Genomic DNA, 57,671 nt, shown 5'->3' on the forward strand with positions numbered 1-57,671 from the left:
AAGCGCCGATCGCCTCCGCTGCGGCAAGTACGTTGACGTAGTCGCGGAAGCGGGCGATCCGGCCGTCGCGCGCGGTGAGTACGACGAGGTTGGGCAGCGCGAACTCGCGGCCGGTGACCGTGTTGCGGCCGACGGCCTCCTGCTCGACCACGACGGTCCGCGGGTCGGTGGTGTCGTGCACGGCGACCGTGCGGTACTGCTCGTACCGGAGCGGGAGGGTGCGCCAGCCGGCGGCGATCCACTCGACGATGGTGTCCCGCCCGGTGAGCCGGGACGGCAGACCCGGGCGAGTGAACGGGAACTCGTGCACCGCGTCGTCCGCGTACAGGAGGCGCAGGTCGTCGGTGGAGCGGTGGATCGCGGCCCGGCGGAACCGGGCGAGTACCTCGTGCGGGCCGTCGGTCGTCGCCATGGGATCCCTTCGCCGTCGGTGCACCCACCCCACCACCGCGGCCGCGCGTACGTCCAAGGCCGGTCGGGTCGGGATCGATAACCTCGGGGCATGGACGGGAGCCTGGAGACCCGGGAACTCGCGCACTTCCTCGCGGTGGCCGAGGATCTGCACTTCAGCCGCGCCGCCGCCCGGCTCGGCATCGCGCAACCGGCGCTGTCCCGGACGGTCCGGCGGCTCGAACGCCGGCTCGGCGTCACGCTGTTCGTGCGCACCAGCCGCGCCGTCGCCCTCACCCCCGCCGGCCGGGTACTCGCCAGCGAGGCGCGCCGGGCGCTGGACGCGGTGGACGCCGCCGCCCGGCGTACCCGGCGGGCCGGTGCGGCGGAACCGCACCTGGTACTGGCGATGAAGGCGGGCGGGGACGCGGGCCTGCTCGCCGCCGTCCTCGCCACGTACGAGGGGGATCCGGACGCGTGCCCGGTGCGCGTGCTGTTCCGTACCGACCGGGTGGGTGCGTTGCGCGACGGGCACGCCGACGCCGCGCTGGTCTTCGACCGGCTCGACGACCTGCGCGGGCTCGACACCGAACCGCTGCTGACCGAGCCGCGCGCCGCCGTCCTGCCCGCGTCGCACCCGCTCGCGGCCCGGGATTCCTTGTGCCTGGCCGATCTGCGCGACGCACCGGTGCACCGGCCGGGCGACGGTACGGAGGCGGCCAGCCTCACCGAACTGCTGCAGCTCGTCGCCCTCGGCCGTACGGTCGCGGTGGTGCCGCGGTCGGTGGCCGCGGGGCTGCGGCACGACCTGGTCGGCGTGCCGCTGACCGACGCGCCGCCGGTGACCCTGCTGCTCGCGTGGCCCGCGCACAGCACGTCGCCGGCCGTCGCCGCCCTGGCCCGGGCCGTACGCGCGGCGTGCCCGGGCGGCGACCCGGTCGACGCGTGAACCGCCGGAACGGGCGGTGGAATCCACGCGAGCGCCAGCTGGGCGAACGCGTACCCGCACAGCCCGTTGTCACTGCGGCTCGCAGTCGGAGGCCGTGCGCCCTCAGCCGGCGTGCTGGCTGCTGACGGGAGGGCGTACGGAGAGGTCGGCGAGCGCGGCGTCGACCTCGCGCCGGAACTCGGTGCGCTTGTCTGGCCACCCACGCAGCGACACCTCCGCACGGGACGCGGCGCGCAGCTCGGTCCGCGCGGCGTCGACGTCGCCGATCCGGTGGAGCGCCTGGGCGTACCGGAGCCGGGCGTTCGGGAGGGCGACGCCCTCCCCCACCGTGACGAGCGCGTCCACCGACTCCCGGTACGCCTCGACCGCTTCCACCCACCGTCCGAGAGCACCGAGGCAGTTGCCCATCCGGCACAGGTCGTAGCCCAGGTACTCCAGCCCGGTACCGTCGGCGACCGCCTCGACGGAGGCGCGCGCGTACTCGACGGCCCGCGCGAACTGGGCGAGAGCGGCGGCGTGGTCGCCGAGCCCGGTCAGGGCGACGCCGTACATGGCGTGGAGGGTGCCGATCAGGCGCGTCGCGGTGCCGGACTCGGCGATGGGGATGGCGGCGACGCAGCGCTCGACGGCGCGGGCATGATCGCCGCGTTCCAGGTCGGCGCCGATCAGCCCCCACTGCGCGAAGGTCCGTTCGCGTGCGGCACCGGCCCGCTCCGCGTACGCGGCGGCCTCCTCGTGCAGCGCGTACGCCCGGTCGAAGTCGCCGTGCACCCGCCACGCCATCCAACCGACCTGGCTCAGCGTGTGCGAGATCCGGACCGGGTCGGCGGTGAGGCGCGCGGACGCGAGGCCGAGGTCGTACAGCTCCGACCACAGCGCCATGTCGATGGTGAGGTAGGTGGAGATGCCCCACAGCGCGATGACGACGTCGGCGACCAGCTCGTGCCGGCCGTCGGTGGCAGCCCGACGGACCGCGCCGAACCAGTTGTGGGACGCGGCGTCCAGCCAGTCCCGCGCGTCCCGGCGGGTCATGTCGGCGGCGCCGACCCGGTCCTCCGGCGTGTTGCCGAAGACCCGCCCCACCGCGATCGTCCGCCGCAGCAGGCGATCCACGATGCCGACGTCGAGCCGGCGTACCGTCTCGGGTGGCTCGTCGGCGTGGAGGCGCTCGGTGGCGAACACGCGCAGCAGGTCGTGGAACTCGTACTGGAAGGGCACGGGGCCGGGGCGTAGCAGGCTCTCGTCCATCAGCTCGTCGAGCGCGGCGTCGGTGGCGTCGCGGTCCGCGCCCAGCAGGTAGAGCGCCTCGTCGAACAGCGCCGAGCGACCGGGCATCAGGGCGAGTCGGCGGAACAGCGTGCGCGCGTCGTCGCCGAGCTGCTCGTACGACAGGTGGAAGGCGGGCCGCACCGCCACGTCGCCGGCGGTGAGCGTGGACAGCCGGCGGCGTTCGTCGCGCAGCCGGTCCGCCAGCGCCTCGATTGTCCACTGTGGACGGCTGGCGAGCCGGTTGCCCGCGATGCGCAGCGCTATCGGCAGGTTGCCGCACAGGGCCACGACGTCGGCGGCGGCGGCCGGCTCGGCGTCGACGCGTTCCGCACCGGCGATCGCGGCGAGCAGGTCGATCCCGTCGGCCTCGGCGAGCTCCCCGACCGCCACGCGGCGGGCGCCGGACAGCCCCGAGAGAGTACGGCGGCTGGTGACGACGACCAGGCAGCGGGGGCTGCCGACGAGCAGCGGACGTACCTGGGACTCGGTGCGGGCGTTGTCGAACACGAACAGCATCGCCCGCTGGCGGACCAGCCCCCGGAACGCCGCGGCCCGGTCGTCGAGACGCTGCGGCACCTGCTCCGCCGGTACGCCGAGGATCGACAGCAGCCGCGCCAGGGTCTCGGCCGGTTCGAGCGGCTGCGCGTCGAAGCCGTGCAGGTCGAGGAACACCTGCCCATCCGGGAACCGGTCGGCGAGGTCATGTGCGGCGCGCACGGCGAGGACGGTCTTGCCGACGCCGGGCGGGCCGGACAGCACCAGGGTCATCGCGGTACGGCCGGCGCCGGCGGCGACCTCGTCGGCCCAGGCGGCGAGGCGGGCCAGTTCGCTGTCCCGACCGGCCAGGTCGGCGAGGTCCGGCGGGACGTGCTGCGCGACGATGGCCGGCGACGAGGTGGGCTCGGCGACGTGGCGTTCGGCGAGCAGCACGGCACGTTCCGCGTCGGACACGGCGAGCGCGTCGGCCAGCGCGCGCGCCGTCCGCCGTTGCGGCGCAAGGATTCTGCCGCGCTCCAGGTCGGAGATCGTGCGTACGCTGACCCCGGACCGCTCGGCCAGCCCCTCCTGCGTCAACCCCGACCGGGTACGCGCGGCGAGCAGCAGCTCGCCGACCGCCGGGGTCCGTGCCGAGGTGTCCACGTGTGTCTCGGTCTCCCTCCGCGCAGTCCCCCGCCGCGACGGGGACACCCGAACAAGGTACTGGATCACCGGTGAAGGCAGGTGACACGCTCGGGGCCGGCAGCCGACGAGAGGCGGTACGTGTGTCGGGATATCAGGTCACGCCCGGGGCGCTGCACACGGCGTCGGTCAACTGCACGACGACGGCGGACGAGGTCTGGCAGCAGTTGGCCGCCCTGCGCACCTACGTCGTGGCGCTCGAGGGCCAGTGGAACGGCATGGCACAGGACACCTTCCAGGCGCTCATGACCGACTACGACGTGTACTCGCGCATGCTCAACGACGCGCTCCGGGACATTTCCCTTGGCCTGCAAGGAAACCAGGTCAACTATGTCGACACGGAGCAGCAGAACATCAACAACCTCAAGCCGATCGAGGGCGACCTGATGCCCGGCCAGGGCACCACGCTGCCGCCGTCGAGGTTCTAGGCCCGTCGCGAAACCCACGTGTCGGCCGCGTGTCGGCACGCCCACAGACGACAGCGGTACGCGAACGAACCTCCGCCCCACGAGCGAGCACCCGCTACTCGCCTCGCGCGGCCGAGGAGTTCGCACCAGACCCTAGGGACGCACGCCGATGAGCATCGAGGACCGCCAGATCACGGTACCGGTCGACCTGGAGCACGCCGGGCCGTACATCAACGGGATGGCCACGACCATCTCCGACGAGCTGCGGACGCTGCGCAACAACCTGGCGCCGGTACTCGACTCGCCCATGTGGGTGGGCGCCGCGCAGACCTACTACGGCGGGCTGCAGACCGAGTGGAACATCGCCGCCGAGGGATTGTTCGGCCCGGAAGGCGTGCTGGGGCGCATCGCGCACGCGATGAACCTGACGTGGGGCAACTACGTCGACTGCGAGTGGTCGAACCAGCAGACCTGGAAGCACTGACGGCATGTCCGACCAACGCTGTCTCCTGACCGTCGTCGGCGACCGCAACCAGGTCGACCTCGCCCTGCCGGCGCGGGCGCCGATCGCCGAGTACACCGAGCTGCTGGCCCGGCTGTGTGGACAGGCGAGCGACGACGCGCTGCCGCAGGCCTGGTCGCTGGCCCCGCTCGGCGCCGCCCCCCTCCCCCTCACCAGTACGCTCGCCGACGCCGGCATCGTCGACGGCCAGACCCTGTACCTTCGCGACACGCTCGCCGGCGAGGCCGACGAACCCGTCGTCCGCAGCGTGTGGGAGCTGGTCACCGGCGCCGAGGCCGGCGGGCAGCGGTGGACGACCCGCGCCCGCGGACGTACCGGAGTGCTGGTGGGGGCGGCGTGGCTGGTCGCCGCGCTGGCCGTACTCGGGCTCACCGGGCACGGCGGCCTCGGCCTCGGCCTGCTGTCCGCGGTCCTCGGCGGCACGCTGTCGGTGACCGCCCGCCTCCTCCGCCACCACAACCGCGTACTGGCCCGGCTGCCGCGGGTGCTGCTCGGTTGCGCCGCCGTACCGTGCCTGGCGCTGGCCGGCCTGCTGTCGCTGGGCACGCCCGCCGCCGACGCCACCCATGTCGGCTTCACGCTGGTCGGCGCGGTACTCGGGCTGGTCGTGGCGCTGGCCTGCGTACCGGATGTGGTGGTGGCCGCGATCGCGGTACTCGTCACGCTGGCCGGCGCCGTGTTCGTCGTCTGCACCCTCGTCGGTGCGACGGCGGCGGCGACCGCGGGGACCGTCGTGGTGGTCGGCACCCTGTTCCTCGCCGTCGCCCCGCGGACCGCGGCGGTGTTGACGGCAGCGTCGTGGCTGCGGCTGTCGTCGCCGACGGTGGAGCCGGCGGCCGACCCGGACACGCTCGCCGGCCGGGTCGTCCGCGCCCACCACGCGCTGGTGCTGCTCACCACGGCCAGCTCCGTCGCCGTGGCGGCCGGCCTGGTCGTACTGACCCGCACGGTCGCGCCGTTCCCGCTGCTGCTGGCCGGCGTCGCGGTCGTGGCGCTGCTGCTGCGCGCCGGCACGTACGAGTTCGCCGCCGAGGCCGTTCCGGTCGTCGTCGCCGCGTCGGTCGGTGGCTTCGCGCTGCTCACCGTGCTCGGCGCCCAGCCCGCCACCGCCCCGCTGCTGGCCCCCGCCATGCTGGTGGTCGGCGTCGCCGCCGTCGCGATCGGCCTGCCGGTCGTACTGTGGCGGTCCCGCCCCGACGCCGACCGTCCCCGCGCCCTCGGCGTACTCGGCACCGTCTGCCAGATCGCGCTCGTGGCGCTGCTGCTCGGCGTACACGGGGTGTTCGCGGCGCTCTGGCAGCTGGGCGCCACGATCTGACCCGACCCCCCTCGATGCGCCGGCACGACCGTGGTGTGCCGGCGCATCGGCGTGTGCCGGGCCGGTTCCCGCGCACCTGGTTCCCGCCGTAGGCGACCGCCCGGGGCCGGAGCCGTTCCGGCATCGCGCGGCACCGGCGAGAGCCGGCGTCCCCGTTCTCGGCCCGCGCTCGGGTCCGCCGCCACGGCTCGTACCGGCGGTTCAGTCCTCGTCGTCCGGGGCGCGCGCGGGGCTCGGGGGCGGCCCGGCGTCGAAGCCGCGGAAGCGTGGCAGGGGTTGGCGTTGCGGGTCGTCGTCGCTCGGCGGCATCGTCTGGATCACCGTGCGCCGTCCGTCGAACGGCCCAGCGGCCAGGTCGCCGGACCGCGCCGCCGTACCGGTGGACGACGCCCGGTCGGCCGGCGTGGAGTGCAGCGGTACCGCCGTCATGTCGAGGTCCACGAGCTGCGGCATCTCCGGGAACTCGGGAGTCGTCGGCGGGTCCGGGAACTGCGCCGTACTGGACTGGAAGAACTCGTCGATCCAGTCGTCTCCCCCGTCGTCCGCGGGCAGCTCGCCGAAAACCGCGCTGAGCCAGTCGCGGCGACCGTCCGGCAGTTCGTCGAGCCGGTCCGCGCCGAGTACGCCGAGGGGGACGCGCCGCGGCACGCCGCCGCCGCCGGGTCGGAACTCCAGCAGCCCGTCCTGCCACCGGTCGATGTCGGCGCGACCCGTCGGGCTGTGCGCGCCCGACGGGAACTCGCCGAGCAGTACCGCACCGGACTCGCGCGCGACGGAGACCTGGTGTTCGGTGGCCAGTACCGGCCGGTCGAGCAGGTCGGCGAGGCGTTGCGCGGGGGCGACCGACCCGCCCCGGCCGTACGAGGTAGCGAGCACGAGGACCCGGTGTGGCTTGGCCACGGCGGCGATGGTGACGGCGAGGCGTTCGTCGGTGAGCGCTTCGGCACCGTTGGTCAGCTCCAACCCCCAGCTGGTCCCGACCACGACGACGTCCCCGGGTGCGGACCACTCCGCGATCCGGTCCAGCAACCCCACGGGCAGCGGTTCGGAGTCCGGGTCGAGGTACGACAGGAACGTCGCCGATCCGATCGCGCCGGTGACGGACGGTTGGATGTCCGCCGGCGGGACGGTTTCGACCTGCGGCTCCCGCCACGTGGTCACGTGGAACAGAGCGGCGAGCTGGTGCCGGTCCTCGTCCCGGTGGAACACCGTGTCCAGCAGCCGCCGTACGCCGAGGGTGTGTTCCGGAGCCTCGGTCTGCCAGGCGGTCCACGCTGCGCCGTCGAGATCGGTGTTCTGCGCCGCCGGGTGGGTGAACGCGCCGCGCAGCTGGTGGTCGCCGATCCCCTGGTAGCTGGGCAGGTCCGGGCTCGGCGCGTGCGCGGCGTACTCGACGAGGGCGAGCAGCAGGTTGACGCGGGCCTGGATGACCGACGCGTCGAGGCTGCCGTCCGGGAACCGGAACTCGATGTGGCCCCGCAGGTCCGGCGAGACGCCGGACAGGTTGACCGCCGGGAACAGGCCCGCCTCGCGGCTCATCGACCAGACCAGCGCGTCCCGCGAGGCGTGGTCGACCACCGGCCCGGTCGGCGTCCGGAAGTACGCGTCACGGACCAGCCCGGACGCGTGCGGGTCGCTGGTGAGCCGCCACAACACGTCCTGGTACCCCTCGACGAGGCGTACCAGGGTGGTCAGCCGGGCGGCGTCGCGAGCGATGCCGCCGACCCCGACGTGGACGTGGCCGCCGCAACGGTGGTCGATGCGCGCCCCGTGCCGGGTCAGCACCGCCAGTACCGTGGCCAGGTCCAGCCAGGCGGACCGGCCCGGCGTCAGCAGCGGCGAGACGACCTCGCCGTGCACCGACCCGTCCTCGACCACCTGCCAACCGTCGCGCCGGTCGGTGTACTCGCCGGTGCCGTGCGGCGCGCTCAGGCCGAGCCGGGCCAGGTCGGCCGCGATGTCGTCGCGCCTCTGCCGGATTTCGTCCACGCCGAGGCCGGGCGCAAGCATGAACTCCAGTTCGAGACCGAACGGCAGCCCGCTGGCCAGGAAGTCCAGCAGCGGCACCGGACTGCGGCCCGCCGCGACCTGGCGCGCGGCCCGGTCCCCCAGCGCGGCGAACGCCGCCGGGTTCGCCACCAGCGACGTGCTCGCCGGCGTCGACGGGTGCGCCGCGCGGTGGCGCGCACCCGAGGTCAGCGCGCGGTGGGCGACCGCGCCGCCGGCCACCGTGCTCGCCACCGACCGCAGCCGCGTCCCGTCGATCCGGTACCGCTGCGCGGCGTGCGGGGCGATCGCGGTCCACCAGCTCGGATGTACCCGGGGCGCGCCGCCCAGGTGGCGCAGCGCGAAGCCGTCGTCGGTCGCGTCGATCGCCGTGCCCAGCGGCGGCACGTGCACGGCGGCGCCCAGGTACGCGGCGAGCCGCTCCGCCCAGCGCCGTACCCAGGGCTGCCAGCTGTTGGCGCTCCCCCGCGAGACGCCGCTGGTGCTCAGGGACAGCGCGACGTCCGTTCCGGGACGCCACCCGGCCCCGGTCAGCATCGCCGCCGCGTCCTCGACGCCCACCACGTACTCGGTGAGCTCCGCCGGGCCGGGCGTGCACGCAGGCCGGTCCTGCCGCCAGGTCAGCTCCAGCGTGTACAGGTCGGGGCGGCCGGCATCGACGGCGGCGCGCGCCATGGTGCGGTCGGTGTCGCGTGGTCGGTACGTGCCTGAGCGTCGGACCTCGCGTGGCAGCCAGTGCCGCCCATCCGGCACCGGCGGCAGGAGGCGGTGCTCACCGTCCGACTCGGCCACCATCGAGTACAGCGCGCCGGGCAGCACGATCCCGCCGGTACGGACGACCGCGGTGGGCACGCCCGTCGTCGCGTCCAGGTACAGCTCGCCGACCGGGACGATGACCTCGACGCCGAGCCGGCCGTTGAGCATGGTGGCGTAGTAGCGGCTGGCGGGCGCGGCGAGCAGCAGCGGCGGCCGTCCGGCCGGGAACTCCCGGTGGAGCAGGCCGGCCAGCTCGGTCGGCGGGATCTCGCGCGGTCCGAGCAGCGGCGTCCCGTCGTACCCGTACGCGAGGAACACGGCGAGTTCGTCCGGGAGTCCCGGCAGGTTCGCGCCCGCGAGCCGGCGGGACGTCGCCTCCTCCGCGGCGTCCACGGCCGCGTCACCGGTGGCCAGCCAGAGCACGGTACGCCCGCCGACGACGGTCCGGCGCACGGCGGCGCGCAACTCGTCGGGCGTGGCGTCCCGCCGTCGCCCGTCGACGTCGACCTCGGCCGGTTCGCCGAACGTCTCGGCCGGCGCCCGCAACACCACCGCATCGAGGCTGCGGGTGGCGTCGGCGATGATCGTGTACAGCAACGCGTCACCGAGCCGGTGGCGCAGGTCGGCGCCGCGTCCGTCGGCCAGGAGCGCGGCCCGGTCCGGGTGCGTGGCCACCCGCGCCGCGATCACCCGCACCGCCGCGGTACTCGCACCGAGCGCGTCGAGGCTGTCGAGCACCTGCCGGTACAGCCGGGCCGGCCCGGGCGGCTCGGTCGGCGAGGCCGGTCGGAGCTGCCGGGCGATGGAGGCGGGTTCGGTGCCGTACGGGCGGAAGGCGACGATTTCGCCGGCCCGCACGTCGATCCGGCTGCGCACGCCGCCGTACCCGCCGACGTAACGGGTGACGCCGGGACGTACCTGGTGGTGGTGGCCGCGCCGGTGGGCGTCCAGCAACGCCTGCTCCACGTGGTACCGGACCTCGTCGTCCGTCCACTGTGGAGGGTACGGAGTGGCCGCGTGGAGGCGGCCCTCGACGCGGTGCCCGTCGACGGTCGCGGACCACGGCCCACCGTGGTGGTCGGGCAGCGCGGCGAGCAGGGAGGCGCGTACCGCGTCGAGTGCGGCGCCGTCGTCGGCGTCCGGGCTGACGGTGGCGCTGGCGTACGCGGAGCCGAGAAGGTGGCCGTGCCAGGTGACCGTCGCCTCGCCGTCGTGGTGGGCGACGGTGGCCCGCCCGCCCCGCCGCGCCACGTCGAACGCGGCGAGCGCGGAGTACGCGTCGGCGCCGACCGCGTCGCCGGCCTCGCCGTCGTCGAGGCTCCGGTCCGCCGCGGGACCGGTGCCCGGGACGTGACCACGCAGGTCCCGGGCCAGAACGCCGTCGGCGAACACGATCCGGGCCCGGCCGCCCAGCACCTGGAAGAGCCGCCGCAGGTGCCGCGGCATCAGCCGCCACGGCCCGGACTCCCCGTCCTGCACCGCATCCGCGCCCATCACCGTCGCGTCCCGGTACACCGGGCGGTGGCCCGCCACCTGCGCGTCCCGGTACTCGTCGAGCAGGCCGATCATGTGGCCGAACTCGTGCGCGTACCCGCGGGGCGGGTGGCCGACCGGCCAGTTCACCATGTCCATCCGGGCGCCGCCGGCGTGCAGCGTGACGACGTGGTGGGCCAGCAGCACCTCCGCGACGAACCGCACCCGTACCGACAGCGGGGAGCCGTTGGGCAGGCGGTGCCCGTCGAACGTGCGGTGGATGGCGGCGGTGGCGGCAGCGGCGGTGGTCCGGCGGCGCGCCGCGACGACCCGCGCCACCTCGGCCGCCGGCGCGAGCGGGAACTCGTCCGCGACGGCCGCCGACAGTACCGTCGTGTCGAGGTGGATCGCCACGTCCAGCCGGATCGGGGACGGCGCCGGGCCGGCCAGCTCCTGCAGCGTGAACGCCGAGGTCGTCGCGTACGGCGTGCGCCCGTCCGCGCCCGGCTCGGACCAGTCGAAGCGCACCTCCCACGACCGCACCACGTCCTCGTCGTCGGGTACGAGCGTGTCGTCGAACCACGTGGCGGCCGCGTCGGCCGCGCTGCCGCCGAGGGAGGGAGGCGCCGGCGGTTGCGCGGGCTGCTCCGGTACGGCGTCCGGCGCGGCGGCCTCGTCGTCGGGCTCGGCGAGGAACACGGCGTCGTCGCGCGCCACCGGGTCGAGGAACGGCTCGGTCTCCCACTCGTGCGGGTCGGCCGGCAGCTCGGCGAGGCGACGGGCGCCGAGCGTACCGAGGGGCACGGGTGCGGCGTGGCCGACGCCGCGGGGCACGAACCGGAACATGCCGGCCTGCCAGGCGTCCGGGTTGTCGCGGGTGTCGGGCCAGTCGCGGTCGGGCGGGATCGGGCCGAGCAGCAGCGCGCCGGTGGACGCCAGCGCGACCGGGAACGGGGTGGCGACGACGGGCAGCCCGGTCAGGTCGGCGAGCTGCTGTGCCGGCGCGACCGCCCCGCCCTGTCCGAACCCGGACGCCAGGACGACGACGTGGTCGATCCCGCCCAGCTCGCCGGCGTCGTGTCGCGCGGTAACGACGCGTGCCAGGACCTCGGCGGTGAGGCCGCGGTCGCCGTACAGCAGGTTCGGGCCGGAGGTCTGCGCGCCGACCACCAGCGGCCGCAGCCCGAACGGCGTGCCCCGGAACCGTTGGCGCAGCGCGGGAAGCGCCCTGGGCAGCACGCCGAACCACCACTCGACGGCGAACTCGTCGTCGTACACGCGCCACGGGACGACGCCGTGCCACCGGTGCGGCGCGACGGTGTCGGCGGGCAGCGGGCCCGGCACGTACGTGGTGAGGTGGTAGAGCGCGGCGGCCTGCCGCAGGTCCTCCTCGCGGTGCAGGATCGTGTCGAGCAGCTGGCGTACGCCGGCGGTCTGCTCGGACGGCTCCGGCTCGTGGACCGTCCACATGCGACCCGCCGGGCCGGGGTGGATGCTGGCGGGGCGCTGGCCCAGCCCGCGCCGTACGTGGTCGCCGACGCCCTGGTGGGTCGGCATCGGCCCGTCGTTGCCGAGGGCGTACTCGACGGCGGCGGCGAGCAGGTTGACCCGCGCCTGGAGGACGTGCGCGTCGAGGCTGCCGTCCGGGAACCGCAGCTCCAGGTGACCGCGGACGTCGACGGTGACGCCGGACAGGTTGACCGACGGGTAGCGCCGCGTGGCCCGGCTCAGGTCGCGAACCAGCTGGTCGGCGTCGATCGGCGGGGGCACGGGCGGCAGCGGCGTGCGGAAGTGGGTGTCGCGGCGGGCGGCGGGCGGGGCGTGCGGGTCGGAGGTCATCCGCCACAGCACGTCCTGGTACGCGCCGAGCCAGCGCACGACCCGGGTCAGCCGGGCGCCGTCCGCGGCGAGCCCCGGTACGGCGACGTGGATGTGGCCGCCGGCGCGCGGGTCGATGTCGCCGCCGAACCGTCGGACGATCGCGAGGACGCGCGTCAGGTTCGCCCAGGCGACGGCGGATCCGGTCAGCAGCGGCGACACGATCTCGCCGTGCACCGACTGGTCGGGTACGAGCCGCCAGTGGTCCGGGTTCGCCGAGTACGGCGCGTCGTCCGGCGCCGGGTCCGGCCCGAGCAGCCCCTCCTCGCCCATGGCGGCGCGGATCCCGGCGAGCAGCCGCTCCCGCAGCTCGGCGAAGTCGTCGCCGTCGTACGCGGGGAAGACGAACTCGATCTCCAGCCCGATCGGCAGCGTGGTGGCGAGCGACGGGAGGAGCGGCACGGGGTGCCGACCCGCCAGCAGGGCGGTGCGCGCGTCGGCGCCGTGCGCGGCGAACAGCTCCGGTCGCGCGACGTAGGAGAACGGTCGGGCGGTGCGCGGCTGACGCTCCCGTACCGCCCGGGACAGCGCCGTGCCGGCGACCTGCGCCTCCTGCTGCACCGTCCGCCGGAGCCGCAGCCGCAGCCCGTCCGCGACGAAGCGCGGGTCGGCGCCGGGCGGGGCGACGGTCGTCCAGTACCGCGCGCCGTACTCGTCGCCGGCGAAGTACGAGCCGACCTCGTGCCCGGTGGGCGACACGTCGACCAGCGCGCCGGCCGGCGGTACGTGCACCACCGAGCCGGTCACCGTGGCCAGCCGCCGGGCGTACGCCTCGATGTCGGACCGGTCGACGGGGTCGTGGACGACGAGGACCAGCTCGACGCCGGGCGAGAACTCGGGCGCACCGCGCACGTCGACCGGATCCAGCTCGACGTCGACCGTCCCGTCGCCGACGTCCACCCCGTGGTACGGCCGGTCCAGCCGCCAGCGTGCCTCGACCGACGCGAGCGTCCCGTCGCCGAACAGGTCGGTCACCTCGGCCGGCGCTACGGTCGCCGACCCGGTCGGCGCGTGCCTGCCGACCCGCCGTACCTGCCGCGGGAACCACCGGCGGCCCCCGGGCGCGGGCGGCAGCAGGCGGTAGCCGTGGACGAGCCCGGTCCCCGCGTACCCGGCGACGAACTGGAGGCCGGGCAGCACCGCGGCCGGGCCGTCGTCGGTCGCCGGGACGACGCGGACCGCGGTGACCGCGCCGGGGTCGGGCGCGACGTACACGTCGTCGACGTAGGTCACGACCGTGCGGCGGGTCAGCTCGGCGAGGCGGCTGGCGAACATCCGGCTGGTACGGGCGAGCAGCCGGATCTCGCCGCGCGGGCCGGGCAGGTCGAGGTCGAGCACCGCGGCCAGCGCGTCGGGGGTCACCGTCCCGCCGTCCACCACCGGTACACCGTCCTCGGCCCGCAGCAGAACGATCGTGTCGCCGGCGCTGCGCCCGGCGTGGTTGGTCCGCAGCAGGCTCTCCACCAGCGCGAACTCGGCCGTCTCGGCGCCACGGTCCAGGAACGACACCGCCACCACCCCGGTGCCGCTGAACGTGTACCGGGTGCGGTCCCGCAGCCCGCCGCGCGTCCAGTACCGGGGGGCTTTGTCGGCGGGCAGGTCCGTCGGTGGGCCGAACGACGCGGCCGGTTCCGCCAGCGGCGGCGGGATGGTCACGTCTCCGTACCGGGTGCCGTCGGTGTCGAGATGGCGGGTGGCGTCGACGATCACGGCGTACAGCTCGTCGTCGCCGATGCGGCGGCGCAGCGCGACGTCGCGGCCCTGGGTGAGCAGCAGGTGCCGCGCCGGGTGCCGTTCGATCGTGGCCGCCACCATCCGGATCGTCCACGGCGCCACGCCGGCCTGGTCGAGGTGGGCGCGGATCCGGGCGTACAGGGCGGCGGCGGCCTGGGCGGCGGTCGGCAGCATCCGCGGCCGTCGCACCGCTGCCGGCTCGTCGGCGAACCGCACCCGCCGCGCGCGCCCCGTCCCGCTCGTGCCCGCATCGTTCGCGGTGACAGGTGCCCGCGGGACCGTCCGGCCGCTCGTGCCCGCACCGAGCGCCGTGCCCGTCGGCGCTGGCCGCTGCGGCGCGTCGGCGGGCAGGGGCCGCGCGCCGCCCTGGTCGCGGGACGGGGCGAAGGCGCGGATGCGGCCGTTCTCCGCGACGCCCTCGGTCCAGACGGCCCCGTACTCACCGCGCCACCGCACCGCGCCGGACGCCGCAGCGTCCACCGTGCCCCGGCGCACCGCGTCCAGGTACGCCTGCGTCACGTGGTAGCGCACCTCGTCGAGCGTCCACGAGTCCGGGTAGTACCGGGTGGCGCGGTCGACCCGCGCGGTGGCGTCGTCGCGGCTGCGGGTCGGGCGCTCGACGAGGGCGGTCACTCCGTTGGCGTACCGCAGGGTGCGGGGATGCGCGGGCCGACGGTGTCCGAGGGGAGCTGCCCGCAGCGCGTCGATCCCGGGCCGAACGGGCATCGGCAGCCGCCCCCGGTTGATCCGCCGGTACCACCGGTAGAGGTGCCGCGGGTGCAGCCGGCCCGCCGGATCGACGGCGTGGAACCCGCCGGCCGCGTCGTACGCGGGACTGCCGGTGGCGTCGAGGCCGCCGCCGGCCATCAGCGTCGAGTCACGGTAGGCCGGGCGGTTCCGGCCGGCACCGCGGTACTCGTCGTCCAGGCCGAGCAGGTGCCCGATCTCGTGAGCGATCTCGTTCGGTCCACTGTGGACGGACAGCTCCGTGGTCGTGGCGGGTCCGGACGGGCGCACGGTGAACGTGTGCAGGGCGTCGGCGGGGCCGGTGAACCGTACCGACACCGACAGCGGCGAGCCGTCCGGCAGCCGGTGCCCGGTGTTGAAGTACCGGTCGACCGCATCACGCACCCGCCGTACGAACCGATCGCGCTCGGCGGCCGGCACCGACGACAGGTCGAGGTGGACCCGGGTCTCCAGCGTGACGTGCGGCGGGCCACCGTACGGGTCCTCGGTCCACACCGCGTCGTACGCGACGGTCCACTCGCTCGCGCCGCCGTCCGCGTCCGGCCGGTGCACCGTGTCGCGGATGGTCTCGCGGCGCAGTTCCGGCGCGGGACGGCGACCCAGGTCGGCGCGTACCGCCTGCTCGAAGGTCAGGCCGCTGCGCCCGGCGGTCCGGTACAGCGCGGTCAGTTCTCCGCTGGTGACGCCGTGGGCGGTGATGCGGGCGCGCAGCGCGTCGTCCAGGCGGTCGACCTCGCGCCGGGCCGCGGCGGCGACCTCGGCCGGCGTCGCGTGGCGGGGATCGTGGTGGTACATCGAGCCCCGCGGCGAGATCCAGGTCAGTTCGGTGGTGTCGTCCGGCCCGACGCGGCGCAGCAGCACCGCCGCGCCCAGCTGGTACGCCACGTCGCGCGCGAGGTACGTCGGGTCGAGCGCGGTCAGCGACGCCTCGGGCGGCAGCGCGGCGGGGGCGGGCAGCTCGGCGTTCACCGCGACGGTCAGCGCGGTCACCCGGTCGTCGAGGCGTCGCAGGTCGGCAGCGCGGCGGGTGCCCGGCAGCGCCCAGACCCGGTCCTCCAGCGGTGCCCCGTTCCGGTGTGCCAGCCCACCGACCGCGAACGCGGACGCCGCTTCGTCCACAGTGGACGGTACGGGATCGGGCTCGCCGGCCAGGTTGGCCAGGTCGCGTGCCACCAGGTCCGTCAGCGCCCCGGCCCGCTCGGCCTGGCCGCGCGACGCCAGGTCCGCGGCCGTGTCCCGGACCCACTCCACGACCGCGCGGTAGCGGGCGAGCGCCACCGCGGCGTCGAGGTGGACGAGCACGAGCGGGGTGCCGTGCCCGTACCGGTCGCCGAGCCAGCGGCCGGCGCGGGCGACCAGGCCGCGGGTGTCGACCCCGATGCCGGCCGCCGCGCGCAGCAGGTCGCCGGTGCGTACCGTCGGCGCGCCCGCGAACGATGGCCACGCCCGGTCGTACGTGCCGGTCTCGGTGCGGGCGGCGTGCTGGGCGACGAGCGCCTCGTACTCGTCGACGAACATCTCGACGGACGCCTCGCCGCTGAACTCCTCCCCCCGGTACGTCGTTCCCGGGCGCCGGGCGCCGGCGAGGTGGTCGGCCTCGTGGCTGTGCTCGGTGCGGGTGAAGCGTTCCACGTCGTACCGGAAGGTGCCGCGGACGCGGACGACGACGACCGGGCCCTGCTGCTTGACGTGCTGCTCGTCGCGGACGTTCTCGGTGGCGGAGTGGGACGCGCCCTGCGGCCGGGTGTGCGTCCGGTCGTGCGCGAGGGACAGCGGCGGCGCCGTGGCGGCGTCGTATCCGAAGGTGGCCTGTCCGGTGCCGCTCCACGGGTTGCGGCCGCTGGACGAGGTGGTGCCGCTCTGGTACTTGGCGTACCGGCCGGTGCCGGTGCCGTCGTCGATCCGGTCGGTGACCTGGATGTCGACGATCTCGCCGGTCATCCAGACCCGGGCGCGTTCGGTCACGTCGCCGGGCATCACCAGGTTGTCGTCCAGCAGGTAGCGCTGGCCCAGCACGTACGGCAGGTGGTTGGTCAGCATCGACTGCGAGGTGAGCGCCGGCAGCGTCGGGTGCGCGTCGACCTTCGGCGCCCGCTGCCACGGGTCGCCCCGGAAAGCTCTGCGCAGCACGGACTTCAGCCGGGGCAACGCGTCCGCCGCCACGACCCCGTGGATGTACGCGTCGCGCGGCAGCCGCGCCAGCGGTTGCAGGTGCGACAGCGCGGCGGGGCCGGCGACGACGCTGTCGACGAGGTTGCGCGGCACCTGGAGTTCGAGCGTGCCGGGCACCCGGACCGGCTCGGGCGCGGGCCGGGCGCGCAGCGTCGGCACCGGCATCCCCCGGTACCGGTCGAGCCCCACGACGTACGGCACCGCCGGCAGCCGCAGCCCGCCGAACCGCCGCACCCGTACCGTGAACTCGTGCGGCACGCGCACGTCGTAGCGGCCGGTCCAGTCGTACGCGGTCTGCTCGGCGGTGTTCTGCTCGCCGATCGTCGCGCCGCGGTTGCCGCTGGTGCCCACCTTCCAGCTGGCCCCCTCGGAGGTGCCGTGCCCGCCGCCGCTCAGCCCCCCCAGCACCGCCAGGCCCTTGGCTTGCGCGGCGCCGCGCCCGGTCCCCCGGTACGCGTGGGCGTAGTTCTCCGTGCCGCTGTTCGGGGTGAAGCCGGTGACGGTCGGCGGGCCGGTCCGGCGCACCGTCAGGTGTACCTCGACGAGTTCGCGCAGGAACCAGCCGCGCGGCCGGACCAGCTGGAGGCGCAGCCCCTGCGGCCCGTACAGTTCCTCGACGAGCGCCTGCTCCCGGCCGCCGGCGAGCAGGCCCTGCACCGCGTCGACGCCGGTCTGGAGCCTGCCGACCATCCGCTGATCCGTTGCCGCGAAAGGCAACCGGCTCCGCACGCCACCCCACGTCCACAGCGGCGACCCGTCCCGCCACACCTCCGTGCCCTTGGCGAGCAGCTTCGGGTCGACCGCGTCGATCGCCTCCTTCACGATGTCGTACGCGGTCCGGCCGTCGTCGTAGCTCAGGTGGCGGACGCCGACGTGGCCGAGCAGTTCCGGCTCCCCCACCCCGCGCACCAGGTACGCGGGCATCGCGGGCTGCCGCGGTTCGACCACGGGTGCCCGCCGCGCGGTCGAACCGCCACCGCGGGCCGGCCGCCAGGCGGCGATCCGCGCCCGGAGGTCGGGCGACCAGATGGCCTTCGCCGGATCGGGTCGGGTGTCCCGACCGGTGTTGCCGTCGGCTTCCACGTACCCGGCGTGGTCGGTGCGCAGTCGGTGGGCCACCGCCTCGCGCAGCGCCGCCAGACCCGGCGACACGTCCGGCGCGACGTCCGTCCAGCGCAGCAGCGCACCGGCCACCACGTCCGCTCCGAGCGCGGTACCGGCGAGCCAGTCGCGCAGCGTGCGGGCGAGCTGCGTCGCGGGGACCGGCAGGTCGCCCGCCGCGTACCGGGTCAGCGCCTCCGGCTCGGACAGCACGTACAGCACGGTCCGGTCCGCGACGCTCGTCTCCTCCGCCGAGTAGTCGGCGAGGCGCAGCTTGCCGTGCTTCTCCGTCGCGTACCGCACGGCGAAGTCCGCCGTCGTCCGGTACAGGTAGGCGCGGCTGAAGTCGAGCTGGATGTGTTCGGTACCACCGGTCAGCGCGAGAGAGGTGGTCGCGGAGCGGTCGCCGGACAGGGCCAGGTCGAGCGTTCCGCCGAGCGACGCGTCGAGACCGTTCAGCTCGCCCCTGGTGGTGCCGGGCGCCAGCTTCGCCTCCAGCGACAGGCCGTGCTGCTCGGTGGCGGCACTGTTCGCCTGCACCAGGTAGAGCTTGATCAGGCCGACGACGTACTTGTCGTCGGTGGCGTCGAGGAAGTCCGACCGGCGCAGCGTCGCGGAGATGTCGGCCGCGGCGGTGGTCGTGGTGACGAGCCCCGCCTCGAACGGTGCGTCCGTCGTGTACTGCCCGCGCACGATCTCCTTGAAGTGCGCGTGTGTCTCCACCGTGCCGCCGAACGCGGCGAGCGTCCCCGCCTCCCGGCCGCGCCGCCCGGTCAGGTTCCCGGCGAGGTCGGCCAGCGCGCCGGTCAGGCCGGACGCGTCCACGTGGTACACGACGGCCTGGTCGAGCACGTGCGCCGGCGTCGTCTCCCGCGTACCGAGGGCGTCGCCGGTCGGCTCCGTACTGCCCCACGGCAGCGTGTGGAGCGTGCCGGCGATGTCCGCCGACCCACCCGGTTCGGCCGCCGGCACCGGCGCGAACATCCGCGGGTTCCGGTACTCGATGCGCGCGGAGTACCTGCTCGTGGTGCGGAAGACGTCCGCGGCGCCGGGATACTCCAGCAGACCCGGCATGTTGGTGATGTGCGTGGTCTGCTGGCGTACCGAGGTGGCGGCGAAGTAGCCCAGGCCGCCGAGGAACGCCTTCAGGTGCTCCCACCCGCCCGACCAGTTCACCCCGTACGAGGTGCGCGAGGTGCCGGCGATCGCCTTGCCCGCGAAGCCCATGCCCATCGGCAGGTTGACCGTGTGGTACTCGTCGGTCGTCCGCTCGTACGCCAGCGATTCCGGGTCCTGCGTCGCGGTGACGACGACGGTGGCGGACAGCTCGCCGCCGAGGCCGTCGGGCCGCTTCACGGTGAACCGCATGCCGTCCTGGTGGATCGCGTTGTAGTGCGACTCCAGGCCCTGCGCGGACAGCATCCGGTCGACCAGGTCGAGGTTGTCCAGCTTCGCTTTCATCCGCGTCGGACGCCGCCCGGCGCGGTCCGGCGCGAACGGGTGCGTGTCGTCCGCGGGCAGGAACCCCTTGCCGCGCAACACGTCCACGACGCCGGAGCGCAGCGCGTCGATGCCGCCCGGGGCCAGCTTGACGAACCCCTGCCCGACCCCGCGACCGGCCCGCACGTGCGCCGGTGCCGGCCGCGTCCCCGCCGGTTTCGTCGTCTCCCGGATCACGTTCGCCTGGTACGCGGCCCCGTCGGTGCGCAGTTCCTCGGGCAGCGCGGCGGCGTCGACCGGCAGCCCCGCCGCGTACGCGTCCGGCTCGGGCAGCGACACCAGCGCCGTCGCGTCCACCGGCTCGACTGCCGCCAGATCCGGCACGCCCCGCAGCGACACGTCCGCCGACAGCGCGAACCCCATCCGGTACGACGCGACGTGCCTGGCGTAGCGGGGGACGACGACCCACAGTCCGTTGCGGCTGCCGCTGCTGCCGTCCGTGGACGACGTCGACGTGGTCACGCCGACACCCAGCGTGCTGCCGAACTCACCCGGCAGCACGACCGACACGTTCGGCGCGCTCAGGTCCAGCCCGTCGGTCAGGTCCGTGTTGCCGCCCATCCCGCTGATCGCGGTGCGCACGTTCTCCAGGTGCGCGACGTCGCTCGTGGCGCCCACCGGGGCGGTGTCCCCGCGCGTCGCGCGTACCGTGACGCGGGCGACCGGCCTGCCGCGCTCGTCGCGGAGGTCGATCGGGAAGCCGCCCTCGTTCACCGCGACGGCCAGATGGGTGTCCAGGTTCCAGAGCTCGTCGCGGAGGGTCCGCCGCGCCACCCCGACGACCGGCAGCGGGTGGCCCTGCGCAGCCATCGTGGCCAGGACCGCGTCGTACAGCTCCGGCAGGCCCGAGAGCTGCGTCGCGTGGAAGTGGTCCGGAAGTTCCGCGAGACGGGCAGGCGCCACGGTCGCCGACACCCGGTGTTCGGTGTCGCGCAGCACCTGGTCCGGTATCCACACGGCCAGCCGCGCCGCCGGCGTCCGCTGCCGTACCGGGCGGTCCGCCCACGGCGTGTCGTCGGTACGCGCGGCGACCCGCCACGTCGCCCGCAGCGAGACGAGCGTCGACGGGCCGCGGGTGTTGAACACCTTGCCCTTCTCCGCGTCGGCCAGGTGGCTGCTGCCGCGGTTGGTCCGGTTACGGGTCAGGGTCGCGCTGGCCCCGATCCGCAGCGGACCGAACCCGCCGTCGACCGCCTGCGTCAGCGTGAGTCCACCGGAGATCCGGGTCGAGCCGGTCTGTCCACTGTGTCCCTGGCTGTGCCCGCCCGTCTGGAACTGCGAGTTCGTGGTGTCGCCGACCGTCAGCGTCCCCGTACCGGCATCGACGCTCGCCGCCCGCGGATCGCTCGCGGCCAGCGTCACCTTCACCTCCATCCCGCCCAGCGACACCACGTACCCGGCGGTCAGGTAGCGGTAGTTGTTCAGCAGCACCGCCGGCAGCTCGGTCCACTCCCGCGCCGGCACGGTCACCCCGAGCCGGCTCGCCTCTTCCCGCAGCAGCCGCACCAGCTCCGGTACGCCGGGCAGCTCGTTGCGCGGGATCCCCGCCGCCAGCACCGTCACCGCGCGCTCGACCCGTACCGGGCCGGCCGGGGCGGACGCCGAATCCGTGGGCAGCGCGGACGCGTGCCCTGACGTGGAAACGGCGGGCGTCTCCGGCGACCCGATCGGCGCGGCGGACGTCGCGGCAGGCGTGGTATCGGTTGGTGTGCTCGGGTTGTCGGCGTCGGTCGGGGTGCCGTCGGGGACGGCGGCCGGGGCGTGCGGGGCGCCGGCGGTGGTGGCGCCGGACCCCGGACGGGGCGAGGCGTCGACCGTTGGCGTCGCGTCGCGTTCCCGGTGGGTCGTCGGGGTCGTGGGGCCCGCCATCGCGTCGACGTCGTGCGCCAGCCGTTCCGCCGCGTCCCGCCGCAGCGCCGCCCACTGCTCGCCGGTCAGCTCCCGGCCCCGCGCCGTACGGTCGATGACGTCCGCCATCCAGCCGCGATCGGTGCCCGGCGGTCGTGCGGCGGCACCCGCGTTCGGCGCGGCGCTGGCGGCCGTGCGACCCGGCGCAGACGGTGTCACGCCGGCGACCGGCACCGCCGCGTCACCGTCGGGGCGCACGGACACCGTGGCCGGATCCGCCGTCGCACCAACCGAATCCGGCGCATCGGCACCTGACGGTCGCATGCCCCCGCCACCTCGTACGCCAGCGCCGGTCACGGTGGCCGCGGGCGCTGCCCGGCCGGGGCCGCCGGCGGGCGACGCAGGATCGACGGCCGCGGGCCGTGGCGGCGCGGGATCGGCGCGGTCGGCGACGGTGGTGGGTGGCGCGTGGTCCAGGTCGTGCAGGAGGGCGCGCTGGTCGTCGTCCAACGGCATGCCGCGGTCCAACCGCTCGCCGATCTCCCGGAGCCGGTCGGCCACCGCGGCCTGCGACCGGTCGCCGAGCCGGTCGGCGATGCCGCGCTCGATGCTCTGCCGCAACGCCCGCTCGTACGCCTCGCGGAAGCCGCGCAACACCGCGCCGTCGGCCAACGGCGTGTCGCCCGGCCGGCTCGGCGGCAGCAGGTCGTCCGGCAGCACCAGGTCGTGCGCCGGGTCGACCGGTCGGGGAGGGCGGGCCGTCGGCGACAGGCCCTGCTCCACCCGACGCACCTCGAACCCGGCAACGGAGTCGGTGACGGTGACCGTCGCCGGCGTACCGTCCAGGTCGACGTCGAAGCGGCGGGTGACCGGCGAGGGCGACGGCCCGTCCGGGAACGTGTGGCCGACCCCCGTCAGCGCCGTCACCCCGTCCCCGGACACCTCCCTGACCGTCGCCCCCTGGTACGTGTCGGGCCGCCCGAACGGAAGGCCGCCGTTCTCGTCCTCCGGCCCGGGGCCCTGCTTCGCCTCGTCGTCGGCCGGACCACGTTCGCTGCGGCCGTACCGACCGCCGGCGCGCCCCGGCCCGGGGGCTGCCGTACCGAAGGAGGGTGCACCGCGCCCGGACGGCCCGGCGCTCGATCCACCACCGCCGGGTCGCGCCGCCGTGCCGCCACCGCCCGGGCCGCCCCTGCCGGACGGTCCGGCCCCGGGGCCCCTCCCGGCGCCGGCCGGTCCCCCGCCACCGGATCCCCTGGTACCGCGGGAGGGTTCGCTCCCACCGGACGGTCCGGTGCTGACGGTGACGTCGGCGTGGGTGGCCGGGAGCTCGTCGGAGGATGCGTGCCGGCCGAGGCTGTTGCGTACGCTCTCCAGCGTCGCGTAGTAACCGGATTCGGTGCGCAGGGCGGAATCCAGGGCGGAACGGTCGAGCAGCCTCCCGACGACGCCGGCGATGGCCGAGCCGCGCCGGCCGCCCGGGAAGCCGTTGCCGCCCCGCTCGTGCGACATGATCGCCTGGGCGTGGGACTCGATCGCCCGGTTCAGCCGCTGGAACGGACGGATCGTGCCGCGCCGCGCCGCGTCGAGCGCCGCGGCGTTGCGCTCGGACGGGTCGGCCACCGCGATCCGGTCCGCCTTCGCCAGCGTGTCGTACGCTCCGCGGGCGTCGGCCAGCGCGGACCCGAACTCGTCGCGGGTGCGTACCAGCCGGGGGCCCGGCGGCGGGGAAGCCTTGCCGGGCGGGCGGTTGAGCGCCGCGAGCGTGTCGAAGGCGCGGTCGAAGGACGCGTTGGTCGTCGCGACCGCCCCCTCGTACGCGTCGCGCGCCTGCTGCACCGCGGCGAGATCGGTACCGTTGACGTGCTCGACGTGCGGGTCGCGGTGCGCGGCGGCGTACGCGGTGGCGACGTCGTGCGCCGTCTCGGTCAGCCGGGACCTGGCCGCCGCCAACCGGTCCGACTGGAACGGGGTCAGATCCGGCACGTGCTTTGGCAGCGGCCGCAGCACCAGCGTCCCGCCCGCGTCGTGCAACAGCCCCGCGTACTCCCGCTGCGCCGCGTCGCGCGCGTCGCGGGCGTGCTGCCGGGCGTCGAGCGCCGCGGTGACCGCGTCGTCGCCGGCCCGGTTCCGGTGCGCCGCGGCCAGCGTGTCCTCCGCTCCCGACAACCTCCGCTCCGCCGCGAGCACCTTGTGGTGCAACAGATCCTGGTACGCCACCTTCGCGTCGAGGAACCGCCGCACCAGCACCGGTACGGCCGGGTGTGTCGGCTCGACGGGGGCGCCTTCCCGCGGGCTGGACGGCGAACCCTGTCGCAGGAACCGGTGCAGCGCGCCGAGCGTCTCGACCCCGTGGTCGTACGCCGCGTCGAACGCCGCCGTGTCGTCGTGGAACCGCCGCTCCCAGCGGGTGACCTCCGCACCGCCCGGATGCGGCGTGCCACCGTCGTTGCCGCCGCCCAGGTGCGCTGTGCCACCCCCGGTCCCGGCGCGCAGCCGGCCGAGCCGCGCGAGCGCCGACACGTACGCGTCGAGGGCGTCGTGCACGTCCCGCCGCGCCCGGCCCAGCGCACCCCGGTCCGGGCCGCCGCCGTCGCGCGCGTACCGGAAGGCCAGGTCGTCCGCCTCGTCGTACTTCTCGTGCAGCCGGTTCTCCGCCGTCGCGACGTCCTCCCGCGCCGTCGCGACCTCGTCCGCGCCGACCTTCGCCGCGCCGGCGCCCGGCTCGTTGGCCGGATGCTCGGTGGCACCGTTCGCGCCGCCGGCGCCTCCCGAGTCGGCGCCCTTCGCAGCGCTCGACGTGGCATCGCCGGTCTGCCGGGTGTCGCCCGCCTTCGCCGTCGTGGCCCCGGTGAGATCCCCGGTGCCGCCCGCCTTCGCCGTGGTGGCCCCGGTGGGATCCCCGGTGCCGCCCGCCTTCGCCGTGGTGGCGCCGGGCGGATCTGCGGTGGGGTCAGCGATCTTCGCCGCGTCGGCCTTTGCGGCGGCGAGGTTGGCCGCGGTCGCCTTCATCGTCTCGAACGCGTGGTCGAGCGCGTCGGACGCGTCGTTCACCTGCTGCCGGAGCTGGTCCTCCTGCTTGTCGAGCGCCAGTTGCCGCACGGCCTGCGGCGCCTGCTTCTGGTGCTGCTTCAACCACCGCAGGGCGACCGGCAGCGTCGCGTCCGCGTCCCGGATCGCCTGCTCGTGGGTGATCCGGCCGTGCCAGGCCCCGAACGCCTCCTGCGCGCCCCGTTCCGTGCTCTCGACAGTCGCCCGCGCCGCAGCCTGCTCCTCCCGCGTACCGGAGCGCATCGCGGTACGGTGTCGCCCGATCGCGTCCAGGTACGTGCGCACTGCCTGCTTCACGCGCCCCGCCGCCCCGCCCGATGACGCCTCGGTGCCGTGTGTCCGGCCGGACCCTGACGGTGCGTCGTTGTGCGCCGCGCCGGGCGCGAGTGCCTCCTCGGTGTGCGCCCCGCCGGGCCGGTGCACCCCGGGCGTACCGTGCGCCGCGGCACCGGCCGCCGTCGTCCCGTCGGACCTGGACATGCCGCCACCGGGCACGGGCGTACCGGCGGATACCGCGTCGGCTTTCGGTGCGGCGGCCGACGCGCCGTCCGCCGGTCCCGTGGACGACGCCGGATCCGCGGCGGAGTGGGGCTTCGTGGCGGCCGCCGCGGACGTCTCCGCGTGTGCCGACGACGACTCCGGCTCCGCGGCCGGATCACCCTTCGCGGACGGCACGGTGGTGGCGGACGGCTCCGGCTTGGCGGCCGGTGTCGGGGTCGGCTGGGACCTGGCGAGCGGTGCCGGGGTGATCGCCTCGGACTTCGCGGCGGGCGCGGGCCGTGCGGCGGGAGCCGGCTCGGTGACCGCCCTGGGGCGGCCCGCTGCGGCCGTTGGGGTCTCCGTACCGGGACGCGACGTGCCGGCGGGGCCGGCGCCGGACGCCTCCGTGTCCACGGCCGCCGACTTGGCCGACACGCCCTGCGCCACCTGGGAATCCGCCGCGTACCCGCGGGACACCGTGGGCGCCGCGGCGCCCACCGGCGCGGTCTCACCGGGCGCTGGCGTACCCGATGGTGTCGTGGCGGGATGGGCGCCGTCGGCCCCGACCGGTGTGGCCGGGGGTGGTGTCGCGGCACCGGTCGACTTCGTGCCGGGCGGAGTGGCCTGGCCGACGGACCCGGTGGGCTCGGTGGGGTCAGGGGTGACGGGTGGTCGGTCGGTGGCCAGGCTGCGTCCGGCGCCGAGCTGGGGCGGCAGCTTCATCGTCGTTCCGCCGAGCGGGGGTGGCATCGGCACGCCGCCCGCGCCGGGCTCGGCGACAGTGGGGACGGGCCGGTTGCCGCGCCCAGGCAGCGTGAACGGGAACGGCGGGGTGTGGTCGGCGGTGGTGGCCAGGCCGAGCCCGTCCTTGCCGACCGGCAGCAGTCCGGCGAACCCGCCGAAGGCGCCGCCGGTCGCCGCCGCCGTACCCAGTTCCTCGCCGCTGAAGTCGGGGGTGAGGCCCTTCGAGTGGAAGACGATCTCCTTGACGGTCACGTCGAGGGCGATGCTCACCGCCGCGCCCTCGACGGCGCCGCCCGCGAACCCGGCGAACGTCTTCGCCCACGCCGCGTCGGTGAACAGCGTGGCGATCTTGGTGAGGAGTTGCTGCACGGCGGTGAGGACGTTCCCGACGACCTTCAGTACGGTCGCGCTGAGCATGTTCATCAGCGGGCCGATCGCCATCAGGACGACCGAGATGATCGACATGATCATGTTCACCCAGAACAGCGCGTCTTCCTGCTGCTGCTGTTCGACGAGCCGGTCGGCGATGTGGTTGATCGTCTCGCCGACGTCCCACAGCATCCGGCACGCGCTGGGCGTCGGCGTCCCCCGCGCCGGGTTCGACAGCATGTCGCCAACCACCGCTGCGGCCTGCACCGCGGCGGTCCGCGCGCCCTGGCCGTCGTCGTGCCAGTGCATCGCGTTGGTGGTGCCGACCAGCACCATCGCGTACTCGTACACGAGGTCGCCGAGTTCGAGCCAGAGCTGGGCGTACTGGTAGATGGCGTTGACGTCGGCGGGTGGGCCGGTGACGTTCTGGTCGGGGCCGGACCCCCACGGCGCCTCGGAGGTGGCGTCCGGCGGGTGGCCGTCACCCATGGCCGCTGTCGTCCAGCGCGACCTGTACGAGCACGGCCGGGTGACCCCGGCGTACGAGCATCCCGCGGCCCGGCGGCAGCGGTGCCGGACGCTGGCCGCCGAGCAGTACGCCCTCGCGCGGGTCGCCGGACATCAGCAGCCCGTCCGCGCCGAGCTCGTGCAGCCGTTGCAGCAGCGGCTCGGCCATCAGGGAGCGGGCCGCGCCGGCGCTGCGCCGGGCGAGGACGACGTGGAAGCCGGTCTCCCGCGCCTGCGGCAGGTACTCCACCAGCGGCGCGAGCGGGGACGAGGCGCCGCCACCGACCATGTCCGCGTCGTCGACCACCAGGTACAGTTCCGGGCCCTCCCACCAGGAACGCTCGCGGAGCTGCCGGGCACCGAGCGTCGTCGGCGGGCGCCGGGACGCGAGCTTGGCCGCGAGCTGCCTGGCGTACTCGGCGGCGGCGGTCGGATCCCCGGCGTACGCGCCGATGTAGTCGTCGGGCGCCGCGTCGACCAGGGACCGCCGGTAGTCGACCACCATGAAGCGCACCTCGTCGTCGGTGCGCCCCTCGATCGTCGCCCGCATCCACGTACGCAGGAACTCGGAGCGGCCGGCGCCGCTGTCGCCGAAGACCAGGAGGTGCGGCGTGCCGGCGGTCAGGTCGATGCGTACCGGGGCGAGGTCGGTCTCGTCCAGGCCGATCGCGCCGGGCGTGGCGAGGTCGGCGGCGGTCAGCTTGTCCGGCAGCATCCGCACCCGCGGCGCGGTCCGGCCACGGGCGTTCGCGGCGATGGCGGCGGCCAGCTCGGCCTGCGCCGCGCCGAGGTCGCCGGCGGGCTCGTCGACGCACGCGACCGCCGCCTGGAAGAACACCCCCGGTGCCGTCGCGCCGCGCCCCGGTACGGCGGTGGTGAGCACGCGCGCCACCGCCCGCCCCACCTCCGACTCGTACGGGTCGTTGAGGCGCAGTTCGAGCCGGCCACCGATGCTGTCGCGCAGGTTGGCCCGGATCTCCACCCACCGGTTCGCCGACAGGACCAGGTGCACGCCGACGCCGAGTCCCCGTGACCCCAGCTCCACCAGGTACGCGTCCGCGTCATCCAGCTCCCCGCGCAGCGCCGGCCAGTTGTCGACGACCACGAGCAGGTCCGCGGTCCGGGTACCGGCGGGCAACGTGCCGGCCTGCCGGCGCCGCCGGAACTCGCCGATCGAGCCGATCCGCTCGGCCCGGAACAGCTCCTCGCGCTCGACGACGAGCCGCATCGCCTCGGCCAGCATCCGGCGTACCCGGGTGGGTTCGAGTCGGGATGCGGCGCCGGTGACGTGCGGCAGGTCGCCGAGCGGCAGCAGCGAGCCGCCGCCGTAGTCGATCAGCGACAGGTGCATCTCGTCGGGGGTGTGGGTGAGCATTCCGGCCACCGCGAGCGTGCGCAGCAGGGTGCTCTTGCCGGACTGCGGCGCGCCGACGACGGCCAGGTTGCCGTGCGGGCCGGACAGGTCGAGCACGAGCGGCTCCTGCCGTTGCGCCTCCGGCAGGTCCACCACCCCCACGGGTACGCCGAGCGCGCCCGCGGCGGGCCACAGGGCCGCGGCCAGGCCACGGTCCGGGTCGGGCGCGATCGGGCCGGTGAGCGCGCCGAGCGGTACCAGGGGCGGCAGCGGCGGCAGCCACACCTGGTGCACTGGTGTGTCCACACCGGACAGTCGGCGTACCGCGACCGCGAGTTCGGTGGGAGCGTCCGGGTCGACGTCGGGCAGCGTGGCCGGCGCGTCGGACAGCTCGATCGCCGGTGGCCGCAGCCGGATCGGCTCGACCGTCACCGCATCGTCGTCCACTGCGGACCGACGAGCGCCCCGGTACGGACCGGACACGTGCGCCACCCGGAACCGCCGGTACTGGCTCTCGTCCACCTTCAGGTACGCCGAGCCCGGCACCGGCGGCAGGTGGTACGCGTCCGGCGTGCCCAGCACCACCCGGCTCTCCGCCGCCGAGAACGTACGCAGGCAGATCCGGTACGACAGGTGCGACTGGAGGCCGCGCAGCCGCGACTCCTCCAGCCGTTGCGTGGCCAGGAGAAGGTGCATGCCGAGCGACCGGCCGACCCGCCCGATCTGGACGAACAGGTCGATGAAGTCCGGCCGTGCCGAGAGCAGCTCACCGAACTCGTCCACGATCGCCACCAGGTACGGCAGCGGTTCCAGCGGCTCGCCGTGCACGTCGGTCCCACCCGCCGCCTGCTTCACCTGGTACTCGCGTACCGAGTCGAGGTTGCCCGCGTCGCGCAGCAGGCGCTGCCGGCGCTGCTGCTCGCCGACCAGCGCGGCGCGGACCCGGTCGACGAGGCCGAGGTCGTCGGCGAGGTTGGTGATGAGGCCACCGACGTGCGGCAGGTCGGTGACCCCGGCGAACGTCGCGCCGCCCTTGAAGTCCACCAGCACGAACGACAGCAGCTCCGGCCCGTGCCGCGCGGCCAGACCGGTGACGAGGGTGCGCAGCAGTTCGCTCTTGCCGGAGCCGGTGGCGCCGACCACCAGCCCGTGCGGTCCCATGCCGCGCTGCGCCGACTCCTTCAGGTCGAGCAGCACCGGCTCGCCCTCGCCGTCCACGCCGACCGGAACCCGCAGCACGTCCGCGTCGCCCGGCAGGACCCGACCCCGCCGCGGGTCGAGCTGCCCGACGTCCGCCACGCCCAGCATCTCCGGCAGAGTCGTGATCCGCGACAGCACCGGCGTACGGTCCTCGGTCAGGCGCAGCGGCGCCATGCTGCGCGCGATCTGGCCGCACAGTACGGGATCCGGCAGGTCCGGCGTCGCCGCCTCGACCTCCGCGCAGCGGCCGGTGACCCGCAGCACGCCGTCCGCCACCGTCGCCCGACCGTCCACACGGGACGGTTCGGTGTCGAGCCCGGCGCACAGGCACACGATCGTGATGCCCAGCTCCGGACCGGACTCCGCCCACAACGACTCCAGTACCTCGGTGCGCGCCCAGTCCGCGTCCGGCCGGTAGCCGTCCAGGACCAGCAGCAGCCGGCGGCTCGGCCCCGCCTGCCGGTCCGACCCGAACGTGCCGCGTCGGACGCGGGCCTCGTCGCGGGCCCGGTCGCGCTCGCGTTCCAGGAAGTCGACGAGACGCGGGACGTCGGCGGCGATCAGCGACGTACCGGCGCCCGGTTCGCGGGTGTGCGGCAGCCACTTCGCCCAGTCCCACTCGTCGGTCGCGTCGCCCGCGTGGACCGCGACCAGCACGTCCTCCGGCGCGTGCAGTACCGCGGCCTGGGTGACCAGCGCGCGGGCCAGGCCGCGCCGTTGCTCCTCGGTACCGACGAGGCTGACGACGCCGCAGGCACCGGCGTCCAGCCACGCGGGCTGGCGACCGACGGTCGCATGCCGGGCGGCGAGGCGTTCGGCCTCGGCCGCCAGATCGGTGTCCGCGTCCGCCATCGGATCGCCGCGCCCGGACAGTTCCACCCGACCCGGCAGCGGGCCGCGCCCGGCGCCCAGCCGCAGCCGCAGGAAGTCGCCGTCGGTCCTCCGCCGCTCCCACACTCGCCGGCGCGCCCGCGCGATCGCCAGGAGCCGCTCCGGGCTGGGGTGCGCCTGCACGGCGGCCCGCCGCGTCACCGCCGCGTTGGCCCGTGCCGTGTTCCGCACCTCGTCCAGCAGATCCAGGTACCGCTCGCGCGCCCGCCGGCCCGCCGCGTCGGAACTGTGCCGCATCTGCCACCGCACGCCGACCGTCGCCAGTACCGACAGCACGACGAAGCCGACGCCCAGCAGCATCAGCAGCGGGCGCTGGTACGAGATGAGGTAGCCGGCCATCGCGACCGTCGACAGCAATGGCAGCAGCAGCGTCAGCCACGTCGTCCCGCCGTTGTACCGGGTGCGCTGCGGCGGCGCGGGGACCGGAAGCCGCTGCGTTGGCGGTTCGGGGGTGGCCAGCCGCGCCGGTCGGTGGAACGCGATGCGGGTCATCGGCTCAGCTTTCGGTGATCGGCGGCAGCGGCGCGGGCGACTGCGGCGCGCCGTCCGTGCCGTACCCGCCGGAGGCGACCGGCGCCGGCGGGTTCGGGTCGGGGAAGTCGAGCGCCCGCCGCAGCTCCTGGGAGAAGGAGACGAACGACTGCTGGACGGTCAGCTCCGTGTCGCCGTAGTTGAGCGCCGCGTACGCGAGGCCGTCGGCGATGCGGACGAGCACGCCGGCGTCGGGGTTGGCCTTGGTACCGAACAGGCCGGTGGCGCAGTCGTTCCAGCGGGTGGTGAAGTCGTCGGCGAGCTTCTGCGAGCCGCCCACCCACGTGCCCTGCAACCCCTCCAGCGCCTGCGCGATCCGCTCCAGCGCGTCGACGAGCTGCGTCACGTACCCGGGGATCGTGGTGACGCCCGCGTGGTACACCTCGGGGATCGTCATCGTCATCGGCCCGCTGGCGCCGCCGTTCGGCACGGTCATCGCCCCTCCGGCTGTCGTGGGTCGGTCACGCGGTCAGGTTGTCCACGTTGTGCCGTTCGGCGTCCGCGTAGTTGCGGTACGTCGTGCGCATCCGCGTGAGGATGTCCTTGAGCAGCGTGTCGAGGCGGTCGGCGTCGGCGGAGTACTCCCTGGCCAGCGCGGCGAACGTGCTCCCCGACGGCGAGAGCCACTCCCCCTCGACCTGCTTGAACGTGCCGGACAGGTCGGCCAGCACGCCGCTGATCGCCCTGCTCTGCGCGTCGACGACGTCGATGGCGTCGCTGAAGTCGGACAGGGACACGCGGTACTCGTCAGCGGTCACGGCGGCAGCACCTCCGGCCCGACGGTAGGCGCCGCGGATCCGGTCGAGCCACGTCTCATTCCGGGGACGTCACGCGCCGCCACCGGGGACTTTCCCGGCCCGGCCACCGGCGGCGACAATGCGGCCACGACGACGAGGAGGCAGGCCAGGTGGGTGGATACACCTCCAGGTACGACACGAACCCGCTGCCGGACAGCGACGGCGGCGACGCCGGCGGCGTGACGCCGGGCGCGCAGGCGCACCACCTCCAGATGAACTGGCGGACCCCGCAACCACCAGGCGCGGACGGGCCGGGCGGTGGCGGCGGCCAGCCCGCGGTCGACAAGTCCCGACACTGGCCCGGGTACGTGTCGGTGGACACCAACGACATGCGTGCCGGCTTGCAGACCCAGCTCGACACCGCGGACGCGGTGGTGACCGTCTACAACGCCCTGTGGCCGGTGTCCGAGCAGGTCTACGACGACCCGATGTGGGGCCAGTACGAGACGCAGACGGCGTCGCAGTCGAACAGTTCGGTGTTCGGCGGGCCCAGCACCAGCCCGTACTACACGTACACGGCGAAGGCTAAGGCGATGCAGCAGGCACTGCCGTCGATCCTGGCGATGCAGCGGGCGGCCCTGGAGGCGACCGCCGGCATGGTGACGGCCAGCGGCGGGCTCATCCAGCTCATCAACGACGCGTCCTACGCGTACGACGAGATGGACCGGCAGTCGGCGTTCCCGGACAAGCAGGCGACCCGGTCCGACGGCTCCGGGTCGGGCGGTTCCGGGCCGTTGCCGTGGGATCCGTTGAACGGGCCCGACCCCGCGGACCAGATCGGCACGGGCATGCCCAGGTAGGTGCCGACGCGGCGTGCCCCGGGGACGCGCCGCGTCGACGTCACAGCGCCGGTATGTCCACCGTGGACAGTGCCATCAGGTCGTCCGGCGACGGGGCGGACATCTCCGCCACGCGCTGCGCCTGCCGCTCCGTCATCTCCTGGAACACCTGCCGCGCCGCCCGCCCGTTCCCGAACCGCGCATCCCTTGGTACCAGGGCGAAGTAGCCGGCGAGCGCGTCCCGCAGGGCGCCGTCCACCGTGTACTGGTGCCGGCGTGCCTGGTCGGCGACGATCTCGACCAGTTCGTCGGCGGTGTAGTCGTCGAACGCCAGCGTGCGGGTGAACCGCGACGCGAGGCCGGGGTTGGCGGCGACGAACCGGCCCATCTGGTCCGGGTAGCCGGCGACGATCACGACGACCTCGTCCCGGTGGTCCTCCATCAGCTTCACCAGCGCGGCGATGGCCTCCTGGCCGAAGTCCCCGGCCTGCCCGTCCGGTACCAGCGCGTACGCCTCGTCGACGAACAGCACGCCACCCAGCGCGCGCCGGAACACGGCGGTGGTCTTCGGCGCGGTGTGCCCCACGTACTCGCCGATCAGGTCGCCGCGGTCCGCCTCGACGAGGTGGCCGGACGGGAGCAGGCCGAGTGCGGCGAGGATCCGGCCGTACAGCCGGGCGACGGTCGTCTTGCCGGTGCCCGGGTTCCCGGCGAACACCAGGTGCCGGGACAGCGGCGGCGGGTGCAGCCCCGCCCGCTCCCGCTGCCTTACCAGCCTCATCACGTTCACCAGCCGGGACACGTCCTGTTTGACCCGCACCAGGCCGATCAGCTCGGTGAGTTCGGCGAGCACCGTGTCGAGGTCCTCGGCGTCGTGCGCCGGCGTACCGGCGGGTTCGACGGCGGCGGTTCCGGAGAGCACGGCGCGGCGGGCCAGGGCCCGCTCCGGCAGGTCGTCGGCGGCCACGCCGCTCGACCGGCAGTCGGTGAACGTGGCGCCCGCGGTGTCGGCCAGTACCACGCCGCGGTCGGTGTCGTGCAGATGCAGCCGGTGGAACGCGGTGTCGGCGCCGTCGGCGACGTACAGGGCGGGGTAGCCGGCGGCGGACACGGCGCAGTCGTCGAACCGGCCGTGGGCGCGTTCGGCCAGGTACACGCCGTTCCGGCCGCTGCCGGCCACGGTCGTGCCGAGCACGGTCGGCGTGCCCTCCGCGCCGACGGCGATGCCGGTACCGCCGGTGTCGGTGACCGAGCAGCCGTCCAGCAGCGCGGCGGCCCCGGCACCGAGGCGTACGCCGACGTCGGCGCTGGCGCGGACACCGCAGCGCAGCAACGCGACCGCGGCACCGTCCGCGACGTGTACGCCCGTCTGCCGGGACTCCGCGACCGTGCTGTCCGCGACCAGCGGCCGGTGCCGGCTGTCCACGGAGACGCCGACGCCGCAGCCGGTCACCGTGCAACGGCGCGCGGTCAGGTCGCCCCGGTCGGCGATCCCGAAACCGGTCATCGCCGCGGCGGTCACCCGCACGTCCGCCGCGTCGCACAGTCCCAGCTCGACCACCCGCATCCCGTACTCCGGGGTGTCGCGCAGCAGGCCGCGGCGCACGGTGAGGTGCGCGCGACCGCCGACGTGCACCGCGCTGAACCCGGTGCCCGAAACGTCCACATCGGACAGTCGTACGGTGGCGTCGTCGCGGGCGAGGACACCGTTGGCCGCCGCGCCGTCGACGCTCAGCCGGTCCGCCGTCAGGTGCGCCCCGTCACGCACCACCACGGCGGAGCTGCCGGCCGTACCGACCGCGCACGACTCCATCCGCAGCCGCGCGCGATCCGTTGCCAGGACGCCGATCCCGCCCGGTTCCGCCACCCGGACCGAGCGCAGCGTGGCCGTCGCCGCACCGGAAGCGGCGACCCCGCATCCGGCCGGGCGTACCAGCGCGCACCGGTCGAGCAGCGTGCCACCGGTCCCGGCCGCGGCGGCGTCGTCCGGGCCGGCGAGGCGGACCGCGTCGGCCCCCGCGTCGGCGAACCACCCACCGCGTACGGTCGGCGCCGCCCGGTCGTGCACCGCGAACCCGGCGCCCGCCGGGCGGATCACCCGGCAGTCCTCGAACAGGCCGGCGGCGGCGTCGGACACCACGATCCCGGCACCGCCGGCCCGCGACACCGCGCAGGCACGTACCTGCGGGGCGGCGTCGCCCGACACCGCGATCCCGCCGCCCGGCGCGTCCTCGACCGTGCAGTCGACCAGGGTGGCGCGGCTCGCGTCGGCCAGGACGATCCCGGCGCCGATCACGCGGCAGTCCCGCAGCGTCGGCGCGGCGTCGCCGGAAACCGTGACGGCACCGTGGATCTCGGCGCCGTGCAGCGTCGGCGTGCCGCGGTCCACGACCACGGCCGTACCGCCACCGGCGGCCAGCACCGTGATCCCGCGTACGGTCGCGGCGGCGGTGACACGCAACGCCGGCCCCTCGGGCGACACGAGCCGGGTGGTACCGGGTCCGTCCTCGGCGACCAGCGTCACCGGACGGTCCAGTACCAGCCGCTCCACGTACTCGCCGGGGTGAACCGAGACGGTCGCGCCCGGTGCGGCGGCACGGATCGCGGCGCCGATCGTGCGGTGGCCGCCCCAGCCTCGCGGCGACACCCGCAGCAGGCCGGGCCTCACTGACCGCAGGTCACCCGCGCCGCCGACGCGGCCAGGTGCGCGTAGGTGTGGGCGTGGTCGTTGTAGTCGATACCGCGGTTGAGCAGCCGGATGCCGATCACGCCGGTCGACACCCGGTAGCTGCCGGCGACCTGCCAGCTGCCCTCGTTGTGCACCTGGTCCACGTCGACCTGCTGGAGCGTCGGGCTGTCGGGGGTGGTGCCCGCCTGGATCCGGTAATGCGCGCGGGCGCTCGCCACGTCCCGCCACCGGCTCGACGTCGGCACGTACATCTCGACGCGGCAGCTGCGCGCGCCGGCCGGCACCCGGAACCCCCACACCACGTACGCCGTGGGGTCGTCCTTCTCGGCGTCGCCGGACATCGGCACGTCGGTGAACGACCCGGGGCACCCGGCGCCGGTCCAGCCACCGGACCCGACCGTGTACCACCCGCTCTCGCCGTCGCTGTACCGCCCGTGCTCGGTGTACGTGGCGCCGTCGCTCGCGCAGCCCGGCGCGGCCACCGCCTGGTACTCCCCCGGGTGGCGGCTGGCGTCCTTCGTCCGCGCCGTCGGGTGCGCCGACGATCGCGTCGCCGGCTGCGCCGCCCCCTCCCCGCCGGTACGTGCCGGTGGGGCGCCCCGGGTCCGCGACGGTGCCGCACTCGGCGCGCCGCTCGTAGGGCGCGCCGTCTGCTGGTCCGCCGCGGTCGTGGGGCGGGACCTCGGGCGCGACAGCAGCGCACCGCTCACCACGACCACCGCCAGCGCCAGCACCACGACCAGCGCGCCGACGGCCACCTTCGCGCCGGCCCGACCGCCCTGCTCGCGCCCCACGGTGCGGACGAACGCGCCGACGAACCCGGCCCGCGCCCCCGTACCGCCGGGCTCGCCGTCCGGCCCGCCCGCCGGGCCACCGTCCACATCGGACGGAGTACGTGCCGGGCCGCCCTCGGCACCGGGATCCGGCCCCGCGCCAACCGGCCTCGACCGCGCGGCGTCCGGCACCGTCCCGGGCGGTGCCGCGTCGGGATCCGTTGGCGTGTCGGGTGATCGTGGGGTCACGGGTCGGGCGGCGGTCGGCTCGTCGCCGGCGTCGGGCAGGGTCGGCCAGCCGTCACCGGACCGCGCCGAGGAGGCGCCACCGCCGGACGTCGGTCGGGTGGCATCGGGCATCGGACCGTCCTCCTGGGGTCGTACGGGAACGCTTCTCAGGTGTGGTCGGCGAGCAGGGCACGCATCTGCTCGGCCGCCGGTACGAGGCGCCGCTCCTGCGCGGCACCGGCCCGGTCCTCGGCGTCGCGTACCACCCGCAGGACCTGTGCGGCGAGCGCGCCGGCGTCCTGCTCCAGCGCGGCGGGTTCGATGACCAGGCCGACCAGCCGACCCCGGCGTACGGTCGCCCGGACCGCGCCGTCCGGGGACGCGGACGTCAGTTCCGCGTCCTCGATCTCGGCCGTCGCATCGGCCAGGTCGTCGCGGATCCGGCCGATCCGGTCGGCGAGCGCCGCGAGGTCCGGCATCGGGTTCTGTGCCACACCGTCTCCCTCGTCCTGGCCGCCGCCGGGGACCTCGTGATCGGGTGCGGCGCACCGACGGCCCCGCCAATCTCGGCGGTCCGCGCCGTCCTGTCTACCGGCCACGCCCGGCCCGCGGGAACGTTCCCGTTCGGGGACACCACGTACCGGCAGAACCGGCAGAACCACTTCCGCCGGTGTCCTCGCCTGGCCTTACCCGGCGGTACGCCGTTGGCTGTGCGCATGAGCGTCACCCAGCTCCCGTACGCGCGGCCGACCGCTGCCGGCCGTGTCCTGCCGTCAGTCGCCGTGATCTGTCGCAACCAGGTGGTCCGCGGCGGCCTCGAACGCCTCGTCGCCGACTCACCCGACGTCGCGTTCTGCTGCGCGGTCACCGAAGCCGCCGAGCTGACCGTGCGCCGGGCCCGCCCCGACCTGCTCCTACTCGACGCGTACCCGGTGCGGGGGGCGGTGGGCGACCCGCTGCCGGCGGTACCGGTGGGTGGTCGGGCCCTGGTGCTGTGCCCGCCGGACACGCGCGTGGACCTGGCGGCGGGACTGCGCGCCGGGGTCCACGCGTACCTGACGCGGGACGCGGAGGCCGACGAGATGCTGACCGCGCTGCGGATCGTCGCCGCCGGCGGCGCGTACGTGTGCGCGGAGCTGGCGCCGTCCCTGCGCACCCCGACGGAACCGGTGACGGAACGGCGCCCACGGCTGGCGAGCCGGGAGATCGAGACGCTGCGCTGGGTCGCGCAGGGCTACACGCACGGGCAGATCGGCCGCCGGATGGGCCTCACCGAGGCCACCGTCAACACGTACGTGAAGCGGATCCGCAGCAAGCTCAACGCGGGCAACAAGGCCGAACTGACCCGCCGTGCCATCGAACTCGGCTACGTCCTATCGAGCTAGCAGGGTCGGTCGCCGCCGGCGGCACACCCGGCGGCGACCGACACGCCGGATCAGGCCGATCCGGTGCAACCACCACGGATGGTGCGGCGGAGCCAGGCAGGGCCAACGCCCGCCGACGCCTCCCGCGGTGCGCCCGCACAGCACGGGTCGGGGAAGCGCGGCGAGGTGGTCGCCGTGTGACGCGGGCCGGTCAGAACGGGGCGGTGGAGTCCCCGGCGAGCAGTTGCTGCGGCACCTGGGTGAACGCGTAGCCGCCGTCGGCCGGCGCGAACACCCAGACCATGTCGTACCGGTCGTCGGGCCACGAGGACGGTGGCGCCGGCGTGACCGTACCGAGGGCGGCGGCGATGGCCGGGATCTCCTCGTGCTGCCACGACACCAGGACCGCGCCGCTCAGCGTGGTCAGCTCGGCCGCCAGGTCCTTCTCGTCACCCTTCGCGTACGTGGTGGTCAGGGTCAGGCCCGTCCGTTCGGCCAGCGGCGTGACCGTCTGGCTGGGCCGCAGCGCGGAGTCCTTGCCCGGCTGGGCGGCGTAGATCGCGGTCGGCCGCAGCAGACCCGGCCGTACGTCGGTGCCGGTGGGCGCGAACAGCTCGGCCAGCGCGCCAGCCCGCAGCCATCCCCGTACGGTCAGCGCGCTGTCGTCGCTGTTCCCGTTCGGCAGGACGCCGTGCGGCGCGCCGGAGTCCGGCGGCTTCTCCGCGTGCCGGATGACCATGATGGTGGCGCCCGCCGCGGTGGCCTGCGCGGGTGCCGCCGCCGGGCCGGCCACGCCGAGCGTTCCGGCTGCCGCACCGGTCAGCGCGACCCGCAGGACGTCTCGTCGGGTGGGTCGTCCCGATGTCATCGCGTCACCTCCGTATCGACGGATCACCACCTTATGTCGTATTCGCCCGGCCCGGGGGGCGGCACCGGCCGGCCCGCACCGCCGCCGGCCCGGGGCATCGGTGAGGATCACCGCATGGTCGAGGCGCTCACGCGGTACCGCTCGGTGGTGCGGCATCCGACGCTGCGGCGGCTGCTGCCCGGCGTACTGGTGTCGGCGCTCGGCGACGGGATGAGCATCGTCGCGATCGCCTGGCTGGCCGTACAGCTCGCGCCGGTGGCGCAGCGCGGCGTGTGGACGGGGCTGGCGGTCGCGGCGTACGCGCTGCCCGGCACCCTCGGCGCCGCCGTACTCGGCCCGCTGGTGCGCAACCTCGGTGCCGCCCGCCTCGTCGCCGCCGACGCCGTACTGCGGGCCGCGCTGCTGGGCGCCGTCCCCGTCCTGTACGCGGTCGGGCACCTCTCCCCCGCCGGCTACGTCGCGCTGCTCGCCGGCTCGTCGCTGCTGCACGCGTGGGGCGGGGCCGGGACGTACACGCTGGTGGCCGAGGCGTTGCCGGAACGGGACCGGATCACCGGCAACGCGCTGCTGGCCACGTGCGCGCAGGCCGCGACGATCGTCGGCCCGGCGCTGGCCGGCGGACTCACCGCACTGGCCGGCCCAGCGGCGGTGATCGGCGTCGACGCGCTGAGCTTCGCCGTCCTCGCCGCCACCTGCCTGTGGCTCGCCCGTACGCTGCCCAGCCCGGTCCGGCAGCCCGAACGTACCGGCGCGCTGCGGACGATCCTCGCCCGCCCGTCGCTGCTCGCCCTGATCGCCGTCACCTGCCTCTTCTACGTCCTGTACGGCCCGGTCGAGGTCGCGCTCCCGGTGCACGTCGCCGACGAGCTGCACGCCTCGGCCTCCGTACTCGGGCTGTACTTCGTGGTGTTCGGGGCGGGCGCGGCCGTCGGCGGGCTGTGCGCCGGGCTGCTCCAGAACCGTCCACTGTGGCTGGTGATCGGCGCGGTCGTGACGGGCTGGGGTCTCGCGCTGCTGCCCAGCGGGCTGACCGACGCGCTCGTACCGGGGCTGGTCGGGTTCGGTGTCGGCGGCGTCGTCTACGGGCCGTTCTCCGCGCTGAGCAACGGACTCATGCAGCAGACGAGCCCGCCCGGATCCCTCAGCCGGGTACTCGCGGTCCGCAACGCGCTCGTCGTACCGTCGGCGTCGCTCGGCACCGCGCTCGGCGGGCCGCTGGTCGGCGCGGTCGGCGGCCGGCAGACGCTGCTGGCGTCGTCGGTCGCCACGATCGCGCTGGGTGTCGCGCTGCTCGCCGCGGCCCTGCTGCGCCGCCGTACCGGCTGATGCGTCACTGCGCGAGCGCGCCGACCAGTGCGGCGCAGGCGAGGGCCAGGAACCCCGCAGGGAAGCCGATCGAGCGCAGTACGCGGGCGCGCAGGTGCGCCACGACGGCGCCGACGAAGAACAGGACGAGGCCGACGGCCGCCGCGACACCGAGCGGCCGCACGCCCAGCAGGCCGGTCACCAGGCCCGCCGCGCCGGCGATCTTCGCAAGCCCCAACCAGATCAGCCACGTCGGCGGTACGCCCACCGCCGCGCAGTTGCCGAGGACGAAACGGGCGCGCGCCAGGTCGGCGACGCCGACGGCGGCGTTCGCCACGACCGCGACGAACGTGACGGCCAGGTACGCGATGGTCATGGTCTCTCCGTAGGACGTGTCGGTGTGCTCCTTCCCCTTGACGGCCGGGCGGGGCCGAAGGTGACCGCGCCGCGCCCGGTAGGTTGGCGCGGAGGTCCGCGCCGGCGTACGGCGTGGTGGGGTTCGGGACGGGACGGCACATGGACGTGGACTCGTTCGGGGGCGGCGGCGACGGCCTGCCGCGGCTCGACGCGTACCCGGTGGCGGCGGACGCGCCGGCGCCGGCGGTGCTGGTGCTGCCCGGCGGCGGCTACCACACGCACGCGGCGCACGAGGCGGAACCGGTGGCGGAATGGCTCAACGGGTTGGGCATCGCCGCGTTCGTGCTGCGGTACCGGATGGCGCCGCACCGGTTCCCGGCGCCGTTGGAGGACGCGCTCGCCGCGCTGCGCCACATCCGGCAGAACGCTCCACAGTGGACGGTCGATCCGGCGCGCGTCGGCGTACTCGGGTTCTCGGCCGGCGGACACCTCGCCGGCCTGCTCGCCACCGAACCCGGTACCCCGCCGGCGCTCGCCGTCCTCTGCTACCCGGTGACGATGCTGTACGGGCCGACGCGGCACGAGGGGTCGGCCGGCAACCTGCTCGGCGCCGACGCCACCGACGAGCGGCGCCGCGCCCTGTCGACGCCGCACCGGGTCGACGACCACACCCCGCCGACGTTCGTCTGGCACACCGCCGACGACCCGGTGGTACCGGTGCGCGGCTCGCTGTTGCTGGCCGGCGCGCTCGACGCGCACGGCGTGCCCTTCGAACTGCACGTGTACCCGCACGGCCGGCACGGGCTGGGGCTGACCGGCGACTGGCTCGCCGCGTGCGCGACCTTCTTGCGTACCAACGGTTTCGGCCCGGCGGGGCTCACGTCGCCGGGGTGACCGGGCCGGTCTCGTACGCGGCGGTCACGGGCTGGGCGGGGTCCCGGGCGTCGGGCGTGGTGCCCGGCCGGCCCGGCGTGCGTCGTGCCGGCCGACCCGCGCAGCCACCCCCGGGAGCTGGCGACCCGTACGGGCGGGCGGCGTCCGATACCGTGGCCGGCACCAGGAAACATCGGAGGAACGTGGTGGGTCTGCGACGCAAGCACGTGACGATCGCCGAGGTCGCCGCGCGCGCCGGGGTGAGCCCCACGACCGTCTCGCACGTGCTGAGCGGCCGGCGGCACGTGGCCGAGGCGACCCGCGCCCAGGTGCTCGCCGTCGTCGAGGAGCTCCAGTACCGGCCGAACGAACTGGCCCGCAGCATGGTGACCCAACGGACGAGCACCATCGCCCTGATCATCCCGGACATCACGAACCCGTTCTACCCGGCCGTCGCCCGCGGCCTCCAGGACGTCCTCACCCCCGCCGGGTACTACGGGATCGTGTGCAACACCGACGGCGATCCGGCCATCGAACGGCGCACCGTGGAGCAGATGGTGCACCGCCGCGTCGACGGCATCGGCTTCGCCGGGTACTACCAGCACCAGAGCACCGTGGCGCCGGCGCTCGCCGCGGGCATCCCGGTGGTGCTGTTCGGCAGCCGGGACGCCCGCCGCGGCATCGACGCGGTCACCGCGAACGACCTCGGCGGCGCCGAGAGCGCCACGCGCTACCTGCTCGACCGCGGGTACGAGCGGATCGGGTTCGTGACCGGGCCGGCCGGCGACGGGCCGCCCGCGCTGCGCGTCACCGGGTACCGCCGGGCGTTGCGTGCCGCGGGCCGCCGACCCGACCCGAAACTGGTGGTACGGGCGCCGTTCAGCCGGGACGGCGGCGCCGCGGGCATGGCTGAACTGCTCGCCCTGCCCCGACCGCCACGGGCCGTGCTGTGTACCAACGACGTCGTCGCGATCGGCGCGATGGACGAGGCGCGCCGGCGCGGGCTGCGGATCCCGGAGGACGTGGCGGTGGTCGGCTTCGACGACATCGACGCGGCGTCGCTGGCGTACCCGGCGCTGTCGACCGTGGCGGTACCGGCGCGGGAGGAGGGCCGGGCGTGCGGTCGGCTGCTGCTGCACCGGCTCACCGACGAGCCGCAGCAACCACCGCAGGCGGTCAGCTTCGACTGCACGCTCGTGCCCCGCGACTCCGCCTGACCCGCGTACGGGATTCCTTGCCGGGCAAGGGATCCCGGCGTCCGGTTCGGGGCGCGAGGGGTGACGCGGCCGGGTGTGCAGGTGCTGCCCGCACCCGGTCGCATCACTCCGGCACCGCCGCGTACGGGTCAGGCCGCGCTCACCACGCGACCCGTACGTAGCAGGTGGTGGTGGGGGCGGCGGCGTTGATGGCGGCGGAGTCGCTGTCGCCGTCGGCGAGCGGTACCGAGACGACGCCGGGCGACGTCCAGTCCAGGTCCGTACCGGCGCCGAGGATGCTGACGCGGCGGACGGTCGCCCCGGACGGTACCGAGTCGAACGTGACGGTCACGCTCGACGGCGCCGCGCCGTGCGCCACGTGCAGGGCGAGAACGACCGCGGTGTCCCCGACGGCGAACCCTTCGGCGGACGACTGGTCGGTGGCGAGGTCGAACGGCAGCACCGGGTCGGTGCGGAACGCGGTGAACGGGGTGACGTCGGTGCCGGGCAGCAGCCCGGACAGCGTCTGCACCGACGCCCCGTGCGCCGTCGGCGCCGAGCCGCCCCACAGGCAGTTCTCGGGGGTGCCGGCCCAGGCGAACCAGAACAGCTTGTGGTGGTCGGGATCGGTGGCGAGGCCGTGGTCGAGCGCCCACCGGAACACCCGCGGGTACGACCGGCTGACCAGGCTCGTGTCGGAGGTCCAGCCGATCTCGGTCTGCCAGATCGGCGGATCCGGGTACTCGGCGGGCGCGGCGGCGTGCAGCGTCTCCATGTCCTTCGGCTGGTAGTAGTGCATGTCGAACACGTCGACGTCACCCCACGCGTCGTACCGGTCGAGCGTGGCGATGTAGTTGTCGACGCCGCCGATGGCCGCCCAGCCGCCGTACACGACCTTCGCCCCGTCGTACGAGCGGATCACGCGGGCGGCCGGCCGGTGCACGGTGTCGAGGTAGTCCTTGAGCCCGCCGTACCAGAAGCCGCCGCCGAGCCACGCCTCGTTCCAGACCTGGAAGTAGCGGACGCCGACGGAGTGCAGCGCGCCGACGATCGCGTCGACGTACGCGGTCCACTCGTCGACGCTGCGCGGCGGCGTGGACGACCGGCTGATGTCCTCCTCCGTCGAGGACACCGGCGTACCGGTGGCGGTGTCGGTGACCGTGACGAGCCGGTGCAGCGCGTCGTCGGTGGAGCTGAGCACCGGCCCCACCGCGTACGTGTTCGGCCCGAACTCGAACGTGTACGGGTCGGTCCGCACCGCCCACGGCGCCGTGGAGTCCAGGATCGGCAGGACGGTCACGCCCGCGGCGGCGGCGTCCGTCCACTTCTTCGTCAACGCGTCCAGGTACTCCTGCCCGATCGGCGCGTCGGTCGGCTGCGCCGCGCTCCAGAACACGTCGGTACGGTCCCAGGCCATGCCGCCGATCGTGGGTACGCCGGTCGTCGTGTCGCTGCCCTGGCAGGTGCCGACGAACCGGGCGAACGTGCCCGCCGCCGCGGCACCGCCCTCCTCGTACGTGCGTTGCGCGCGGGCCGCGGCGGGCCGGCCGACGCCGCCGGCGAGTACCGGGAGAGCCACCGCCGCCGCGCCGACGGTACGCAGCAGGGTGCGCCGGGAGGTCGGGCCGGTCATCTGCGCACCACCACGTAGAACGTTCTGACCTCGGCGTTGCCGTTCGTCGCGCGCGCGTCGTCCGCGGCGTCCCGGACCGGTACCAGGACCGTGGCGGCGCGGCCGTCGGAACCCGGCGCCCAGTCGAGCCGCTGGCTGTTGCCGTAGATGTCGACCCGGCTGACGGTCGCCGAGGTCGCGACCCCGGGGAACGACACGGACACCGTGTGGTCGAACTGGTTGAGGTGCAGCGCGGTCAGCCCGGACGAGAAGTCCCAGTAGATGTTGGACGGGCCCTGCCGGGCCAGGTGCACGGCCAGCACGATCGTGTCGTCCCCGACCTGGAACGCCTCGGCGGCCGAGGCCCGCTCGTCGAGCTGCGGCGACAGCGCCGGCGACGTCCTGAACCGCCCGTACGTGCGCACGTCGGTGCCGCCGAGCAGGGTGCCGAGCGTCTGGAGGCACCGGCCGATCGGGCTCAGCTCGTCGCTGCTGAGCACGCACATGTCGTACGACGGGTCGTTCGGGTCGTTGTAGGCGTGCCAGGCGAACCAGAACAGCTTGAACCGGTCCGGGTCGTCGGCCAGCCCGTTGCTCAGCGCCCAGTGGAACGCCTTCGCGTACGTGTTCGGGACGAACGCGGTCTGGTTCGTGTAGCCGATCTCGTCCTGCCAGACGGCGATGTCGCGCCGCCGGTGCCGGGACTCGGTGAGTACGTGATCCATTGCGGGCAGCGGGTTGTAGTGCATGTCCATCACGTCGACGGACCACCAGGCGTCGTGCCGGTCGAGCAGGTCCAGCCACTCGTTCACGTTCACGCCGCACACCCAGCCGCCGTACACGACCTTCGCTCCGTACTTCTGGATGATCTTCGCGGCGGGCAGGTGGATGGTCGTCAGGTAGTCGTCGAGCCCGCCGTACCAGAAGCCGGAGTCCCAGTGCGCCTCGTTCCAGATCTCGAAGTACCGGACGTCGTAGGGCGCCCGGGTCAGCTCCGACACGACCTTCTCGACGTACGCCTCCCAGTCGGCCACGTCCGCCGGCGGGCACTTCGACTTGTCGATCGTCTGTACCGCGTCGGTGACGGTCGCGCCGGTCGCCGTGTCCACGATCGTCACGCGCCGGTCGAAGGCGTTCGTGGTCTCGCTGACCACCGGCCCGATCGTGTACGACCGACCGCCCTCCTCCCAGCTGTACGCGTCGCGCCGGACCGCCCAGTTCGCGGTGTAGTCGAGGATCGGCAGCACGTTCGCGCCGGCCGACTGCACCTTCGCCACCATCGCCTGGTACGAGTCCAGGTACGCGGGGTCGAACGCGCCCTTCGTGGGCTCGACGCCGCTCCAGTACACGTCCTCGCGGGTCCAGCTCATCCCGCCGACGAGCGGCCGGTCGGCGATGGCGCCGCCGGCCTGGCAGGTACCGAGGAAGTTGCCGAACAGCGACGCCGGTGCGGCCGCCGCGGACGGTTCGGTGACCGCGGGTGCGGCCGCGGCCGGCGCCGACAGCCGTGCGGTGACCGCGGCGGCGGCTCCGATCGCGGCGGCGCCGGCGAACAGGCGGCGTCTCGACAGGTTCGGCGCGTCGCCGGGGTTTGCGCTGGATGCCATGGCTACTCCAGACATGAGTGGGTACGGGACGGCCGCGGTCGGGTACGCGTCGACGGGGCGGATGCCGGGGCTGCGGGTGTCGACCGGTCTGCGGCACTCGGCGGCGAGGCCGGTCGGCTGTCGACCGAAGGGTGGCCGGACGGCCGTGAGGAGGTGCAAACCGTATTGCACCCCCGAATCGGCTGTCAACAGACTCCAGTGGAAGTACCCACCCACACGTGGGCCGAAGTACCCAGGGGCGACGTTCCGGCCAGTGGTCGATGCCGGCCGATTCCTTGACATCCCGGCAACGGCGGAGAAAGCTCGGCGCGACAAGTGCTGCAAATCGTTTTGTACATGCAGATTCCCGGCCGTCGCGCGGTTCCGGTCACCGGGAGCACGGGCGGAGAGGACACGCGTGTCACGGACGGTACTGGTGACCGGCGCCGCCGGCCTGATCGGCCGCGCGGTGGTGGATCTGTTGCGCCGCAACGATGTCCGGGTGACGGCGCTGGACCGTACGGGGGACGTGGCCGGCGCGGACCGGGTCGTCGTCGGTGACGCGACCGACCCCGTGGCGGTACGCGCGGCGCTGTCCGGCGCGGACGGCGTGGTGCACCTGGCGGCGATCCCGGCGCCCGTACTCGGCACCGCGGTCGACGTGTACGCCGGGAACAGCCGGGCCACGTTCGTCGTACTGGACGCGGCGGCGGAGGCCGGCGTGCGGCGGGCGGTGATCGCGTCCAGCTACTCGATCCTCGGCCTGGCGTGGGGCCCGGACACGCTGCGCCCGGCGTACGTGCCGGTCGACGAGGCGAGCCCGTTGCAGGTCGCCGATCCGTACGCGCTGTCCAAGCAGGCGGACGAGGCGACGGCGGCCATGATGCACCGCCGGTACGGTATGACCGTGACCGCGCTGCGCTTCCCGTACGTGGGCGACGTGGCGGACCGGCTGCCGAAACGTGCCGCGGAACTGGCCGCGGACCCGGCGGTGGGCCGCGCCGAGCTCTGGTCGTACCTCGACGTGCGGGACGCCGCGGCCGCGTGCTGGGCCGGGCTGACCGCTGCCCCGCCCGGCAGTCACCCGCTGTTCGTGGCCGCGCCGGACACGCTCGCGCCGTACCCGACGCGCGCGCTGCTGGACGCGTACCTGCCGGACGTGCCGCGCCGGGCCGAGTTCCCGGGGCGGACGGTGCCGATCGACGTGTCGGCCGCCCGGCGCGTACTCGGCTGGCGGGCGCGGCACCCGTGGCCGCTCGAATCCCGAGACCTGGAGGCACCGTGACCGTCCCCCTGCCCGAGGCCCAGCCGCCGTGGCAGTCCCGAGACACGTTGCGCATCACCGGACTGCGCGCCGTCGTGACCGCGCCGGAGGGCATCCCGCTGGTGGTCGTGCGGCTCGACACCTCCGAGCCCGGCCTGTACGGGCTGGGCTGCGCGACGTTCACCCAGCGGTACGCGGCGGTCGTCGCGGCGCTGGAGACGCACGTGGCGCCGCTGGTCGTCGGGCGCCACCCGGCCGACATCGGCGACATCACCCGCCTCACCCACTTCTCCTCGTACTGGCGGGAGGGGCCGGTACTCAACAACGCGCTGTCCGGTGTGGACATGGCGTTGTGGGACATCGCCGGCAAGCGCGCCGGCATGCCCGTGTACGAGCTGCTCGGTGGACGCCTGCGCGGCGGCGTGCCGGTGTACACGCACGCGTCGGCCGCGACGGTCGAGGAGACGCTGGCGCAGGCGCGCGGCTTCGTCGACGAGGGCTACCGGTACGTGCGGCTGCAGGTCGGTCAGCCCGGCATCGGCACGTACGGTGCGCCGGGGCGGCGGGGCGGCTACCCGCGCTCGCCGTACCCGGACGGGTGGGACGTCAACGCCTACCTGGCGACGACGCCGGAGCTGTTCCGGGCGGCGCGCGCGGAGCTGGGCACCGAGATCGAGCTGCTGCACGACGTGCACAGCCGCCTCACCCCCAAGCAGGCCGTACTGCTGGCGCGGTCGCTGGAGCCGTACCGGCTGTTCTTCCTGGAGGACGTGATCGCGCCGGAGGACTACGAACGGCTGCCCGAGGTACGCGCCGCGTCGCCGGTGCCGATCGCCGTCGGCGAGCTGCTGTCCTCCGTACCGGACGCGGCCCGGCTCGTCCTCCGCGGCGGCGTGGACCTGCTGCGGCTGCACGTCTCGGCGATCGGCGGGCTCACGCCGGCGCGCAAGCTCGCCGACCTGTGCGAGTTCACCGGGACGCGGACGGCCTTCCACTCCCCCGGCGACGTGTCGCCGGTCGGCGTCGCCGCCAACCTGGCCGTCGACGTGACGACCCCCGCGTTCGGCATCCAGGAGAGCCACACGTACGCGGAGCCCGTGCACGAGGTCTTCCCCGGTACTCCGGTGGTCGTGGACGGGCACCTGTGGCCCTCCGACGAGCCCGGCTGGGGCGTCGACCTGAACGAGGAGGCCGCCGCGAAGTACCCGCCGACCACGCACCTGCACGAGCGCTGGGCCACCGGCGTACGTCGGCCGGACGGGTCGATCGAGGCACCTTAGCGCGCCCACCGGCCACCGGCGCGGTCGGGCCTTCACCCCCGACCTCAAGGCCGGAACACTGGCCCGCATCCCGGTAGCACGAACGCCGGCCACCGGGCTGCCGAGGCGCTGCGGCGTACCGTCGATCGGGTCGTCGCGCACCGGACGGCCGGCACCTCGACCGCATGGCCGGCGGCGCGGGATTCGTTGCGGCACAACGGTCACAGCTCGGTCAGAGCCCGGTCCCGGCGAACGTGTCGCAGTCGTCGGGCCGGCCGCTGGTGAAGCCGGTGGTGAGCCACTGCCGGCGCTGCGCGGCGGAACCGTGCGTCCACTCGTCGGGGCGTACCTTGCCGGTCGTGACGTGCTGCCGGAAGTCGTCGGCGATGACGGTCGCGGCGTGCAGCGCGTCGTCCAGATCGCTGCGGCTGACCAGGTCCCGGGCGTACGTGGCGTGGATCCAGACGCCGGCGTAGCAGTCGGCCTGGAGTTCCAGGCGTACCGACAGCGCGTTGGACTCCGACGGGTGGGCCTGCTGCGCGGCGCGCACCCGGGCGAGCGTGCCGAGCAGGTTCTGCACGTGGTGACCCATCTCGTGCCCCACCACGTACGCCGGCGGAAGGCCACCCTGCACGCCGAACTTCTGCTGCAGCACCGTGAAGAACGACAGGTCGAGGTACACGCCGCGGTCGGCCGGGCAGTAGAACGGGCCGGTGTCGCTGCTCGCGGGGCCGCAGCCGGTGTCCACCCCGGTGGTGAAGAACGTCAACGTCGCGTCGTGGTACGTCAGGTCGGAGTTGGCGAAGATCTGCGTCCACATCGCCTGCGCGTCGTGGAACACGTCGGTGAGCAGCTCGCGGCGGCCGGCGTCCGTCGACGCCTGCGGGAACGTCGGCGCGGCGCTCGGTTCCGGTGCGGCGGCGAGGTGCGGGGCGCCGCTGGCGGTCGGCGACGGGCGGGGGCTCGCGTGGTCCCCCGAGCCGGAACCGTTGCTGCAGGCGGCAACCGCGAGCAGGACCAGCAGCGCCAGTACGGCGACGGCGCGGGTCGGGTGACGTGCCGTACGCGGCGGGTGTGGGTCGGGTGGCGGCATCGGGTCCTCCTGTCGACCGCGGGTCGGAGCGAAGACGCCCAGGGAACCGAGGATCGTGCCGCGTCCGACGTGGCGCCCCGCGTACCGGGAGCACACGGCGGCGCCGGCGAGCACCTGCGGCTTCGCGAGAAACGCCGGAGGGGATCCCGCGCTCACCGGACCCCGCCCACCCGTGCCAGGCATACCGGTCCTCAGCCTTCCGCGTCCGCCACCGGACCGGGCCACGACAGCTCGTCGTACGGCGGGGCACCGGATCTCGCCTCGCGCGTCACGGCCCAGCCGGACGGGTTCGGTCGCCTCCGTTCGGCACTGCGGCCACCGTGACGCACCGGCGGATGGCGTGCCCGGCCCGCCGTCACCCACCCCGTTCGCCGGTGGGATCTCCCGAAGGTCCGTTCCGAGGGTAGACCAGCCGAGTGGCCGCGGTGGCGGGTTCGCCGAACACGTGCGCCGGTACGTCCGGTGGGTCCGGGCCGCGGCCCGCGATCTCCTCGTACCCGGGCGGGTCACCGAACGGCCGCGGTGGCCGCACCGTCACCGGCCGCCTGGCGTCCGGCGCGACCCTTAGGTCGCTCAGCGGGACGTGACCTCGGCCGGTGGTTCGTCCTGCGGGGTTCCGGCGCCCGGCTGCCGGCGCGGGATGCCGCGGGTGACGAACAGCGACAGCAGCGCCGCGCCGGCGAGTACGGCGAGGGCGGAGCGAAGTCCGTCGAGCCGGGCGGCCTCGTTCTCGTCGATGACGGCGGACCTGGTGGGCTCTTGCACCCCGGCCTTGTCCAGCGCGGCCCCGAGATCCTTGTCCGACACGAACGGCACGCCGCTGGCGAGCTTCACCTGCGCCTGGGACGACACGCTGGGCGGTACCGCCGGATTGTTCTCGACGCCGGTGAAGAAGGACGTCGTCAGTACGGAGATCAGCACGGCACCGGCCAGCGCGGTACCCATCGACGCGCCCAGGTTGGTCACGGTGTTCTGGAGCCCGCCGACCTCGCTCGACCGGTCGTCGCCGACCGCCGACACGGTCACGCTGCCGAGCTGCGAGGCCAGCGCGCCCACCCCGACCCCGGCCAGTACGAGGGGCCAGGTGACCACTTCCGGGCCGACCCCGGCGTCGAGCGACGCGGCCAGCGCGACGATCCCGGCGAACAGCGCGAGGAAACCGACACGTACCACCCGGCGGGGTGAGGCGTGCGGAAACAGCCTCGGCACGCCGACCGCGGTGAGCAGCAGGGCCAGCGACAGCGGCAGGATCCGCACCCCGGTCGCCACCGCGGACAGCCCCAGCGCGACCGACAGGAACAGCGGCACGGTGAAGAACAACCCCGCCTGCAACAGGTACTGGAAGAAGAAGGAGACGAGTCCGCCGCGCAGGTACCGGACGCGCAGCAGGGCCGGTTCGACCAGGACGTCGGCGCCGCGGGCGAGCCGGCGGCGTTCCCAGAGCAGGAACAGCAGCAGCGTGCACCCGCCGGCCAGGACCAGCCACACCACCGGGGACAGTCCGAGCCAGGACGGCGCACCCGGTTTCGGGGTGAGGAACCCCCACGTCCCGGCGCGCAGGATGCCGAGGACGACGAGCGCGAGCCCGAGCGCGGACAGTCCGGTACCGACCAGGTCGAGGCGCCCGGCGCCGCTCGGCCGGGTGTCGGCCATCCGCCGGGTGAGCAGCAGGATGACCACCACGATGACGACCTCACCGGCGAACACCCACCGCCACGACGCGTACGTGGTGAGCAGGCCGCCGATGAGCGGTCCGGCGGCGACGGCGATGGCACCGGACGCGGCGACCAGCCCGTACGCGCGAGGCCGTTCGGACCGGTCGAAGTTGGATGCGACCAGGGCGACGATCGCCGGCATGATCAGCGCCGCGCCGATCCCCTCCAGGACCGACCACCCGACCAGCAGTACCGGCAGGCTCGGTGCGATCGCCGTGGTGAAGGAGCCCACCGCGTACACCACGCAGCCGAGCGCGAACGCGCGGCGCCGGCCGACGATCGCGCCGACTCTCGCCCCGGTGATCATCAGCGCCGCCATCACCAGGGTGTACAGGGTGATCGCGGTCTGGATGCCGGTGACGGTGGTGTGCACGTCGGCCGCGACGGTCGCGATCGACACGTTCATCACCGAACTGTCCAGCGTCATGAGGAACTGCGCGGACGCCAGCGTCACCAGTACCGACCGGGCGCCCATCGCGGCCGGCGCCGCACCGGTACGCGCCACAGCGACCATGCGCGCTCGCCTCCCGTCGCGTTACCGGATCAGCGGGCCGGCCCCGCGGGTGGGCCGGGGCGCGACGGACCGGGGCCGACGGACGGGCGGCCCGCGATCGGCGCCACCGTCGACCCGGCCCGGCGTACGACGGTGCCGAACAGCCGGTCGTGCCAGGCCCGGCGCCGGCCGTCGGTGAGGACCCCGAGCAGGCCGACCAGCCAGACCGGCGCGATCACCAGCCCCACCAGGGCCCGTACGGCGGCGCGGAGCGGCCCCAGCGTCGTCCCGTCCGACCGGCAGGTACGCGTGCCCACGAGCAGCGCGCCGATGGTGGCGCCGGACAGCGCCCAGCAGGCCGCGAAGTACGCCCAGGGCAGCAGGCCGGCGAGCGCGCCGGACAGCGCCACGAGCCACTGCGGGTCGTCGCCGGTCATCTGCCGCCAGATCATCGGCGGGAGCCCGCTGACCAGCAGTCCCGCCACCGTCAGCAGCAGGCTGTCGGCGGCGAGCCCGGTCAGCCGGGTGGCGAACCCGGCGTACCCGTGACGATCGGTCGGCAGGGTCACGGGCGGCCGCCGAACAGCCGGCGCAGGCCCGACTCGATGCGGTCGTCGGCCAGCCCGGTCGCGTCGCGTACCTGCTCGGCAGCGGCCGACACGATCCCGCGGCTCTGCTCCCGCACGAGATCGCGTACGGACGGGTCGCGGGTCAGGTCGTCGATGATGATCGGCACCACCCGGTCGCGTACCCGGGGCAGGACGCCGTCGAGGATGCGCGGCACCACGTCGTCGACGAGCTGCGGCACGGCGCCGTCCAGCAGTACCGGCACGACCTGGCGGCCGGTCCAGCCGAGCAGCTCGCCGACCCGGTCCGCGACGTACTTCTCGGCGTCGGCGCGGCTCTCCCGCACCACCGTGTCACCGGCGCGCCGGGCCCGGTCCAGCCGGTACCGCACAGCGTCGGCCCCCCACTGCGCGCGCGTGGTCAGGAACTGCGGCCGCGGCGCGAACCGGTCCACCGTCCCCACGACGGTGCGCACCGCGTCGGCCGCCTCGACCCCGCGCCGGCGCACCGCATCAGCCGCTTCCCTGGTACGCCGGCGTGCGGCGGCGTCGGCCTCGACCGCCACGCCCAGCGCGGTGACCAGCGCGCCGCTGCCCGGCAGCCCGGTGACCTTGAGGCGGTCGGCGGCGAACCCGACGAGTCCGACGGCGAGCCGGCCCACCGACCGGCGCTGTCCGTCGCCCCGCTCCTGCTCCCTGGCATCCATCTCGGCCCCCCGTCGCGCCGCCGCGGCCAGTCCCCCATGCGGGCATGGGCCTGTGGGCTCCGCACCCGCCGTCCCGGATCCGCCCCCATGGTGGCAGGGGCCCGCCGACGGCGCCGGCGCGAGCGGCCTCGCTGTTGAGAGTATGCGCCCGGCCGGGCCGCCAGCAGGGGCCAAAGGGTCCATCCGACGCCGTACGGTCCGCTCGTGCGACGCGTTCGGCTCAACGGAGCCGTTTCCGGCCGCGCGGGGCGTACCGGCGTGCCGGGACCGCTTCGGGACGGACCGCTACTCCTCCGGGTTCGGGCCCGACAACCGCCGCCACACCGCGTACGTCTCCGGCGGCGCCGGCAACCGCCCCCGTACGTGCCCGGGAACCTCGGCGCCGGCCGCCACCGCGTCCACGTACTCCCTGGCGTGGGACGGGGAGAGTCCGGGCGCCGCGGCCCGGACGGCGCGCAGTGCGGCGCGCCGCGACCCGCCCGCCAGGTCGCCGGTCACCCGCTCGCGCAACGGGTCCGGCGGCGGCACCCCGCGCCCCGCTCCCGGTACTCGTCGATCCACTCGCCGTACGCCAGGTCGGCGGTGGCGTGCACCTGGTGCAGGCTGCCGTCGATCCCGTCGACCAGCAGGTATCCGGCGCCGACGAGCGCGTTCCGGACATCCCGGGTGCGCGCGTACGCCTCGCTCTGCGGGACGACCAACCACCCCAACGGATGCGCCTCGGTGCCCACCACCACGAGCGCCGGCGCGTACGGCTGCGCGTTCAGCCCGGCCAGGTATCGCTCGACCACCGCGACCGCCCACGCCCTGGCTCACCGACCGCATCGGCGCGCGGGCGACCGACAGCGAGTTCGTGGTCTTCGGCGGCACCGTACTGCGCGGCGGCACCGCCGAGGAGCGGGCGCGGTGGGCCGACGTGCACGCCGGACACCGCGCCGGGGCGACCCGCCTCGCCCGTTCGCTCTAGGGAAACCCGTTCGCCCTTGGGAAAACGGATGCGGCGGCCGGGCGGGCTGGCTACGGTCCGGGCGTGGCCCACACCTATCCTCCGCTCAACGTCGAGATCCGTACGCCGCGGCTGACGCTGGCCGGCGCGACCGACGAGTTGCTGGAGCGCCTGGTACCGGTCGTCCGGGCCGGGATCGCCGACGTGGAGCCGTTGCCGTTCGACGACCCGATCTCGTTCTACGCCGACAGTCCCGAACGGGAATGGCAGTGGCTGCAAAGCATCTGGCGCGGCCGCGGGCGCGTGACCCCGGACGCGTGGCGGCTCTACTTCGCCGTCCTCGTCGACGGCGAGGCGGTCGGCATGCAGGACCTCACCGCCTCGAACTTCACCCGCTTCGGTACGGTGTCCACCTCCTCGTGGCTGGCGCCCGGCAGCCGCGGGCGGGGGCTGGGCACGGAGATGCGGGCGGCGATCCTGCACCTGGCGTTCGCCGGGCTGGGCGCGCGCGAGGCCGGCAGCGACGCGTTCGTCGACAACGAGGCGTCCAACCGCGTGTCCCGCGGCCTCGGCTACGAGCCGAACGGCACGGACTGGGACACCCGCCGGGGCGAGGCCGCCCGGATCCAGCAGTGGCGGCTCACCCGGGAGACCTGGGAACGTACCCGCCGCGACGACATCCACCTCAGCGGCGTCCGGGAGTGCCTGCCCGTCCTCGGCATCGGCTGACCGACCGCCGTCGCGACGTGGCTCAGGCCGGGAGGCGGTCCCGGCCGGGCCACGGGTCGCCGACGCGGGCCAGTTCGGCGCGCAGCGCCGCGGCCAGCCGGCGTACCTCGGCCGGCCGGTCGGGCGCGACGTCGACGCGCTCGTACGGGTCCTGCGCGAGGTCGTACAGGGTGCGGTGGACGCGGCCGTCGGGGGCTTGCCGGGATCCAATCCGCCGCGCACCCGAGCATTCAAGGTGCATTGCGATGCGGCCCCGACGACCCGCCGGGCGGCTGCGAGACTGGGCGGGTGGATGCGACGGACGTGGTGGCGGATCTGGTGGCGCGACCGGTGACCCGCCTGTTCACCGCCGATCCGGTACCGGCCGACGACGTGCTGCGCATGGTGGACGCCGCGCGCTGGACGGGATCCGCGCGCAACCGGCAGCCGTGGCGGTTCGTCGCCGTCTCCGATCCGTCGCTGCGGCGCACCCTGTCGACCCTCGGCGCGTACGCGCAGCACCTCGCCGCGGCGCCCCTCGTCCTGGTGCTCGTGTCCGCCGACGACGGCCGCACCGACACCGAGTACGACCTGGGCCGGGTGACGCAGAGCCTGACGCTGGTCGCCGCGACCCTCGGGTACGGGAGCTGCCCGGCGACGCTGTTCCCCGCCGCGAACGTGGCCACCGCCCGCGCCGTACTCGGGGTGCCGGACGGGTGGGTTCCGCGGCACGCGCTCGCGATCGGCCGACCACGGCGCGGCGCGCGACCGACCGGTACCCGTGCGGTGCCGGCCGGCCGGCTGCCGACCGAGGAGCTGCTCACCGTGCTCTGACCGCCCGGGATTCCCACCGCTGAGCGGTTTCCGCCGGGTCGTAAGCTTCCGTACGTCCTGCGTCGAGGTACGGGAGGCGCCATGCGGTACCGGCTGGGGATCGTCGCGCTCGTTGCGGCCGTGTCGGCGACGGCGGGGTGCGCGCAGCACGCGTCGGCCGGCCCCCCGACGATGGACCAGGTCGGCCACACACTCGCCGGCGACCCGGTGCTGCACTGGACCGGCTCGTGGCACTGGGAGAAGGCCACGATGACCGCCGACCTGCGCACGATGGGCAGCGGCGACGGCGTCGGCACGGTCACCGTCGACGGAGTCACCGGGCGGGTGCTGCTCCACGGCGGCCACCTGTTCGTCCACGCCAGCCGCGACTTCTGGCGGAAGACCGGCGAGTCGTCGACCGACGCGGCCGGGCTCGGCACCCACTGGGTCGACCTCGGCGACCCCAAGCACAGCGCCACTTCCCTGCTGTTCCAAGGGATCTGGCTCGACCAGCTGGCGCCCCGCCGGCTCGGCGACGCGCTGCGCGGCACCGACGGCGACGCGCCGAGCTGCGTCGCGCCCGGCCAGTACTACACCGGCGACCACACGTGGAAACCCGCGCGCGCCGCGACCCAGCCGCGGGGCGTGCCGGCCGGATCGCTGCGGTACACGACGCCGCCGTGGGCGAGCTGCGCGCCCGGCACGTACTGGGTGGCCCGTCAGGCACCGCACCAGTTGCTGGCGTACGTGGGCGTCGCGCAGCCGGTCGGCACCAACGCCGACGACCACGACAAGGACACCACCGTCACCTCCGACCTCGCCGTACGTGCCGGGACCGCCGCGCAGGGCCGCTCGGCGTACGCGGAACTGGCCCGCGACCTGCGCGCGCTGCCCGTCACCGTGCAGGTCCCGTCGAGCGCCGACGTCGACCTGTCGTCGTACGCGGTGCTGCCCGGGCTGTGCGTCGGCGCCGACTGCGCGCACCTGGACGTCAGCGTCACCGGCTACAACAACTCCGACCGGCTGACCGTACGGATGGCGGTCGGGGTGTCGGTGGCCGGCGACGGCAAGCCCGGCGGGGAATGCACCGCGACGCTCGGGCCGCTCAAGCCGCGCACCCACGCGCGGACCACGTGCTCGGTCACCGATCCCCGGGTCGCCCGGATCTCCGCCGGCAAGTCGTCCGTCGCGTGGTCCGAGTCCGACAACGCCTACCTGCTGTCCGCCACCGAACCCGTCGACCCCGCCGCCCTCGCCGCCACGGCCCACTAGGCCCCAGATCGCCGCGGTAGAGCCGGAACCTACGACTCGGCGTCGTCGGCGAGGCGGCGGCGACGGAACTCGCGCGGCGACTCGCCGTACCGGTCCTTGAACGCGGCGGAGAAACACGCCGGTGCCAGGCCGACCCGGTCCGCCACCTCCGCCACCGGTACGTCCGCGCGCGCCGGGTCGGCGAGCAGGTCCCGCGCCACCCGCAGCGTCTCGTCCCGGCGCAGGTCCCGGTACGTCGTGCCGGACTGCTGGAGCGCCAGCCGTACCTGCCGCGGCGACCAGCGCAACGCCCGCGCCGCGTCGGTCAGCCCGAGCCGGCCGGTCCCCACGTGCTCGCGGACGTAGCGGCGGACGGTCGCGGCGACCTCGTCCAGGTGGCGCGCCGACGGCCGAATGTCACCGACGAGCAGCATGCACAGCAGCTCCGTCACCCGGTCGCCGACCGCGTGGAAGTCACGGTCGGGCAGCTCGCCGTGCGCGGTGTGCAGCGCGGTCACCATCGTGTCGACGATCCGTCCCAGGCCGGAACGCAGGTCGAGCAGGGCGCGCAGCGGCCCCTCCGACCGGACGTTCCGGTCGATGACGGCGCGCGGCACCTGCAGCGCAAGCGCCTCCGACCGCGGGATCGACAGCCAGCACGGCTCGTCCATCACCATCACCGACGCGTACCCCGGCTCGGCGCGGACGACCGTCTCACCGTGCCGTGTCGCGTACGCACCGGAGCGGGGCAGGACGACCCAGTAGTGCTCGTCGCCGGGGAAGTCGCGCACCTGCGACGGCGTCCGGTACGCGGTCCGGTCACCGAGCTGCCGCCAGTGCGCCAGCCGGTACGTCGAGGTCTCCTGGACCTTGATGCTCGCCTGCCACCGCCCCGGATTCAGGTAGTGCTGGTCCATCGGCAGGAAGCCGTAGACCAGATCGGTGAACGTGGCGACGTCGTACGCCGTCCAGTCGTGGTATCTCATGCGCCCCACCCCGATCGCCCGCCGCATCGTACTGCGCCCGACCGGTACGTCGCCCGCCACAAGCGGTGTCGGTTTCGTGCCGCGTACTTGCGGTCTCCGGCAGAACCGCCCGCCGCGTCTTGCCGCCGCCACCGCACCCCGTGGTACCCAGTGGTGGCCCCGGACGACCGTCGTACCGGGTGCGGGAGGAGACCATGAGCGAGCTGCTGGCCGACAAGACCGTGCTGGTCACGGGGGCGGCCAACGGGATCGGCGCCGCGTCGGCCGAACGGTTCGCCGCGCACGGCGCCCGCGTCGTTCTCGTCGACGTCGACGCCGACCACGGCGAGGCGAACGCCGAGGCGATCCGTACGGCCGGCGGCGACGCCACGTTCGTCCGCGGCGACGTGTCGTCCGCCGCCGACGTCAAGGCGTTCCTCGCCGCCGCCGTCGACCGGTACGGCCGGATCGACGCCGCGCTGAACAACGCCGGCATCGAGGAGACCGGCACGCCGTTCCACGAGAGCAGCGAGGACGGCTGGGACGCGCTGCACGCCGTGAACCTCAAGGGCGTCTTCCTCTGCATGAAGTACGAGATCCGGCAGATGCTGGCGCAGGGCGGCGGCACGATCGTCAACATGGCCTCGGTCGCCGGGCTCATCGGCCTCCCGCTCGGCATCGGCACGTACGCGGCGACCAAGCACGGCGTCGTCGGCCTCACCCGCACGGCCGCCATCGAGTACGCCCGGCAGGGCATCCGGGTCAACGCCGTCTGCCCCGGCGTCGTGCGTACGGCGATGCTCGACAGCGCCATCAACGCGGGCATGTTCACGCCCGAGGAGGCGGCCGCACTGCACCCGACCGGCGCGCTGCTCAGCCCGCGGGACGTCGCCGAGACCGCCGCCTGGCTGTGCTCCGACGTGTCCGGCGGGATGACCGGGCAGGCCGTCGCCGTCGACGCCGGCATGACCGCCGGCTGACCACGTACTCCGGCCGGCCGGGTCTCCCCCCGTGGCCCGGCCGGCCGGTCACCGCCCTCGGCCCGTACGCGGGCTCCGTCGCGGTCGGTGCGGGCGGCCGGTGTCC

37 protein-coding genes (1 of these 37 running past the window's edge) are annotated in these 57,671 nt (G+C 74.8%); 15 read left to right on the plus strand and 22 right to left on the minus strand.

Features of this window, described 5'->3' with window-relative positions; all coding sequences use genetic code 11:
• On the minus strand, positions 1-412 hold a 412-nt coding region (locus Aru02nite_RS31390; RefSeq protein WP_203663767.1), incomplete at its 3' end, for a nuclear transport factor 2 family protein.
• A 90-nt stretch (positions 413-502) separates the two neighbouring features.
• Here Aru02nite_RS31390 and Aru02nite_RS31395 point away from each other — a divergent pair.
• The gene (locus tag Aru02nite_RS31395) at positions 503-1,339 is read left to right on the plus strand and encodes a LysR family transcriptional regulator (RefSeq protein WP_239077072.1); all 837 of its coding nucleotides are present in this window, start codon (positions 503-505) and stop codon (positions 1,337-1,339) included.
• 102 nt (positions 1,340-1,441) lie between these two features.
• Here Aru02nite_RS31395 and Aru02nite_RS31400 read toward each other — a convergent pair whose 3' ends face one another.
• Positions 1,442-3,748 carry an ATP-binding protein gene (locus Aru02nite_RS31400; RefSeq protein WP_203663768.1) on the minus strand — a complete coding sequence of 769 codons (2,307 nt, stop codon included), beginning with the start codon at positions 3,746-3,748 and terminating at the stop codon, positions 1,442-1,444.
• Between the two features lie 71 nt (positions 3,749-3,819).
• Here Aru02nite_RS31400 and Aru02nite_RS31405 point away from each other — a divergent pair, with 71 nt between their 5' ends.
• The 3 genes from Aru02nite_RS31405 to Aru02nite_RS31415 all read left to right on the plus strand — a co-directional run bounded on the left by Aru02nite_RS31405 (position 3,820) and on the right by Aru02nite_RS31415 (position 6,035).
• Positions 3,820-4,215, plus strand: a complete 396-nt coding sequence (locus Aru02nite_RS31405) for a WXG100 family type VII secretion target (RefSeq protein ID WP_203663769.1) — start codon at positions 3,820-3,822, stop codon at positions 4,213-4,215.
• 148 nt (positions 4,216-4,363) lie between these two features.
• Positions 4,364-4,678, plus strand: coding sequence for a WXG100 family type VII secretion target (locus Aru02nite_RS31410; RefSeq protein WP_203663770.1), 315 nt, complete (start codon positions 4,364-4,366; stop codon positions 4,676-4,678).
• A 4-nt stretch (positions 4,679-4,682) separates the two neighbouring features.
• Entirely contained in the window at positions 4,683-6,035 is a 1,353-nt protein-coding gene (locus Aru02nite_RS31415; RefSeq protein ID WP_203663771.1) for an EsaB/YukD family protein, read from the plus strand.
• 201 nt (positions 6,036-6,236) lie between these two features.
• Here Aru02nite_RS31415 and Aru02nite_RS31420 read toward each other — a convergent pair whose 3' ends face one another.
• The 4 genes from Aru02nite_RS31420 to Aru02nite_RS31435 are packed head-to-tail and all read right to left on the minus strand — an operon-like array spanning position 6,237 to position 31,136.
• Positions 6,237-26,384, minus strand: coding sequence for an amidoligase family protein (locus Aru02nite_RS31420; protein ID WP_203663772.1), 20,148 nt, complete (start codon positions 26,382-26,384; stop codon positions 6,237-6,239).
• Complete coding sequence (eccCa, locus tag Aru02nite_RS31425) at positions 26,377-30,339, minus strand: type VII secretion protein EccCa (RefSeq protein ID WP_203663774.1); 3,963 nt, start codon at positions 30,337-30,339, stop codon at positions 26,377-26,379. The genes Aru02nite_RS31420 and eccCa overlap by 8 nt, the downstream gene beginning before the upstream one ends.
• 4 nt (positions 30,340-30,343) lie before the next feature.
• Positions 30,344-30,814 carry a WXG100 family type VII secretion target gene (locus tag Aru02nite_RS31430; RefSeq protein WP_203663776.1) on the minus strand — a complete coding sequence of 157 codons (471 nt, stop codon included), beginning with the start codon at positions 30,812-30,814 and terminating at the stop codon, positions 30,344-30,346.
• A gap of 25 nt (positions 30,815-30,839) precedes the next feature.
• Positions 30,840-31,136, minus strand: a complete 297-nt coding sequence (locus Aru02nite_RS31435; protein ID WP_203663778.1) for a WXG100 family type VII secretion target — start codon at positions 31,134-31,136, stop codon at positions 30,840-30,842.
• Positions 31,137-31,285: 149 nt separating this feature from the next.
• Between Aru02nite_RS31435 and Aru02nite_RS31440 the strand changes: the two genes are divergently transcribed.
• Positions 31,286-31,975 carry a hypothetical protein gene (locus Aru02nite_RS31440; RefSeq protein WP_203663780.1) on the plus strand — a complete coding sequence of 230 codons (690 nt, stop codon included), beginning with the start codon at positions 31,286-31,288 and terminating at the stop codon, positions 31,973-31,975.
• A gap of 40 nt (positions 31,976-32,015) precedes the next feature.
• Here the strand turns inward: Aru02nite_RS31440 and Aru02nite_RS31445 are convergent, their stop codons facing one another.
• Genes Aru02nite_RS31445 through Aru02nite_RS31455 form a run of 3 tightly spaced genes read right to left on the minus strand, consistent with a single transcriptional unit; the run spans position 32,016 to position 36,138 of the window.
• Positions 32,016-34,622, minus strand: a complete 2,607-nt coding sequence (locus tag Aru02nite_RS31445) for a right-handed parallel beta-helix repeat-containing protein (RefSeq protein ID WP_203663782.1) — start codon at positions 34,620-34,622, stop codon at positions 32,016-32,018.
• Positions 34,619-35,776 carry a hypothetical protein gene (locus Aru02nite_RS31450; protein ID WP_203663784.1) on the minus strand — a complete coding sequence of 386 codons (1,158 nt, stop codon included), beginning with the start codon at positions 35,774-35,776 and terminating at the stop codon, positions 34,619-34,621. Before Aru02nite_RS31450 ends, Aru02nite_RS31445 begins: the two co-directional genes overlap by 4 nt.
• Before the next feature lie 35 nt (positions 35,777-35,811).
• Positions 35,812-36,138: a YbaB/EbfC family nucleoid-associated protein gene (locus Aru02nite_RS31455; protein WP_203663785.1), complete on the minus strand. Its 327-nt coding sequence runs from the start codon at positions 36,136-36,138 to the stop codon at positions 35,812-35,814.
• Between the two features lie 222 nt (positions 36,139-36,360).
• Between Aru02nite_RS31455 and Aru02nite_RS31460 the strand changes: the two genes are divergently transcribed.
• A complete protein-coding gene (locus Aru02nite_RS31460) occupies positions 36,361-37,029 on the plus strand; it encodes a LuxR C-terminal-related transcriptional regulator (RefSeq protein ID WP_203663786.1) in 669 nt (222 codons plus the stop codon).
• 190 nt (positions 37,030-37,219) lie between these two features.
• On the opposite strand, the gene Aru02nite_RS31465 is transcribed toward Aru02nite_RS31460, so the two are convergent.
• On the minus strand, positions 37,220-37,876 hold the full coding sequence (locus tag Aru02nite_RS31465) for a hypothetical protein (RefSeq protein WP_203663787.1): 657 nt from the start codon (positions 37,874-37,876) through the stop codon (positions 37,220-37,222).
• A 114-nt stretch (positions 37,877-37,990) separates the two neighbouring features.
• Between Aru02nite_RS31465 and Aru02nite_RS31470 the strand changes: the two genes are divergently transcribed.
• Entirely contained in the window at positions 37,991-39,202 is a 1,212-nt protein-coding gene (locus Aru02nite_RS31470) for an MFS transporter (RefSeq protein WP_203663788.1), read from the plus strand.
• Positions 39,203-39,206: 4 nt separating this feature from the next.
• On the opposite strand, the gene Aru02nite_RS31475 is transcribed toward Aru02nite_RS31470, so the two are convergent.
• Entirely contained in the window at positions 39,207-39,557 is a 351-nt protein-coding gene (locus tag Aru02nite_RS31475; protein WP_203663789.1) for a DoxX family protein, read from the minus strand.
• Positions 39,558-39,697: 140 nt separating this feature from the next.
• Here Aru02nite_RS31475 and Aru02nite_RS31480 point away from each other — a divergent pair, with 140 nt between their 5' ends.
• Together Aru02nite_RS31480 and Aru02nite_RS31485 are read left to right on the plus strand one after the other, a co-directional pair.
• Complete coding sequence (locus tag Aru02nite_RS31480) at positions 39,698-40,432, plus strand: alpha/beta hydrolase (RefSeq protein WP_203663791.1); 735 nt, start codon at positions 39,698-39,700, stop codon at positions 40,430-40,432.
• Positions 40,433-40,617: 185 nt separating this feature from the next.
• Positions 40,618-41,628, plus strand: a complete 1,011-nt coding sequence (locus Aru02nite_RS31485; protein ID WP_203663793.1) for a LacI family DNA-binding transcriptional regulator — start codon at positions 40,618-40,620, stop codon at positions 41,626-41,628.
• Between the two features lie 139 nt (positions 41,629-41,767).
• On the opposite strand, the gene Aru02nite_RS31490 is transcribed toward Aru02nite_RS31485, so the two are convergent.
• Together Aru02nite_RS31490 and Aru02nite_RS31495 are read right to left on the minus strand one after the other, a co-directional pair.
• Positions 41,768-43,240 (minus strand): hypothetical protein, encoded by a 1,473-nt coding sequence (locus Aru02nite_RS31490; RefSeq protein WP_203663795.1) that lies wholly within the window; start codon positions 43,238-43,240, stop codon positions 41,768-41,770.
• Complete coding sequence (locus Aru02nite_RS31495; RefSeq protein WP_203663797.1) at positions 43,237-44,826, minus strand: hypothetical protein; 1,590 nt, start codon at positions 44,824-44,826, stop codon at positions 43,237-43,239. Before Aru02nite_RS31495 ends, Aru02nite_RS31490 begins: the two co-directional genes overlap by 4 nt.
• 397 nt (positions 44,827-45,223) lie before the next feature.
• Here Aru02nite_RS31495 and Aru02nite_RS31500 point away from each other — a divergent pair, with 397 nt between their 5' ends.
• Together Aru02nite_RS31500 and Aru02nite_RS31505 are read left to right on the plus strand one after the other, a co-directional pair.
• Complete coding sequence (locus Aru02nite_RS31500; protein ID WP_239077073.1) at positions 45,224-46,090, plus strand: NAD-dependent epimerase/dehydratase family protein; 867 nt, start codon at positions 45,224-45,226, stop codon at positions 46,088-46,090.
• Positions 46,087-47,349 (plus strand): enolase C-terminal domain-like protein, encoded by a 1,263-nt coding sequence (locus Aru02nite_RS31505; RefSeq protein WP_239077074.1) that lies wholly within the window; start codon positions 46,087-46,089, stop codon positions 47,347-47,349. The genes Aru02nite_RS31500 and Aru02nite_RS31505 overlap by 4 nt, the downstream gene beginning before the upstream one ends.
• A gap of 211 nt (positions 47,350-47,560) precedes the next feature.
• On the opposite strand, the gene ypfJ is transcribed toward Aru02nite_RS31505, so the two are convergent.
• The 6 genes from ypfJ to Aru02nite_RS31535 all read right to left on the minus strand — a co-directional run bounded on the left by ypfJ (position 47,561) and on the right by Aru02nite_RS31535 (position 52,693).
• Complete coding sequence (gene ypfJ, locus Aru02nite_RS31510; RefSeq protein WP_203663799.1) at positions 47,561-48,421, minus strand: KPN_02809 family neutral zinc metallopeptidase; 861 nt, start codon at positions 48,419-48,421, stop codon at positions 47,561-47,563.
• A gap of 573 nt (positions 48,422-48,994) precedes the next feature.
• Positions 48,995-50,650, minus strand: a complete 1,656-nt coding sequence (locus Aru02nite_RS31515; RefSeq protein ID WP_203663801.1) for an MFS transporter — start codon at positions 50,648-50,650, stop codon at positions 48,995-48,997.
• Positions 50,651-50,679: 29 nt separating this feature from the next.
• Positions 50,680-51,198: an RDD family protein gene (locus tag Aru02nite_RS31520; protein ID WP_203663803.1), complete on the minus strand. Its 519-nt coding sequence runs from the start codon at positions 51,196-51,198 to the stop codon at positions 50,680-50,682.
• Positions 51,195-51,902 (minus strand): hypothetical protein, encoded by a 708-nt coding sequence (locus Aru02nite_RS31525; protein WP_203663805.1) that lies wholly within the window; start codon positions 51,900-51,902, stop codon positions 51,195-51,197. Before Aru02nite_RS31525 ends, Aru02nite_RS31520 begins: the two co-directional genes overlap by 4 nt.
• A 285-nt stretch (positions 51,903-52,187) precedes the next feature.
• A complete protein-coding gene (locus Aru02nite_RS31530) occupies positions 52,188-52,400 on the minus strand; it encodes a hypothetical protein (RefSeq protein WP_203663806.1) in 213 nt (70 codons plus the stop codon).
• Complete coding sequence (locus tag Aru02nite_RS31535; RefSeq protein WP_203663807.1) at positions 52,397-52,693, minus strand: hypothetical protein; 297 nt, start codon at positions 52,691-52,693, stop codon at positions 52,397-52,399. The genes Aru02nite_RS31530 and Aru02nite_RS31535 overlap by 4 nt, the downstream gene beginning before the upstream one ends.
• A 239-nt stretch (positions 52,694-52,932) precedes the next feature.
• On the opposite strand from Aru02nite_RS31535, the gene Aru02nite_RS31540 reads away from it, so the two are divergent.
• On the plus strand, positions 52,933-53,577 hold the full coding sequence (locus Aru02nite_RS31540) for a GNAT family N-acetyltransferase (protein WP_203663808.1): 645 nt from the start codon (positions 52,933-52,935) through the stop codon (positions 53,575-53,577).
• Between the two features lie 22 nt (positions 53,578-53,599).
• Here the strand turns inward: Aru02nite_RS31540 and Aru02nite_RS31545 are convergent, their stop codons facing one another.
• Positions 53,600-53,818 carry a hypothetical protein gene (locus Aru02nite_RS31545; RefSeq protein ID WP_203663809.1) on the minus strand — a complete coding sequence of 73 codons (219 nt, stop codon included), beginning with the start codon at positions 53,816-53,818 and terminating at the stop codon, positions 53,600-53,602.
• A 47-nt stretch (positions 53,819-53,865) separates the two neighbouring features.
• On the opposite strand from Aru02nite_RS31545, the gene Aru02nite_RS31550 reads away from it, so the two are divergent.
• Positions 53,866-54,390 (plus strand): nitroreductase family protein, encoded by a 525-nt coding sequence (locus Aru02nite_RS31550; RefSeq protein ID WP_203663810.1) that lies wholly within the window; start codon positions 53,866-53,868, stop codon positions 54,388-54,390.
• Positions 54,391-54,471: 81 nt separating this feature from the next.
• Positions 54,472-55,641: a hypothetical protein gene (locus tag Aru02nite_RS31555; RefSeq protein ID WP_203663811.1), complete on the plus strand. Its 1,170-nt coding sequence runs from the start codon at positions 54,472-54,474 to the stop codon at positions 55,639-55,641.
• 29 nt (positions 55,642-55,670) lie between these two features.
• On the opposite strand, the gene Aru02nite_RS31560 is transcribed toward Aru02nite_RS31555, so the two are convergent.
• On the minus strand, positions 55,671-56,606 hold the full coding sequence (locus Aru02nite_RS31560; RefSeq protein WP_203663813.1) for an AraC family transcriptional regulator: 936 nt from the start codon (positions 56,604-56,606) through the stop codon (positions 55,671-55,673).
• A 194-nt stretch (positions 56,607-56,800) separates the two neighbouring features.
• Between Aru02nite_RS31560 and Aru02nite_RS31565 the strand changes: the two genes are divergently transcribed.
• Positions 56,801-57,565, plus strand: a complete 765-nt coding sequence (locus Aru02nite_RS31565; RefSeq protein WP_203663815.1) for an SDR family oxidoreductase — start codon at positions 56,801-56,803, stop codon at positions 57,563-57,565.
• A 48-nt stretch (positions 57,566-57,613) separates the two neighbouring features.
• On the opposite strand, the gene Aru02nite_RS31570 is transcribed toward Aru02nite_RS31565, so the two are convergent.
• A protein-coding gene (locus tag Aru02nite_RS31570; protein ID WP_203663817.1) for a TetR/AcrR family transcriptional regulator crosses the window boundary here: on the minus strand, positions 57,614-57,671 show its 3' end. It continues 560 nt past the right edge of the window; 58 of the gene's 618 nt are visible here — the last part of the coding sequence; its start codon lies off the right edge, out of view; its stop codon occupies positions 57,614-57,616.

It is taken from the genome of Actinocatenispora rupis, assembly GCF_016861975.1.
Classification (GTDB): domain Bacteria; phylum Actinomycetota; class Actinomycetes; order Mycobacteriales; family Micromonosporaceae; genus Actinocatenispora; species Actinocatenispora rupis.

Bases quoted from the DNA above. Each gene is read 5' to 3' on its own strand.
- Aru02nite_RS31475 (WP_203663789.1), bottom strand. From the start codon at position 39,557: ATGACCATCGCGTACCTGGCCGTCACGTTCGTCGCGGTCGTGGCGAAC.
- ypfJ (WP_203663799.1), bottom strand. From the start codon at position 48,421: ATGCCGCCACCCGACCCACACCCGCCGCGTACGGCACGTCACCCGACC.
- Aru02nite_RS31450 (WP_203663784.1), bottom strand. From the start codon at position 35,776: ATGCCCGATGCCACCCGACCGACGTCCGGCGGTGGCGCCTCCTCGGCG.
- eccCa (WP_203663774.1), bottom strand. From the start codon at position 30,339: ATGACCCGCATCGCGTTCCACCGACCGGCGCGGCTGGCCACCCCCGAA.
- Aru02nite_RS31480 (WP_203663791.1), top strand. From the start codon at position 39,698: ATGGACGTGGACTCGTTCGGGGGCGGCGGCGACGGCCTGCCGCGGCTC.
- Aru02nite_RS31470 (WP_203663788.1), top strand. From the start codon at position 37,991: ATGGTCGAGGCGCTCACGCGGTACCGCTCGGTGGTGCGGCATCCGACG.
- Aru02nite_RS31420 (WP_203663772.1), bottom strand. From the start codon at position 26,384: ATGGGTGACGGCCACCCGCCGGACGCCACCTCCGAGGCGCCGTGGGGG.
- Aru02nite_RS31565 (WP_203663815.1), top strand. From the start codon at position 56,801: ATGAGCGAGCTGCTGGCCGACAAGACCGTGCTGGTCACGGGGGCGGCC.
- Aru02nite_RS31490 (WP_203663795.1), bottom strand. From the start codon at position 43,240: ATGACCGGCCCGACCTCCCGGCGCACCCTGCTGCGTACCGTCGGCGCG.
- Aru02nite_RS31495 (WP_203663797.1), bottom strand. From the start codon at position 44,826: ATGGCATCCAGCGCAAACCCCGGCGACGCGCCGAACCTGTCGAGACGC.
- Aru02nite_RS31515 (WP_203663801.1), bottom strand. From the start codon at position 50,650: ATGGTCGCTGTGGCGCGTACCGGTGCGGCGCCGGCCGCGATGGGCGCC.
- Aru02nite_RS31415 (WP_203663771.1), top strand. From the start codon at position 4,683: ATGTCCGACCAACGCTGTCTCCTGACCGTCGTCGGCGACCGCAACCAG.
- Aru02nite_RS31525 (WP_203663805.1), bottom strand. From the start codon at position 51,902: ATGGATGCCAGGGAGCAGGAGCGGGGCGACGGACAGCGCCGGTCGGTG.
- Aru02nite_RS31560 (WP_203663813.1), bottom strand. From the start codon at position 56,606: ATGAGATACCACGACTGGACGGCGTACGACGTCGCCACGTTCACCGAT.
- Aru02nite_RS31465 (WP_203663787.1), bottom strand. From the start codon at position 37,876: ATGACATCGGGACGACCCACCCGACGAGACGTCCTGCGGGTCGCGCTG.
- Aru02nite_RS31545 (WP_203663809.1), bottom strand. From the start codon at position 53,818: ATGCACCTTGAATGCTCGGGTGCGCGGCGGATTGGATCCCGGCAAGCC.
- Aru02nite_RS31460 (WP_203663786.1), top strand. From the start codon at position 36,361: ATGAGCGTCACCCAGCTCCCGTACGCGCGGCCGACCGCTGCCGGCCGT.
- Aru02nite_RS31395 (WP_239077072.1), top strand. From the start codon at position 503: ATGGACGGGAGCCTGGAGACCCGGGAACTCGCGCACTTCCTCGCGGTG.
- Aru02nite_RS31555 (WP_203663811.1), top strand. From the start codon at position 54,472: ATGCGGTACCGGCTGGGGATCGTCGCGCTCGTTGCGGCCGTGTCGGCG.
- Aru02nite_RS31430 (WP_203663776.1), bottom strand. From the start codon at position 30,814: ATGACCGTGCCGAACGGCGGCGCCAGCGGGCCGATGACGATGACGATC.
- Aru02nite_RS31410 (WP_203663770.1), top strand. From the start codon at position 4,364: ATGAGCATCGAGGACCGCCAGATCACGGTACCGGTCGACCTGGAGCAC.